This window comes from Anabaena sp. CCY 9910 (genome assembly GCF_963920875.1).
Lineage (GTDB): Bacteria > Cyanobacteriota > Cyanobacteriia > Cyanobacteriales > Nostocaceae > Trichormus > Trichormus variabilis.
In genome coordinates, this window is the sequence record NZ_CAWUDJ010000021.1 from 1 (window position 1) to 57,671 (window position 57,671).

Below are 57,671 nucleotides of genomic sequence, written 5' to 3' on the forward strand. Positions count from 1 at the left end.
AGTTGAATCTCTTGTCAATTTTTCTTTTCCTAAAGTAACAAAAGAGGGATTATCTCCCCAATCCCCAATCCCCGGTACCCAATACCTACGACTTACCTTAAAACTCGCACTGTAAAAGGATAGCGATAATGTTCACCGTTGTAGGCTTTTGTAGCGGCAAAAGTTACTAAAAATAGTTGCATTAATAGTAAGGCTATGGTGAAGTACATCCAAATCAATAATAAGCTGTCTAAAACTGTACTAACTTGATTTATTTCACCATTAGTAGTGACTGCAACGCTACAACTAGCTAAAACTAATAGTAATGATACGGCTATGACGAAGACGATGTAGAACGTCAAAGAAATCTGAAAATTTAATGATTCTTTACCTTGAAAATCAACCCAGGGATATTTGACCTTTCTGGATTTCCAGACTAAGAAAGGGATTAAAACATTTAACGGTAAAAATAAAGGAATGCCTAGAAATACTACAAAAAATAAAAGTAACCACGCTAATAACGCTGAGAAATGACACAACATCGCCCAGACCCGCATTTGTTTGTTGTGTTGTAATCTCATGGTTTTTTATCTCATGTGGATTGAGAAAGAATGCTTATCCACATTATCAATAAAAAAAGCTCCGAAACAGCTTAAAATTTGAGAATTTCTCGGTCATAATTTTCCGGTAGCGGCTCAATTTCCCATACTATGCCTTCTCCAGCCTCTAGGGCAACTTCAACGTAGAGTTGTTCTACTGCATTTGTGGCGATGTCTTCATTGTTGGGAAATGACTGTAGGTCTTCTGTGAGGAGTCGGAGTTTAAAGCCCCCTGGAATAACTGCGCCTACGGCTGCATTCCGTAATTCAAAACGCCAATAAGGTGCGTCTGGTTCACCTTGTGGTGTAATCAACAGTTCGTATAGTTGACCAGCAATGGTTAATCGACGTGATAGGGTGACACCTGTTTGTCTATCTTCTACACTCCTAGCCCCAGCCGCACTTAATTGTAAATTCAAGCGTCCCCAACCAGTATTCTGTGCTATTTGAGACACACCACTTTGTAACCATTGCAGCACGGATCTTTGTTCTGGTAGTCCCAAACGACGTTCATATAAGCTTTGTCGCCAGCCGCCATGTTCAATTAATGCACCCCATAGTTGAAAAGGGATGGCTAGCCTGGGGTTAATGATTTCTGGATTGCTTAAACGGGTGATGAGATTTTGGGCTTGTTCTTGGAGTATGGTTGGTAATGGGGCGATCGCTGTACGAGTAATTTCATCAGGGCATAAATCCCGCGCTACAGCTAACACACTTATATCGTTAACAATATCAGTTATGTCTAACGAATAGGTGCGATCGCCTGGATCATATTTACCTTGATGCTTCAGTTGCGTGTGGGTACAATAGCCCCAAACTTTTACATATTCCCCATCTACTTGCACTGCTAAATAATAATCCCCAGCCCAAGTTGGTAAATCTACCCATTCCTGCTGTACACGTAATTCGCTGTGATCAATATTTTCACTGGGAACCAAAATAAATCTCTTGCCGTCAATTGTGACTGCGGTTCCGTTCACTAGTTCCCAAAGACTGGCTAGAGTTGTAGTGGATGGCCACACCTTTGCCTGTGTGGAAAAGTCTTCCTGTAACCACGGTAAGACTGCACTCAGGCAAAGTTCGTTGAGATAAGCTTGATAACGTGAATAAGGATGAGAAAATAACTGGCTGTCAATATTTGCTGTTGTAGAGTCAGGGATTTCTAAAATTAGGTCTGTCGAGTCAGCAAAGGTGAATACGGTGGTGTTAGCAGTCATAGGGTTTACTCCGGGGATTTCTTTGGCTGGGTTTGGGGCAAGCTGGGAAAATTGCTGTTTCCCGAACAGACGTGAAAATCTCCAATTCTTTATTAATAGTTAATTTTCGACTGTTTTAGCATTTTTTATGCTTTGGAGACATTGTAGTAATTCTGTAACCAGTCTTCTATTAATGTACTCATAGCTTTGAGTATGTCTGAAGTCAGGGAAATATGCAGTTTGTCTTGACTCCAGCCAGCTACAGACCGCAGTAGAGTTTCCTTGGCTTTGGTTAATCGCCGGGAAACAGTGTACTGTTTGATGTCTAATTGTTGAGCAATGCCATCTTGATTGAGTTTTTGCTCGTAGTATAGTTGCAGTATTTGTTGTAGTTGCGTGTCAAGTTTGGCGATCGCTGCAACTAAGACCTGATAAATTTCCGTTTGTTGAGAAGTTCTGGCTTGTTCTTCTTCTTGGGCAATAATTTCCTGAATTAGGGATGGCTGTTCTGTCCCAGGGAGATTATCTAGCAACTCAAATGAATCATCCGCACCTTTGGAGACATTGAGAGAATCTGGGGTGGGATAAAGATACTTACGGGCTGCTTTGGCTGCATTTAACAACCACTTTTCGATATCTTGGGGGTTAGTTGGTTGGTTGCTTTGGGAATTGTAAGCTTTGGCGATCGCATCCCAAGTAGCATCATCTGGTCGGGACAGTTGGCGAGAGTTAGCCGCTTTGGTGGGGAGATACAAAGTTTTAAAGCAATTCCAAGCGAGGATATAGGCAGGGATCTCCGTTGAGGATAAACCACTGTTTTGTAAAGACTCATGCAAGCGCTTTTGGCTGATTTTGCGTAACAGACCCCAATCAGTACAGATATCGACTTCTTGACGTTGGCGTAAAGTTTCGCGGATCGCACTACCAAAAATCAGACTGGCGTAGTTTTTCAGGGTACTGCTTTGACTGGGGTCGAAACCTTTCAGGACTCGATCAACTTGGGCGATCGCTACTTGGAAACAATCCGATAACCTGTATTGCGTACTGACAAAACTAGCGGCTGTTTTTTGGGATATCCAATAACAAGGTTCTTGCAGATAAGCAGTTAGATGTTGCTTCGCCAGAGGTTGAGTTTCCGGAACTTGCCAAAACTTATACCAATACAAAGCCCAAAAATATTCCGAAGTTTCCTTTGGCGTGTGCTTCAGACAACTGAGGATACTACGACGCAATCGTGATTCCGTCGCCCAACCACTGAAGCGATCGGCATCGAACTGCACAAAAGTCGAAAAAATTTCAGTAACGCTTTGCCGAGGTTGCATAAAACTAGAAGCCGACCTAGAGGAAGAATGAAGGCGTTAAACGACACCTGCACAAACTTTACTATAAGCAACAAAGATTACCTTTGCGCCAGTCCAGTGATTTTCTTAACTGTCTTAACTGTCTTAAGTGTCTATTGAACTATGTTAACTGTCCACTTAAATTTCTGATTGACTATCTTAACTGTCTTAAATGCTATTGCATTTCATTGATAAAGTTGAGAGTATCTTTCTACTGAATAATTTAAGAATAATAAACAAAGATCATGCTTTCCTATTAAAGCTAATTTTTAACTTATAAACAATCAAGTTTAATAAGGATATAAAGGCTAATGCAGCTAAATAATTATAGTCAAAACCTAAAAAGTCCAGATGGTGAAAATCTTATATATAGAGATATAGAAATTGCGATTCTGTCGAGTTTAACTGTTGATGATTGTGTAGTTAGAGAGAAAGAAACAAAAAATCTAGAATCAGAATTAGTTGCTTATATAGTTCCATCAGGGTTGTTTGTACCAGAACAATTATTGTCTCACCTGCAAGCAACTCTACCTAGCAAATTAGTACCTACCGCCATAGTCACAATCTCCACCATACCCCTAACAAGTACAGGTCAGGTAGATGAAGTTACTCTAGCTAGTTTAGAAGTTATTGACTCCGACTTAATATATCGCGCACAGAAGCAACTAGAGTCATTGTCAGCAATTGAACGTGTTGCGGTGGTGGCTGAACCATTGGTGACAAGTATTCCTCCTGTGCATTTGCAAGACTTACTAGGGGAAACAGAAGCGATCGCCTTTGAAGATAACCAGCAAAATATACAAGCAACTATACCTAGACAGAACGTAGAAAATAATGAGACATTTTCATCAAAAAATTTAGCTATTAGTCAAGGGGAACCTCTGCCACAGCCCGGAAATGCTCCCAAAACTTTAAAAGAATTATTACAAAAAGCTGCTCAAAATTCGACTAAAAATATTATTTATATTCAACCCGATGGTAGTGAAAAATCCCAATCATATCGGGAAGTATGGCAAGATGCTGAACGGATTCTATCTGGGTTAAGGAAGCTAGGACTTAAGCCCCAAGATAAAGTAATTTTTCAACTAGAAGATAATCAAGATTTCATTTGTGGTTTTTGGGCTTGCGTGCTTGGTGGCTTCGTTCCAGTACCCATATCCATCGCCCCAACCTACGAATTAGCTAATAGTATTGCCAGCAAACTGCAAAACACTTGGCAGATGTTGGATAAACCGCTTGTACTAACAAATGCTGATTTAGCTATCAAAATTGATGAGTTATCCAAGTCTTTGAATTTAGAAAACTTTCAATTTGCAATTATTGATCAGTTGCGTGAGTGTGAACCGGATTTAAATGTACATCAAAGTCAGCCAGAAGATTTAACAGTTTTGTTCTTGACTTCTGGAAGCACTGGTACACCCAAGTGTGTGATGCTCAATCATCATAATTTATTGAGCATGACAACTGGCTTAATTTCAATGGGTCATTTCTCCGGCCAGGAAAGTGTTTTAAACTGGATGCCTTTGGATCACGTCGGTGCGCTAGTTTCTCTCAGTATTATGGCTGTGAGTTTAGGTTGCCAACAAATCCACGTACCTACTAACTTGATTGTCCAGAACCCGCTTTTGTGGCTGGATTTAATTGACAAACATCAAGCTACGATTAGTTGGGCCCCTAACTTTGCCTTTTCGCTGATATGCGATGCCTTTAGTGACCAGTATCATACGAACGATATTAAGCAAAAACAGTGGGATTTATCATCCATGCGTTTTGTGATTAATGCGGGAGAACCCATTGTCACTAAAGTAGCCAGAAATTTTTTAAAACTGCTTCGCCCTTATGGTTTACCAACAAATGCAATTCGTCCAGCCTTTGGGATGAGTGAAACTTCTTCTGGTATTACATACTCTGACAGCTTCACTCTAGAATCTTCATCAGATGACAGTTTATTTGTAGAATTAGGACAACCAATTGCTGGTGCTTGGTTGCGGATTGTTGATGAAAGTGAACAGATAGTCACAGAAGGTACGATTGGACGTTTACAAGTAAAAGGTGCATCAGTTACCAGTGGTTACTATCAAAATCTCCAGGCGAATCAAGAAGTTTTTACTTCTGATGGTTGGTTTAATACAGGTGATTTAGGATTTCTCAATCAAGGGTGTTTAACAATTACTGGACGGATTAAAGATGTCATTATCATTAATGGGTTAAACTACTACTGCCATGAAATTGAAGCTGCGGCTGAGGAAATTCAATCTGTAGAAATTTCATATACAGCCGCTTGTGCAGTCAGACAACCAGAAAATAATACTGATAAGCTAGCTATATTTTTTCATACTTCTATTACTGATGATGCTAGTTTAATAACTCTGCTGAAAGAAATTCGCCTTTCTGTAGTTAATAAAGTGGGAATAAATCCAGATTATCTGATTCCAGTAGATAAAGAAATTATTCCCAAAACTGCCATTGGAAAAATTCAGCGATCGCAACTGAGCCAGCGTTTTAATATAGGTGAGTTTCAATCAATTATTAAACGAATTGATATATTACTAGGGAACGCCAATACCATTCCTGATTGGTTTTACCGTCAAGTATGGCAGCCCAAAAATCCTAATATTTTTAATTCTTCTTTAACCCTTATTAATTGCACTCTGGTATTTCTAGATGCTTTTGGTTTGGGTACACACTTGTGTCAAATATTATCAGAGCGTAACCTGCAATACATAACAGTTTCTCCAGGTGAAGATTTTCGCAAAATCAATCACTCACACTACACAATTACCCCAGGGCAGGCCAAAGACTACCAACTATTACTCCAATCTCTAGCAACCGATAATATTACCATCGGGCAGATTCTTCATCTATGGAATTATGACCAATATCTTGGCGAAATCACAAGTATTGAGGCTTTGGAAGCAGCACAAGAAAAGGGAATATATAGTTTATTGTCCCTGGTTCAAGCTTTAGCAAAAGTTCAGGGTGTAGATAGTCCTATTCAATTGCTATTTATATCTTCTTATGTTCAATCTATTGCCTCAGATGACCCCATAGCTTATGAAAAATCCCCAGTCTTAGGACTACTAAAAACTGTTCCTCAAGAATTACCTTGGTTAAACTGTCGCCATATAGATTTGCCATTTGCTGAAGTTGAGAAAACTGGAACTTATCTCTTACAAGAGATGCAGGTTTCCTCAAAAGAACGAGAGGTAGCTTATAGAAATGGGCAACGTTTCATTCCTCGCCTAGAAAAAGTAGATTTTACCAGCAAACCTAAATCTCCTATTTCCTTCAAGCACGGAGGCACTTATTTAATAACTGGAGGATTGGGTGGTATAGGAATTGAAATTGCGCGTTACTTACTAAAATATTACCAAGCTCGACTCCTATTAGTTGGTAGAACTCCTTTAATTCATCATGGAAAAGAAGATGTTATTACACAACGTCAAAAAGCTTACCAAGAACTATCACAGCTTGGGGGAGAAGTAATTTACGAAGCTGTTGATATATGTGACTTAAAACAGTTGCAGATAATAGTTGAGAAAGCCCAATCCCAATGGGGTAGAAATCTTGATGGAATACTTCATTTAGCTGGAACTTCTCATGAGCAAATGATACTTGAAGAAACTCAGGAGAACTTAGCAGCAACACTACGTCCTAAAGTGTTTGGTGCTCGGACACTACATCAATTGGTAAAAGATAACAAAGGCAGCATTTTTATCAACTTTTCTTCGGTAAACGGTTTTTTTGGTAGTACTGCTGTTGGTGCTTATGCTGCGGCTAATAGTTTTTTGGACGGCTTTTCTCATCACCAAAATTCACAGAGTGAATTAGCAAGCTATTGTTTGAGTTGGAGTATGTGGCATGAAATAGGCATGAGCCAAGGATATCAGATGAAGAATCTCATCCGCACCAAAGGTTTCTATGTGATGTCTTCTTTTCAAGCAATATCTTCAATGCTTGCCAGCTTACAACATCAGCAAACCCATCTATTAATAGGTTTGGATGGCAGCAACCAAAACATTCAACGTTGGCAGTCTCAAGCCTTTAATTTACAAAAATTGTCTGCTTATTTTACTACTCATAGTAGTGACGATATTTTTAAATTACAGCAATTAACCGTGGAAGACCGCTTTGGAAATTCCTGCAATTGTAACTTAGTCAGGCTGAAAGAAATACCCTTAACCGAAAGTGGTGCAATTGATAAGAACAAATTAATTCGACAATTTACTGGACAGGAAACAGGAACTCATGTAGCACCCCGAAATAAGTTAGAGCAACAAATTGCTGATATTTGGGAAAAAGTTTTGGGAAGACCAGTATTTAGTGTTCATCACAACTTCTTTGAATTGGGAGGAAATTCCCTTATCGGAACGCAAGTAATTTCTCGGTTACGAAATACCTTCTCCATTGATTTGTCTTTACAGAGTTTATTTAAATTACCCACTGTAGCTGAATTAGCTAGCAATATAGAGGTAATAGAGATATTAATGAAAAATGAATATGCCATTGCTAATGATATAGCAGAAGAATATGAAGAGGGATGTTTATAAAGTAATGGATTACGTATTGCCGAAGCTTATATAAATAATTTTGTAGATAGATAATGGGTTGGTAAATAAGCAGTGGCTAACTATAATTTCTATTATTAATATTGAAAAGATTATGAATAAAATGACAGTATTTGCATTTTTATCTTCGTTAAACAGGTTAGGTATAAAAGTTTGGATTGAAGACAACCAACTACGTTATCGCGCGCCCAAGGGAGTAATGACTCCAAACATCAAGCAGGATTTGATGGAGCAAAAGAACGAAATTTTGAACTGTCTTCAACAATCAATAAATACAAAAAAACTAGCTTTTGAACCTATTTTACCTACTGAGCGCAATCACCATTTACCTTTATCTTTTAGTCAAGAAAGGATGTGGTTTTTGCATCAGTTGGAAGCTGGAAGTGGTGCTTATACAATAGCTTTTGCTGTGCGCCTAGAGGGAAATCTCCATATCAAAGCTTTAGAACAAGCTATCGGGGAGATAGTGCAGCGTCATGAGGTTTTGCGTACTCGCTTTGAAATCAAAAATAATAAGCCAGTACAAGTAATAGACCCCAAAATAACCTTAGCATTGCCAGTAGTGGATCTAAAAAATACGGTAAATCCCTGGCGACAAGTCGAGGAACTGGCAATAAAAGAAGCCTGCAAAGCATTTGATTTAGCGAATGATTCTGTGTTGCGGGTGATGCTCTGGAGAGTTTCTCAAGATGATTATGCACTATTGTTTGCTATTCACCATATTGCTGCTGATGGTTGGTCAAAAGGTGTTTTCATAAACGAACTTTCTGCCTATTATCGAGCTATTGCCAAGGGGGATTCTGTGGTATTGCCAGAGTTACCTGTGCAGTATGCAGACTATAGCTTATGGCAACGCCATCACCTGACAAATCAGACACTAGAGCATCAGTTAAGCTACTGGAAACAGCAGTTAGCAGGAGCGTCACCTGTATTAGAACTACCTACAGATCATCCCCGCCCGGTTATACAGACTTTTCGAGGGGGTATAGAACGATTTCAAATAGATGGTAAGCTGACGCAACAACTCCAGAAACTCAGCCAAGGTTCAGGAAGCACGTTGTTTATGACGCTGCTGGCGGGTTTTGTTGTGTTAATGTCTCGCTACAGTGGGCAAAGGGATCTGGTTGTTGGTTCTCCAATTGCCAATCGCAACCGTCAAGAAATTGAAGGGTTAATTGGACTTTTTGTCAATACTTTGGCATTGAGATTTGATCTGTCCCCAGAACAGACCTTTAATACTTTACTAGAGCAGGTAAAACAGGTTACTCAAGACGCTTATGAGAATCAGGATTTGCCCTTCGAGATGTTAATCGAAGAGTTACACCTTGAGCGAAGCCTAGATCGTAGCCCACTGGTGCAAGTGATGTTTGCGCTTCAGAACGCTCCGAAAAATTCTTGGGATCTACTCAATTTGAAGGTCGAGGAAATGCCTTGGGAGCTTGATGCAGTAAGGTTTGACTTAGAAGTTCATTTCTGGGAAGTTCCCCAAGGTCTTGAGGGGATTTGCTATTACAGCAGCGATTTATTTGATGGGGCAACGATCGCCCGTATGATGAAACACTTCCAGAATTTGTTGGCAACTATTGTCACTAACCCACAACAATCAGTCAATCAATTACCCCTACTCACAGCACAAGAAAAACAGCAATTATTAATACAGTGGAACAACACTGATACTGATTATCCCCGTAATCAATGTATCCATCATTTATTTGTTGCCCAAGTCCAAAAAACTCCTGATGCGATCGCCGTAGTATATGGAGAACAACAACTCACATATCACCAGTTGAATACACAAGCAAATCAATTAGCACATTATTTGCAAAAACTAGGTGTGAAACCAGGTGTACTGGTGGGTATTTGTGTTGAACGTTCTGTATTTATGATTGTTGGGTTGTTGGCAATTCTCAAGGCAGGCGGGGCTTATGTGCCTTTGGATACAGAATATCCTCAAGAGCGTTTGGCTTTCATCATCGAAGACACACAGCTATCGGTGCTGTTGACAACACAGAAACTAGCTGAAACTCTGCCCCAACATCAAGGGCGTGTTGTCTGCTTTGATACTGATACCGTACTAGAGGCGATCGCTCTAGAGAGTCAGCAAAACCCCACAGTAGAAGTCACAGCCGATCATCTTGCTTATGTCATCTATACTTCAGGCTCAACAGGGACACCCAAAGGAGTTGCTGTTGACCACAAAGCAGTCAACCGCTTGGTGATCAACACAAACTATATCAACATCAAACCAACAGATGTCATTGCTCAAGCGGCGAATTGCGCCTTTGACGCTGCAACCTTTGAAATTTGGGGAGCCTTACTTAATGGCGCGCGGTTGTTAGGAGTGAGCAAAGATTTGGCACTTTCCCCCAAACAGTTTGCAACTTTTATGCGATCGCAAGGTATCAGCGTATTATTCTTAACAACTGCCTTGTTCAATCAAATTGCTCAAGCAGTCCCCTCTGCTTTCAATTCACTGCGGTATCTTCTATTTGGCGGCGAGGCTGTTGATGTTAAATGGGTCAGAGAAGTACTAAACAATGGTGCGCCCCAGCAACTACTCCACGTTTATGGGCCAACAGAGAATACCACATTTACTTCCTGGTACTTAGTACAGGATGTTCCCGAAGACGCTACAACCATTCCCATCGGGCGACCAATTGCCAACACGCAAATTTATTTGCTAGATTCCCAACTGCAACCAGTGGGCGTTGGTGTACCAGGAGAAATTTACATTGGGGGTGATGGTTTAGCAAGAGAATATCTCAACCGACCAGAGTTAACAAAAAAGAAATTTATTCCTAACGCCTTTAGTTCTGATTCCTATTCATGTCTCTACAAAACGGGAGATAAAGCACGTTACCTGAGTGATGGCAATATTGAATTTCTTGGTCGGATAGATCATCAGGTGAAGATTCGCGGCTTTCGTATCGAATTGGGAGAAATCGAAACCGTTTTGAGTCAACACCCCTTATTAAAAGAAAGTGTTGTGGTAGTAAGAGAGGACTCCCCTGGTGACAAACGTCTAGTAGCTTATTTAGTTCCTGCTCTTGATGACTACACTCATGATAATCAGAAGCTAGTGCCGCAAGTACGCGAATTTATTCAACAAAAGCTACCCAATTACATGATGCCACAAGCTTTTGTTCTCCTCCATGCCTTACCCTTGACACCCAATGGCAAGGTAGACCGTCGCGCTCTACCAACACCTGATATAGCCACTAAAAATCTATCAAATGGAACTGTTTTACCCCAGACTCCCATTGAAGCTCAACTGGCACAAATCTGGAGTGAAGTCTTAGGCGTTGAACCCATTGGCATTAAAGACAACTTCTTTGAGCTTGGTGGTCATTCCCTGCTAGCTACCCAAGTCCTGTCACAGATTAACTCAGCCTTTGGATTGGATTTATCTATACAGATCATGTTTGAGTCTCCTACTGTAGCTGGGATAGCAGCCTATATAGAAGTAGTGAATTTAGTAACCCAAAATTTATCAAATAAAGAAGTCAGTAGCGAGGTAGTGGAGTTTTGAGAATGACTAACAGCACTGTTGAATTCGTCCGTCACCTGACAAGCTTGAAGATTGAAATAGAAATTGATGGCGTTAGTGGAGCGCCTCTAGAAGAGGTTCGCTTGCGTTGTCATGCACCTGAAGGGGTATTAACTCCAACCCTACGTCAGGAAATAGCTGCTCGTAAAACAGAAATTATTCTATTTTTACAGCAAGCAAAGCAGGTGAAAGCTGCTCATCAGTTGTCGATTCAACCAGTGTCACGGGATGGTGAGCTACCCCTATCTTCTGCACAGCAGCGCCTCTGGTTTCTGCACCAGATCTCCCCCGATAGTCGTTCTTATAATATGCTCCTAATTCAGCAACTAAATGGGTCGCTGAATATAGTGGCGTTGGAACAAAGCCTGAGGGAAATTGTTCGCCGCCACGAAATATTAAGAACAACTTTTCCCGCAGTAGACGGAAAACCTATCCAGGTAATTGCTGCCCCGACTGCCTTAGCTTTGCCATTTGATGATTTGCAGGGGTTGTCAGCTGAGGAGCAAACTAACCGAATTCGTCAAATAGCCAATTATCAAGCATCCCAGCCCTTCGATTTAGCTGTTGGGCCGTTAGTACAATTCACTCTACTGCAACTAAGTAATCAGAAGTATATACTGCTGTTGAAGATGCACCACATCATCTATGATGGCTGGTCTTTAAACATCTTCTTTGGTGAGTTATCTCAGCTATATACAGCTTTCACTCAAGGATTGCCCAACCCACTACCAGAATTACCCATCCAATATGCTGACTTTGCCTTTTGGCAACGCCAATGGTTGACAGGGGAAGTTCTGGATAAGCAACTGACTTACTGGCAGAAACAATTAACAGGTGTTCCTGGGGTACTAGAACTGCCTACTGATAAACCAAGACCGCCAGTTCAGACCTTCCGGGGTGCAGTTGAGCGTTTTTCACTAGACCACAACGTCACACAAAGCCTCAAGCAGTTGAGCCAAGAGTCAGACGCAACGCTGTTTATGACTCTACTGTCTGCTTTTTTAGTATTACTTCATCGTTATAGTGGTCAATCAGATATTGTCGTTGGCTCTCCCATTGCCAACCGCAACAGCCCCCAAGTCAAGCAGTTAATGGGGTTTTTTGCTAACACCTTAGCGTTAAGGGGTGATCTTTCTGGCAACCCCAGCTTTGCCGACTTCTTAGCGCAAGTGCGGCAAACAACCTTGTCAGCATACACCCACCAGGATTTGCCCTTTGATATGTTGGTGGAAAAGCTCCAGCCAGAGAGAGATTTGAGCCGTAATCCCCTGGTACAGGTGATGTTTTCTCTCCAGAATGCCTCACAGGAGACTTGGAATTTACCTGGTGTAACTATTGAGAACATCTCCTTACCAATAGATGAAACAGTAAAATTTGACCTGGAAGTTAACTACTGGGAAGTGTCAGGAGGTTTAGAGGGTGTATGGTCTTACAGTACTGATTTATTTGATGCAGCGACAATTGCTCGCATAGCCCAACATTTTCAAACTTTACTACAAGCGATTGTTGCCAATCCCAAAGCGCCAATTGCAGAATTACCAATATTGAGTCCAGCAGAACATCATCAACTGTTGGTGGAATGGAACAACACTCAAGTAGATTATCCCCAGGATAAATTTATCCATCAGTTGTTTGAAGAGCAAGTTGAACGTACCCCAGATGCAGTAGCAGTTGTTTTTGAAGGGCAAAAACTGACTTATCAGCAGTTGAACAATCGTGCTAATCAGTTGGCTCATCACTTGCGCTCATTGGGTGTAAAACCAGATGTGTTGGTGGGTATTTGTGTAGAACGTTCTTTAGAGATGGTGGTTGGACTATTGGGGATTCTCAAGGCGGGTGGGGCATATTTACCACTCGACCCAGATTATCCTCAAGACCGCTTGACTTTCATGCTGGAAGATGCTCAAGCTCCAGTACTGCTAACACAACAACAACTCCTCAAAAAGTTGCCTCAACATCCAGGGCAAGTTGTCTGTTTAGATACTGACTGGCAATATATTTCTCTGTCGAGCCAAGAAAATTCTGTTGCTGGCGTGCAGTACAGTAACTTGGCTTACGTGATTTATACTTCTGGTTCTACCGGCAAACCCAAAGGAGCCATGAACACCCACTTGGGGATTTGCAATCGTTTATTGTGGATGCAGCAAGCTTATCAATTAACACCAGCCGACTGCATTTTACAGAAAACCCCTTTTAGCTTTGATGTTTCAGTTTGGGAGTTTTTCTGGCCGTTAATGACTGGAGCGCGTTTAGTTGTGGCTAAACCCGGTGGACATAAAGATAGTGCTTACTTGGTCAACTTGATTTCAGAGGAGCAGGTTACTACACTGCATTTTGTTCCTTCTATGCTCCAGGTTTTCTTAGAAGAACAAAATTTAAGAAGTTGCCGTAGTTTAAAACGAGTTATCTGTAGTGGTGAAGCTCTGCCTTTAGAACTCCAAGAACGCTTTTTCCATCGCCTAGACTGCGAACTGCACAATCTCTACGGGCCTACAGAAGCGGCAATTGATGTTACTTACTGGCAATGTCAACCAGATACTCATCTGAGAACAGTGCCTATTGGGCAACCCATAGCAAACACACAAATCTACATTTTAGACTCGTACTTACAACCAGTTCCTATAGGTGTAGCTGGAGAACTTCATATTGGTGGTTTGGGGTTAGCACAAGGCTACCTTAACCGCCCACAATTGACACAAGAGAAATTTATTTCTAACCCTTTTAGTTCTGACCCCAATTCTCGCCTTTACAAAACAGGAGACTTAGCTCGATATCTACCCGATGGCAATATTGAATACTTAGGACGTATTGATAGCCAAGTAAAAATACGCGGTTTCCGCATTGAGTTAGGCGAAATTGAAGCAATACTGAACCAACATGGTGATGTGCAAGCAGCTTGTGTCATCATCCGCGAAGATCATCCCAGTGATAAACGCTTAGTCGCCTACGTAGTAGCACATCCAGACTGTACACCCACAATCAGTGAACTACGACAATTTATCAAGGCAACCCTACCAGAGTACATGGTTCCCAGTGCTTTTGTGTTGCTGGAGTCTTTACCTCTGACTCCCAACGGTAAATTAGACCGTCGTGCGTTACCGAAACCAGACTTAGACAGCACACAACTAGAAAAATACGTTGCTCCACGCACTCCCATCGAGGAGATGCTGGTACAAATCTGGGCGCAAGTCCTGAAAGTTGAGCAAGTAGGCATACATGATAACTTCTTTGAACTGGGGGGACACTCCCTACTGGCAACGCAACTAGTTTCACGCATCCGTAATGTTTTCAAGGTGGAACTACCATTGCGTGAGTTGTTTGCAAATGCCACAGTTGCCGAATTAGCTCAATCAATTGGGCAATTACAGCAACAAGACTTAGAACTTTCTACAGCACCCATTGTCCCCAGGCTAAACAATGCAGAATTACCACTGTCCTTTGCTCAACAGCGTTTGTGGTTTTTAGACCAGTTCAACCCCAATAGTGCTTTCTACAACATTCCTACAGCTTTGCGTCTAGTTGGAACACTGAATAGATCCGCCTTAGAACAAAGCTTACAAGAAATAATTGCTCGTCACGAAGCCTTACGCAGCAATTTCATCGCAGTTGATGGACAACCAACGCAAGTTATTAGGGGATTGGGGGCTGGGGACTGGGGACTGGGGATAGTATCAGTTGTGGATTTGCAGCATTTATCCACAACTGAAAAGGAAATTGCCACACAGCAATTAGCCAAACAACAAGCTATTCAACCCTTTAACTTGGCAACACAAGCATTAGTCAGGGTGACATTAGTTGTCTTGTCCGAGACAGAACAGGTGTTGTTACTGTGTATGCACCATATTGTGTCTGACGGTTGGTCGATAGGTGTGTTTATCCAAGAATTAGCCGCACTATATAATGCTTATTCTCATGGTCAAACTTCTCTGCGAGACGCTACGCGAACACCTTTAGCACCACTACCTGTCCAGTACGCAGATTTCACCATTTGGCAAAGACAATGGTTGCAAGGAGATGTATTACAAAGACAACTGAGTTACTGGGAACAACAACTAAAAGACGCACCAGCTTTGTTGTCGTTACCAACTGACCGACCCAGACCTGCTGTGCAGACCGACAACGGAGCATATCAAGAGTTTGCACTGTCAGCCGAGTTAACTGATGGATTGGTAAAACTCAGTCAAGAGCAAGGTTGTACTTTGTTTATGACGCTGTTAGCAGCTTATGATACCCTGCTTTATCGCTACACAGGACAAGAAGATATTTTGGTGGGTTCGCCAATTGCTAACCGCGATCGCTCTGAGATAGAAGGGTTAATTGGCTTTTTTGTCAATACCTTAGTCATGCGTTCTAATTTTGCAGGCAATCCCAGTTTTTGTGAGTTGCTGACTCGTGTGCGGGAAATGGCAATGGAGGCATACTCTCATCAGCATTTACCTTTTGAAATGTTGGTAGAAGCATTACAGCCAGAACGCGACCTGAGTCATACACCACTTTTTCAAGTGATGTTTGTCCTTCAGAATGCCCCTACATCACAAGTAGAATTGACTGGGCTAACTGTCAGTCCATTCCCGATGAAAGGGGCAAATGCTAGGTTTGATTTAACCTTAATCATGCAGAACACAGCTTCTGGATTGATAGGGCTGTGGGAATACAACACTGATTTGTTTGATGCTAGTACCATTGAGCGAATGACTGGTCATTTTGTGACTTTGCTGACAGGTATTGTTGCTAACCCAGAACAGCCAATCGCACAATTACCACTGCTAACACCGCCAGAAAAACAAAAGTTACTGGTCGAGTGGAACGATACTCAAGTGGATTACCCATTAGATAAGTGCATCTATCAATTATTTGAGGAACAAGTAGAGCGTACACCTAATGCTGTGGCTGTGGAGTGGGGAAATCAACAACTAACCTATCAGCAATTGAATGGTCATGCTAACCAATTAGCCCATTACTTGCAATCTTTGGGTGTGGGAGCGGATGTGCTGGTGGGGCTTTGTGTAGAACGTTCTTTAGAGATGGTCATTGGACTATTGGGGATTCTTAAAGCTGGTGCTGCTTATGTACCCCTTGACCCAGAGTATCCCCCTGAGCGTTTGAGCTTTATTTTAGAAGATGCTCAAGTTTCAGTTTTGTTAACACAGCAGTCACTTGTTGACAGATTACCCCAGCATCAAGCCAAGCTGATTTGTTTGGATACTGATGCTCGACTGATTACTCACAACAGTCAGGAAAATCTCATCTGTACTGTACAAACGAATAACTTAGCTTATTTAATTTATACTTCTGGTTCTACAGGTCAACCCAAGGGTATAGCGATGAATCAGCTTGCCCTTGGCAATCATATCTTGTGGCATCGAGATAATTTGAAAATTGCCCGTGGAGCTAAAACCCTACAATTTGCTTCCATTAGCTTTGATGTTTCCTTCCAAGAAATATTCACCACCTGGTGTTCTGGCGGCACATTGTTCTTAATTACGGAGGAACTACGCAGAGATACACCAGCTTTGCTAGATTTTCTTCAAGAAAAAGCCATAGAAAGAATCTTCCTCCCCTTTGTGGCCTTACAGCAATTGGCGGAAGTTGCTGTTAGTAATGGCTTTGTGAATAGTCATTTGCGGGAAATCATTACGGCTGGGGAACAGTTGCAGATTACCCCTGCCATTTCTCAGTGGTTCCATAAACTAACTGATTGTACATTGCACAATCAATACGGGCCATCAGAAAGCCATTTAGCCACCAGTTTTACTTTGAGTGATGCAGTAGAGACTTGGCCTGTGCTTCCTCCCATTGGTCGCCCTATTGCCAACGCACAAATTTATATTCTGGACAAGTTCTTACAACCTGTACCCGTTGGTGTGCCAGGAGAAGTGTATATTGCTGGTGTGCTTTTAGCCCAAGGCTACTTTAACCGTTATGAGTTAACCCAGGAAAAATTTATTCCTCATCCTTTTGAGAAAGTAGAAGGGAAAAAATTATATAAAACCGGAGATTTAGCGCGTTATTTACCTGACGGTAACATTGAATCTTTAGGACGCATTGATAATCAAGTGAAAATTCGCGGTTTCCGTATTGAGTTGGGTGAGGTGGAAGCAGTACTGAGCCAATATGGGGATATGCAAGCATCTTGTGTGGTTGTCCGTGAAGATACACCTGGCAATAAACGCCTAGTCGCTTACGTTGTCCCAGAAAAACAGCAGATACTCTCGGTGAGGGAAGTACGGGACTTCCTCAAGGAAAAATTACCGGAGTATATGATGCCAAGTGCCATAGTTATCTTGGATGCTCTACCCCTTTCCCCCAACGGTAAACTAGACCGCCGTGCTTTACCCGCACCTGATTTACACAGCCAATTATCAGACAAATATGTTGCTCCACGGAACCCAACAGAAGAAATGCTCGCAGGGATTTGGGCGCAAGTGCTGAAATTAGAGCAAGTGGGAATATATGATAACTTTTTTGAACTTGGGGGACATTCCTTACTGGCAACCCAACTGATTTCCCGCATACGTACTACCTGGAACATAGAACTACCATTGCGGAGTTTATTTGCTGCACCAACGGTTGCGGAGTTGTCCCAAAATATTCAACAGTTGCAACAACAGGACTTAGAACTAACAGCATCAGCCATTTTACCAAGGACGAGGAATACAGAGTTACCCCTGTCTTATGCCCAAACACGGCTATGGTTTTTAGATAAATTAAACCCCAATAGCTCTTTCTACAACATACCCATAGCTCTGCGTCTGGCTGGAACCCTGAATCGGACTGCTTTAGAACAAAGCTTACAAGAAGTTATTGGTCGTCATGAAGCCTTGCGTACTAATGTCATTACAGTTGATGGAGAACCAACTCAAGTTATTAGGGGATTGGGGAAGGTGGGGTCCCCTCTGGGGATAAGGGGTAATGGGGATTGGGGACTGGGAATAGTATCAGTTGTGGATTTGTGGCATTTATCTACAACTGAGCAAGAAAGTGCTTTAAAGGACTTGGCGCAACAACAAGCACAACAACCTTTTGACCTGGCAAAACAACCATTGGTCAGGGCAACATTAGTTTTACTATCTGAGACAGAACACGCTCTATTAGTTTGCATACATCACATTGTTTTTGATGGCTGGTCTATAGGTGTGTTTTTTCAAGAACTAGCAGCGCTGTATGATACTTATTCTCAAGGTCATCTGTCATCTTTAGCACCACTGCCAATTCAATACGCAGATTTTGCAATTTGGCAGAGAGACTGGTTGCAAGGCGATGTATTACAAAGGCAACTGAGTTACTGGCAACAACAATTGGCAAATGCACCAAGCTTGTTGTCTCTGCCTATAGACCGACCTAGACCTGCTGTGCAGACTTTCTCTGGGGCATATCAAGAGTTTGTCCTTTCTGGTGAGTTAACTGATAGATTGATCAAACTGAGCCAGGAGCAAGGTTGTACTCTATTTATGACGCTGTTGGCAGCTTATGATACCTTGCTTTATCGCTACACGGGACAATCAGATATTTTGGTGGGGACACCAATTGCTAACCGCGATCGCTCTGAGATAGAAGGGTTAATTGGCTTTTTTGTCAATACATTAGTTTTACGTTCTAATTTGGCAGGGAATCCCAGTTTTAGTGAATTGCTAACTCGTGTCCGAGAAGTGGCGTTAGGAGCTTATGCTCATCAGCATATACCGTTTGAAATGCTGGTGGAAGCATTGCAACCAGAACGAAATCTTAGCCATACACCACTGTTTCAGGTGATGTTTGTCCTCCAAAATGCTCCTATATCTCAACTGGAGTTAACTGGAATCACCGCAAATCCCATCAAGGTAAAAAGTACTACCACCAAGTTTGATTTAACTTTGATTATGCAGAACACTGCTACTGGGCTGGTAGGAGTGTGGGAGTACAACACTGATTTGTTTGATGCTAGTACCATTGAGCGCATGACTGGTCATTTTGTCACCTTGCTGGAAGGTGTGATTGCTAACCCCCAACAGCCAATTTCACAATTGCCAATCCTGACAACTGTTGAACAACAGCAGTTACTTGTGGAATGGAACAATACTCAAACAGATTATCCTGCTGATAAATGTATCCATCAGTTGTTTGAGGAGCAGGTAGAGCGCACCCCCGATGCTGTTGCTGTAGTGTTTGGCAATCAACAACTGACCTATCATCAATTAAATTGTCGTGCTAACCAGTTGGCTCATTACTTGCGCTCATTGGGTGTCAAACCAGATGTGCTGGTGGGTATTTGCGTAGAACGTTCTTTAGAGATGGTGGTTGGACTGTTGGGGATTCTCAAAGCGGGTGGGGCATATTTGCCACTTGACCCAGAGTATCCCCCTGAACGCTTGACCTTGATGTTAGAAGATTCTCAGGTTGCCGTGTTGGTGACTCAACAACATTTAATCGAGAGGTTGCCTCAATATCAAGCAAAATTGGTTTGTTTAGATGAAACCTGGGAACAAATTGCCCAAAACAGTCAAGATAACCCAACTAGTAAAGTCAAAGCCTGTCATTTAGCGAATTTGATATACACCTCTGGTTCCACAGGTAGACCAAAGGGTGTCATGGTTGAGCATAAGGGACTATGCAACTTAGCTCAAGCTCAGATGCAAACCTTTGGCTTGACTTCAGATAGTCGTATCCTCCAGTTTGCTTCCTTCAGTTTTGATGCTGCTATTTGGGAAGTTGTCATGGCTTTAATGTCAGGTGGGAGGCTGTATCTGGCAACAAAAGACGCTTTATTACCAGGGAAGCCCTTAATTGAGCGATTACGTGATTATTCTATTACCCACATCACCCTACCACCATCGGCTTTAGCCGTTATGCCTGTGTCGGAATTGCCAAAACTGCAAACAATCATTGTCGCTGGAGAGGCTTGTGCTGCTGAATTAGTTAGACAATGGTCGGCTGGTAGAAACTTCTTCAACGCCTACGGGCCAACGGAAGCTACAGTCTGTGCCACGATTGGCAAAGCCACGCCGAAGGCGAACGCACAATGCCATAATAACGAGAAAATATCTATTGGTCGTGCGATCGCTAATACACAAATTTACATATTAGATGAAAATTTACAACCAGTACCTATAGGTGTGCCAGGAGAGTTACACATCGGTGGTGTGGGACTAGCCAGAGGCTACCTCAACCGTCCCGAACTAACACAGGAAAAGTTTATTACTCATCCTTTTGAAAAGTCAAAATTATATAAAACTGGGGATTTGGCGCGTTATTTATCGAACGGTAACATTGAATACTTAGGACGCATTGACCATCAAGTAAAAATTCGGGGTTTCCGCATCGAATTAGGAGAAATCGAAGCATTACTGAGTCAACATGATGATGTACAGATATGTTGTGTCATCGCTCGTGAAGAAACCCCAGGAAATAAGAGTTTAGTCGCTTACGTAGTGCCGCAAAAAGACGTGACACTCACAACAGGAGAAATGCGTCAGTTCCTTGCTGATAAACTGCCTGGGTATATGGTTCCGGCTACTTTTGTGATATTGCCATCCTTACCTTTAACACCTAATGGTAAAGTAGACCGTCGTGCTTTACCCGACCCAAATTTACACCAAAAGTTATCAGATTATGTCACACCCAATACAGAACTAGAAACGATAATTGCGGGGATTTGGCAGCAAGTATTAGGAGTAGAAAAAGTGGGAATTTACAATAACTTCTTCGAGCTAGGAGGTCATTCGTTACTACTGGTAAAAATCAACCAGCAGTTACAAGAAGAATTTGGCTTAGAACTGTCAATAATTGATATGTTTAATTACCCGACAGTACACAGCCTAAGTCAACATTTAAACACTAATATTCACAAAAAAAATACAGTTACACAACAAAACAATTCTCGCCCTCAATCCCATAGCGAAATCAAAGACTTAAAGAACAGACAATTACAATCCAGACAACAACATCGCGCTCAGAGAAAAACATAGAACATAGCATTTACCAATCTCCGCACCCCTCTCTCTTGAAAAGTTTTCTAGGTCGGGCTAACCCTCCTACAAAACTTTTCACTGAGGTTAAAAACAATCAATCTCATCTGTACTTCACTTGCTTAGGAACCGCTATATGACCATAGATTCAGGGTATGAAAATCACGAATTTAATAATTCTGAAATCGCCATTATTGCTGTCGCGGGGAGATTTCCGGGCGCGAAAGATATTGCATCATTTTGGCAGAATTTACGAGATGGTGTAGAGTCTATTTCCTGGCTAACAGATGAAGAATTACTCAATTCTGGCGTTTCTCCAGATTTATTGAATAATCCTCATTATGTAAAAGCCAGTAGTGTACTCTCAGATATTGAATTATTCGATGCTAATTTCTTTGCTTATAGTGCCAAAGAAGCTGAGTTAATAGATCCTCAACAACGCTTATTTTTAGAATTAGCTTGGGAGGCTGTAGAAAAAGCTGGTTATGACCCACAAACTTATCATGGTTTGATAGGAGTTTATGGTGGTGTGGGGATGAATAGATATTTTCTCAATAACCTCTATTCTCATCATCAATTACTAGCAACAATTGACCCTATCCAATTAGGATTCTCCAACGATAAAGATTTTTTACCCACAAGAGCTGCATATAAGCTTAACTTGACTGGCCCCGCCGTCAATGTACAGACAGCCTGTTCTACTTCTTTGGTTGCTATTCATATAGCTTGTCAAAGTCTCCTCAATGGTGAGTGTGACATGGCTTTGGCAGGTGGTGTAACTCTCAGTATTCCTCAAAAAGTAGGCTATTTACATCAAGAGGGCATGATTCTTTCCCCTGATGGACACTGTCGCGCTTTTGATGCTCAAGCACAAGGAACAATTGCTGGTAGCGGTGCGGGGATTGTGGTTTTGAAAAGATTAAAGGACGCAATCAGCGATCGCGACCACATCTGTGCAATCATTAAAGGTTCAGCTATCAATAATGATGGGGCAATCAAAGTTGGTTACACAGCACCTAGTGTAAGTGGACAAGCCGCAGTTATTGGTGAGGCTCAAGCTATCGCTGGTGTAGATGCGGAAACAATTTCCTACATCGAAGCTCATGGTACAGCTACACCTTTGGGCGACCCCATTGAAGTTGCTGCTTTAACTCAAGCTTTTAATCAAACTACCGATAAAAAAGGTTTCTGTGCTATTGGTTCGCTCAAAACCAATTTAGGACATTTAGATACAGCCGCAGGTGTGGCAGGTTTGATTAAAACTGTATTAGCACTGCAATATAAAATGCTGCCTCCTAGTTTGCACTTCGAGACACCTAATCCCCAAATCGATTTTGCCAACAGTCCTTTTTATGTGAATACAACCCTCAAGGAATGGGAAACAAATAACACTCCTCGCCGTGCTGGGGTTAGTTCCTTTGGTATGGGGGGTACTAATGCTCATGTGATTTTGGAAGAAGCACCAATTCAAGGCAAAAGTCAAAAGTCAAAAGTTAAAAATAAATACTTATTGTTGTGTTTGTCGGCTAAGACTGGGAGTGCGTTGGAGAAGGCGACGGGTAATTTAATTACTTATTTAAAAGAGCATCCGGAAGTTAACTTGGGTGATGTGGCTTATACCCTCAATAGTGGTCGTCGGGGTTTTAATTATCGACGGATGTTGATTTGTCAAGACTTAGAAGATGCTGTTAAAGGTCTAGAGTCAAAACAAGTATTTACTAACTATACAGAGATTACAGAACGGCCTGTGGTCTTTATGTTTCCTGGTCAAGGTTCTCAGTATGTGAACATGGGGCGGGAAATTTATGAAACTGAGGCAGTATTTAAAGAACAAGTTGATTACTGCTCGGAATTTCTTAAACCCTTACTAGGATTAGATTTACGCCACATTATTTATCCCAGTGACGACAAGATTGATGCAGCATCCAAGCAACTACAACAAACAGGAATTGCTCAACCTGCTATTTTTGTCATTGAGTACGCTTTAGCTCAATTATGGCAGTCATGGGGAGTAAAACCACAGGCTGCCATCGGTCACAGTATTGGTGAGTATGTAGCCGCAACCTTAGCAGAGGTTTTTTCCCTGGAAGATGCCTTATCTTTGGTAGCAGCACGGGGACAGATGATGCAGCAACTCCCCACCGGGGCAATGCTTTCTATTCCTTTACCCGCCGATCAGGTACAATCTCTGTTAGGTACAGAACTTGCTGTTGCGGCGATTAATGTGCGATCGCAATGTGTAGTTTCTGGTTCCATAACAGCTATAAATACTCTACAAAATCAGCTAGCTGCTCAAGGTGTTGAATGTCGCCGTCTGCATACATCCCATGCCTTCCACTCTCAAATGATGGAACCCATCTTAGAGGGATTTGCAGAGCGAGTCAAACAAGTGACTTTAAATCCTCCCAAGCTTCCCTACATCTCTAACTTGACTGGTATTTGGATTACAGTTACCCAAGCCACCAATCCTGAGTATTACGCTCAACATCTGCGTTCTCCGGTGTTGTTTGCCCAAGGTGTAGAAAAATTATTAGCAACACCAGAGCAGGTTTTATTAGAGGTAGGGCCGGGACACACACTAACTACTTTAGTGAAAAGAAATCCCAGTAAAATAGCTACACAAACAGTCTTAACTTCAGTATGCCATCCACAAGAAAAGCAATCCGATATTCGGGTTTTATTCAACACATTTGGTCAACTCTGGTTAGCAGGGGTCAAGGTAGATTGGTGGGGATTTTATAGTCAAGATGAATATTATCGTCTTCCCTTACCTACTTATCCTTTTGAACGAGAACGTTATTGGATTGACCCCCCAGAAAAAGCAGCTTGGGGACAGTTGCAAACCTTACCGCCAACATCACAATTGTGGAATTTGCTGACACAAGCAGGTCAAAAGCAAGCAAGTGTGAGAAATGCCGAACTTAACGAGTCCACCTATCAGGAAAACAAACAATGGTTGGATAGTTTATGTACAGCCTACATCAACACTGCACTTAGACAATTAGGTGCTTTTCATCATCCCCAAGAGAAGTATTCTTTGGAGAATTTTTGGGAGCAATATCATATTTCTCCCCGCTATCAACAATTGTTTTCTAGATGGTTGCAAATATTAATAGAACAAGGTCAATTACAACAACAGAAGGGTTTATTTACTGGGTTAGTGTCATGCTCACAAGATTATATTGATGAACATTTAGCCGAAGTTAGAGCGAGGTTTGCGGCTTCATCTTTAGTAGATTTAGATTTAGTTCAGAAATGTGGAGAAAATTTAGCTGCTATTGTCACTGATGAACAGGAACCATTAGAGATTTTCAATGAATTAGTTTACCAAAAAGAAAACAAAGGTTCATATTCAGAATCTCCCTTAATTAATTACTACAACTCTATCTTGCGCTCAAGCTTGGAACAGGTAGTCAAGTCTTTACCATCATCTGTTCATTTGAGGGTTCTAGAAATTGGTGCGGGTACTGGTGTATCTACACAAGCATTATTACCTTTATTGCCGCCTCAACAAACCAACTATACTTTTACTGATATTGGTAGCGGCTTTTTGACTCAAGCCCAACAAAAGTTTCAGGAATATCCATTTGTTGAATATCGATTATTAGATATGGATAATTCCCCAATTGAGCAAGGATTTGAGCAGTACAGCTTTGATGTCATCATAGCTACTAATGTTCTCCACGCAACTCAGAATATCGATAAGACCCTGCATCATGTACGCTCTTTATTAGCTCCTGGGGGTTTCCTTTTAGTGTGGGAAATAACTCAACCTAAAATCGATTTTGATATTAGTTGGGGTTTGCTATTGAAACCTTTAGATGATCAAAGACGCGACCCAGGTCAGCCTTTTATTATCAAAGACCAGTGGTTTGCAGCACTACAAGCTCAAGATTTTGTTCAAGTTGCTGCGTTTCCTGAAACTGAAGCATTTGAGCATCAAATTATTATGGCTCAAGCTGCTGTGTCAACTGCATTTAGCAGCAAATCTGGACAGCAAGAGACTAAGACTAAATCAAATATTTCATTACCAACAAAGCCGGATAGCTTGCAGCCAGAAAAATTATCTACTCTACATTCAAGACCTAATTTAGCCAATTCATATATAGCTCCCCGTGATGAAATTGAACAAAAGATTGCCGATATTTGGCAAGAATTATTGGGAATTAATCAGGTGGGAATCCATGATGATTTTTTTGAACTTGGTGGTGATTCTCTCATAGCTGTTCAAATTCTCTCAAGACTACGCAATATTTTTGCTATGCGCTTAACTGTGGCAAGTTTATTTGCATCCCCCACGATAGCGGAAATAGCACCAAAGCTAGGGAAACCACTAGAACCAGATACTAATTTGGGTGCATTTGATAGAGAAGAAATAGCAATTTGAGTAAAAAATAATTTTAAATTACGAATTAGCTGGAGTGGAGGTAATGTTGCTGTGAATATTGAACAATTGGTTACTGATTTAAATAAACAGGGTGTAAAATTGTGGGTTGAAGGTGAGCAGTTGCGCGCTAATGCTCCCAAGGGAGTATTAACTCTAGAAACTCGTGATTTATTGGCTAAAAATAAGGCAGAACTTATTTCATTGCTGCACGAGAAAACTACTAACACCAACAAAGATTTATCCCTAATCAAAACCAAACATCCTCAGAACTTACCTCTTTCTTTTGCCCAAGAACAACTTTGGTTATTAAACCAGTTGGAACCAAATAACCCCTTCTACAATGAACAAGTAGCTTTAAAACTTCATGGTCAGTTAAACATTGTGGCACTAGAGCAAAGCCTCAACAGAATTATTGCTCGCCACGAAGTATTACGTACTAACTTTCGCATCATCAATGAGCAACCAGTCCAGGTAATTGCTGATAGTTTAACCTTAAGTGTGCCGATAGTAGACATCACAGAAATACCTGCAACTGAAAGAGAAATTGCCTGCCAAAAATTAGCCTCACAAGCAGCTAATCAACCCTTTGACCTGGTTAATTCTCCTTTGATTCGAGCTTCTGTGATTAAACTCACAGAGGTGGAACACGCTTTACTACTAACAATACATCACATCATTTTTGATGGTTGGTCAATGGGTGTATTGATGGGCGAGTTGGCAATTATTTACTCAGCACTCTGCAATAACTTGTCTGTAAATCTGCCGGAGTTACCAATTCAGTATGCTGACTTTGCTATTTGGCAACGGCAATTTTTACAAACCGGAGTACTGGAAACGCAACTTGATTACTGGAAGCAACAACTCCAAAATGCTCCCAACTTACTAAAGTTACCCACAGATAGACCAAGACCGGCCATTCAAACTTATCGGGGTGCAACTCACTATGTGGAATTATCCAATGAACTAAGTCAAGCACTGACCCAATTCAGTAGGCAAGAGGGCGCTACCTTATTCATGACGCTGTTTACAGCCTATGCCACCTTGCTTTATCGCTACACAGGACAAGATGACATTGTGGTGGGTACGCCTCTTGCTAACCGCGATCGCCTGGAGCTAGAAGGGCTAATTGGCTTTTTTGTCAATACCTTAGTTTTACGTACTGATTTATCTGGCAATCCCAGTTTTCCAGAGTTGCTTAGTCGAGTGCGGCAGGTGACGCTGCAAGCCTACACTCATCCAGATTTGCCCTTTGAAGAGTTGGTTAAGGCATTGCAGCCACAGCGAGACCTCAGCCATACACCACTGTTTCAGGTGATGTTTGTTTTAGAAAATGCGCCAATGTCTGAGGCAGAACTGGCTGGGCTAATCCTGAGTCCATTGGAGACACAAAGGACAACGGCTAAGTTTGATTTGACTTTATTTATTAAAAATACCCCCTCTGGGCTATTAGCTATATGGCAATACAACACAGATTTGTTTGACTCCAGCACCATAGAACGGATGTCGGGTCATTTTGTTACTTTACTTGCAGGTGTTGTTGCCAACCCACAGCAACAAATTTCCCAATTGCCTTTGCTGACACAAGTTGAGCAACAGCAGTTGTTAGTAGAGTGGAACAATACTCAGGTAAATTATCCCCCGCATGAAGAAGCAGGGGAGCAGGGAGCAGGGAGCAGGGGAGAAAAACCACCCACAAGGGGGAGCCAGTTGCGTGGGCGGGTTTCCCGACTTGAGCAAACTGGCGTTGGGGCTTCAACTAAGGGAGAAAAAGGAGCAAGGGGGCTTTTGCCCACAAGGGGCAAGGTTTGTACCTTTCCCCCTGCCCCGTTCCCCCTGCCCCCTGCCTCTTATCAATCTATCTCTCAGTTGTTTGAGGAACAGGTGCAGCGTACACCCGATGCTGTCGCGGTGGAGTTTGGCAATCAACAACTGACTTACTCCCAATTAAATTACCGTGCTAACCAGTTGGCGCACTACTTGAGGTCTTTAGGCGTTAAACCCGATGTATTAGTAGGGTTGTGTGTCGAGCGTTCCTTAGAAATGGTTGTGGGGCTATTAGGGATTCTCAAAGCAGGTGGGGCATATCTGCCACTAGACCCAGAGTATCCCACTGAACGCCTGAGTTTTATGTTAGAAGATGCTCAAGTTTCAGTACTACTCACCCAACAGCTACTCCTCGAAAGACTACCGTCCTACGAAAAGGCAGGGGAGCAGGGGGAAAAATCACTTACAAATTATCAAGCACAACTTGTTTGTTTAGATACTGACTGGGAACTAATTTCTCACTCCAGTCAAGAAGACCCCATCCCAAATGTGCAGGCGAATAACTTAGGTTATGTAATTTATACCTCTGGTTCTACAGGTAAGCCCAAGGGTGTAGCCATGAATCAGCTTTCCTTGTGCAACCTAATTTTATGGCAACGGCAAAATACAACAATTGCTCATGGGGCAAAAACCCTGCAATTTGCGCCTATTAGCTTTGATGTCTCCTTCCAAGAAATCTTTTCTACTTGGTGTTCTGGCGGGACATTGTTGTTAATTACAGAGGAATTGCGCCGCGATGCTTTGGCTTTGTTGGGTTTGATTCAAGAAAAAGCTGTGGCGAGATTGTTCCTTCCTTTTGTGGCGTTACAGCAATTAGCTGAAGTTGCTGTGGATAGTGGATTAGTTAATATTCACCTCAAAGAAATCATCACGGCTGGGGAACAGTTGCAGATTACTCCAGCGATTTCTCAATGGTTCAGTCAATTAAATCACTGTACATTGCACAATAATTATGGGCCATCGGAAACTCATGCAGCCACTAATTTTACATTAACTAATTCAGTGGAAACTTGGCCGTTACTTCCCCCAATTGGCAAGCCAATTACTAATACAAAAATTTATATTTTAGATAATTATTTACAGCCTGTACCTATCGGTGTACCGGGAGAATTGTACATTGGTGGTATCTCTTTAGCCAGAGGTTACCTCAACCGCCCTGAGTTGACACAGGAAAAATTTATCCCCAATCCTTTTGAGCAGGGACAAGGAAGCAGGTTATATAAAACTGGAGATTTAGCCCGCTACTTAGCAGATAGTAATATTGAGTACTTGGGACGTATTGACAATCAAGTAAAAATACGAGGCTTCCGCATTGAGTTAGGGGAAATTGAAGCAGCATTAAGTCAATATAGCGATGTGCAAGCCGCTTGTATCATTCCCCGTGAAGATACCCCCGGTGATAAACGCCTAGTTGCTTACGTGGTAGCACATCAGGATTCTACAATCACAATTAGCGAACTGCGGCAATTTCTCAAAGCCAAGTTACCAGATTACATGGTTCCCAGTGCCTTTGTGATGTTGGATGCCTTACCTCTAACGCCTAGCGGTAAAGTAGACCGTCGCGCCTTACCTGCACCGGATTTAGACAACGAAATTACAGACAAATATGTTGCCCCACGGAACCCAACAGAAGAACTGTTAGCCCAAATTTGGGCGCAAGTACTGAAAATAGAGAAAGTAGGTATTCATGATAACTTCTTTGATCTTGGGGGACATTCCCTACTAGCAACGCAACTAATTTCACGTATCCGCAACGTTTTTAGAGTAGAATTACCTTTGCGTGAGTTGTTTGCCAGTGCAACAATCAGCGAATTGGCGCGATCGCTTGAGCAGTTACAACAACATGACTTAGAATTATCTGCACCGCCCATTGTCCCAAGAACCAAGAATACAGACTTACCACTGTCTTATGCTCAACAGCGTTTATGGTTTTTAGACCAGTTTGAGCCGAATAGCCCCTCTTACAATATTCCCGTAGCTTTGCGTTTAGTGGGAACTCTCAATCAAGCAGCTCTGGAGCAAAGCTTACAAGCAATTATTCATCGTCATGAAGCTTTACGCACCAATTTTGTCACGGTTGAGGAAAAAGCGACTCAAGTGGTTCGGGACTGGGGACTGGGGATTGGGGATTGGGGATTGGGAATCATATCAGTTGTTGATTTGCAGCATTTACCTACAACTGAACAAGAAAGTTTTTTAGAGGATTTGGCGCAAGAACAAGGGCAAATATCTTTCAATTTGACCAATGAACCATTAATCAGAGTGACATTAGTAGTGTTGTCGCAGACAGAACACGCTTTATTTGTGTGTATGCACCACATTGTTTCTGATGGTTGGTCAATGGGTGTGTTTGTCCAAGAACTAGCCGCACTGTATGATGCTTATTCCCAAGATAGGCAAGAGGAAAAGGGGCAGTGGGCAGGGAGCAAGGGGGAAAACCGAGATGCAGTTTGTACTCCGCCCCGGTCAAGCTCTCTGAAAGGGCGGGGCTTGCTCCCCCTGCTCCCTGCTCCCTGCTCCCCTGCCTCTTCTAGTCGGCAGTCACCTTTAACACCATTAGCGATTCAGTACGCAGATTTTGCAATTTGGCAAAGAGACTGGTTGCAGGGAGATGTACTACAAAAGCAACTGAGTTATTGGCAACAACAACTGGCAAATGCTCCTACTTTGCTGTCCCTACCCACAGACAGACCTAGACCATCTGTGCAGACTTTCTCTGGGGCATATCAGGAGTTTGCGCTGTCGGTTGAGTTAACCCAGAAGTTGGTAAAACTGAGCCAAGAGCAAGGTTGTACTCTGTTTATGACCCTGTTGGCAGCTTACGATACCCTGCTTTATCGCTACACAGGACAAGATGATATTTTGGTGGGTTCGCCAATTGCTAACCGCGATCGCCTAGAAATCGAAGGGCTAATTGGCTTTTTTGTCAATAGCTTGGTCATGCGTACCAATTTGGCTGGTAATCCCAGTTTCTCCGAGTTACTGGGTCGCGTTCGAGATATGGCGATGGATGCTTACGCCCATCAGGACTTGCCTTTTGAAATGCTGGTAGAAGCATTGCAACCAGAACGTGACCTCAGCCATACACCACTATTCCAGGTCATGTTTGTTCTGCAAAATACCCCCATGTCCCCCATAGAGTTGACTGGGTTAATGGTGACTCCATTGATTATAAAAGGCTCAACAGCCAAGTTTGACCTAACATTATCAATGCAGAACACTGACACTGGTCTAGTGGGTGCGTGGGAGTACAATACTGATTTGTTTGATGCCAGCACTATCGAGCGTATGGCCGGGCATTTTGTGACATTGCTGGAAGGCATTGTGACCAATCCCCAACAGCAAATCTCACAATTGCCCATGCTGACAGCCGTAGAACAACGACAGTTACTTATCGAGTGGAACGCTACTCAGGTTGATTATCAACTAGATAAGTGCCTCCATCAGTTGTTTGAGGAGCAAGTCCAGCACACCCCGGATGCTGTAGCAGTTGTATTTGAAGATCAACAACTTACTTACCAGCAGTTAAATTGCCGTGCTAACCAATTAGCACACTACTTACACTCATTGGGTGTAGAAGCAGATATGCTGGTGGGTATTTGCGTGGAACGTTCTATTGAGATGGTGGTAGGACTATTGGGGATACTTAAGGCTGGTGGTGCTTATGTACCGCTTGACCCCAATTATCCTCTTGAACGCCTGAGTTATATGTTGAGTGATTCTCAGGTAAAAGTCCTGTTAACTCAAAAACAAATTATCCCAGAATTGCCGCCAACTAAAGCAGATGTAGTTGCCTTGGATATAGACTGGGAAATCATTTGTCAACAAAGTGATGAAAACCCAGCTTACGCAGTTAAGCCTGATAACTTAGCCTATGTCATTTATACTTCAGGCTCTACAGGTCAACCCAAAGGAGTGGCAATTCCTCACAGCGCTATTTGCAACCATATGCTGTGGATGCAAACAGCGTTCCCTCTCACTGCAACAGACAAAGTTCTGCAAAAAACACCTTTTAGCTTTGATGCTTCGGTCTGGGAGTTTTACGCACCTTTACTAACAGGAGCGCAACTAGTCGTAGCACAACCTTGGGGGCATCAAGATAGTGTTTATTTAACACAAATAATTGCCACAGAGCAGATAACAACACTCCAGCTTGTACCATCACTGTTACAAATGCTTTTAGAACAGGAGGAGTTTAAAACCTGTAAATCTCTCAAACGTGTCTTTTGTGGTGGAGAGGCGTTGCCTGTAGTTCTGCAAGATCGCTTTTTTGAGCAAATCAATATAGACCTGTACAATCTCTATGGGCCAACAGAAGCTTGCATTGATGCGACATTTTGGAATTGCCGGGGTGGTGTTGGGCAAAAAATCGTTCCTATCGGCCGGCCGATAGCCAACACCAAAATTTACATCCTAGACAAACACCTCCAACCAGTACCCATCGGCGTACCTGGAGAAATGTACATCGGAGGAGATGGTTTAGCTAGAGCCTACCTCAACCGCCCAGAACTTACCCAAGAAAAATTTATCCCAAATCCTTTTTCTGATGTCCAATCAGAACGCCTGTACAAAACTGGGGATTTAGTACGCTATTTACCTGATGGTAATATCGAATACCTGGGACGCATTGATAACCAAGTTAAGATTCGTGGTTTCCGTATCGAACTCGGAGAAATCGAAGCAGCTCTCAACACACACCCCGAAATTCAACAAGCTGTAATCATTGTCAGAGAAGATATTCCAGGCAACAAACGCTTAGTTGCTTATGTAGTTACTAGTGATGAATCCCTCACCACCAACCAACTGCGGCAATTCCTCAAGCAACAGCTACCGGAATATATGCTTCCCAGTGGCTTCATGACCTTAGAAAAGCTACCATTAACGCCCAACGGCAAAATAGACCGCAAAGCACTACCAACACCTGACGGGGAAATTAACCGGGAAAGTGAATACTTAGCACCACGTACACCCATAGAGCAGACTTTAACTAATATCTGGCAACAACTTTTATTAAAAGAAAAAGTCAGCATCCACGATAATTTCTTTGAAATTGGTGGTGACTCTATCTTGAGTATTCAAGTTGTTTCTCGCGCCAAAAATGCTGGAATACAAATCACTCCCAAACAAATATTTCAAAACCAAACCATCGCCGCACTGGCTCAAGTTGCTAATACAACAGTCAGTGTTAAATCTCAACAAGGTGTAGTTACTGGAATTGCACCCCTCACACCGATTCAACATTGGTTCTTTGAACAAAATAAGCAAGATTCACACCACTATAATCAATCAGTTTTATTACAAGTTCCCAATAATTTGCAAAGTGAATTAATTGCCATAGCCGTGCAGAAATTACTAGCGCATCATGATGCTTTGCGTTTAAAATTCACATCCGTTGCAGATGGATACAAACAAATAAATCAAGGGTTGGATGATAGCTTACCTTTTACCGTAGTTGATTTATCATCAATCCCTAAAGATGAACAAGCCCAAGCTCTAGAAAAAATTGCTGCCAAATACCAAGCAAGTTTAAACTTGGCAACAGGGGCAATCATGCAAGCAGTGATGTTTAACTTGGGTAATGACAGTGATGCCAGGTTACTCATGATTGTGCATCACTTAGCTGTAGATGGTGTAAGTTGGCGCATTTTATTATCGGATTTAGAAGAAATTTATCAACAATTAATTACGCCAAAACCTGTAGAGTTAAGCGCAAAAACCACAGCATTTATTGATTGGGCAGAAAAGTTAAATAATTATGCCCAATCAGCAACTATCAAAGATGAATTAGACTACTGGTTGAACCAACCTTGGTCTGAAATCACACCACTACCATTAGATTGTGGCGACATTGCACAAGAAAACACAGTGGGTAGTTCTGATTGTGTGTCAGTAACATTAAGCCATCAAGAAACTCAGACTCTTTTGCTATCGGTAAATGAAGCCTACAACACTCAAATTAATGATATATTGCTCAGTGCGTTAGCAATTTCTATTACAGAGTGGACGGGAAATTTAACAGTAATTGTTGACTTAGAAGGACATGGCCGAGAAGAACTGTTTGCTGATGTAGATTTATCACGGACGGTAGGTTGGTTTACCAGTTTATTTCCTGTATTATTGCAACTCCCTGCATTCAAACAAACGGGAGAAATTATCAAATCAATCAAGGAGCAATTACGGGCAATTCCTCATCGGGGAATTGGCTATGGCATATTACGTTACTTGTGTAAAGATAGTAATGTTAAGGAAAAAATCCAGACGGTTCCTACTGCGGAAATCAGTTTTAACTATTTGGGACAATTTGACCAAGTACAATCAGAAACTGGTTGGAAATTTGCACCAGAAACTACCGGGTCTGTCCAAAGTTTAAAGCAGACTCGTAATCATTTATTAGATATCAATGCTCTGGTAATAGAAGGTAAATTACGCATTGAATGGACTTACAATAGTCATATTCATACTCGTTCCACAGTAGAGAAATTAGCACAGAGCTATCTTCAGGCGATCGCCTCCATCATAGAACATTGTCAATTAGCGGAAAATCGAGGCTTTACACCAAGCGATTTCCCAGATGCACAGTTAAATCAATCACAACTGGATGAGTTATTAACTTGCTTCCCCACCCACAATATTGAATCAATTTATCCCCTTTCTCCTTCACAACAGGGAATGCTGTTTGAGACTCTAGCTGCTTCCGAGTCTGGGATACATCTCGAACAGTGCATTTTAAACTTGCAAACAGAACTAGACGTGTTAGCTTTTGCTAGGGCTTGGCAACGTGTGAGCGATCGCCATGCAATTCTGAGAACGGCTTTTGTGTGGGAAAATCAAAATGAGCCTCTGCAAGTTGTACTCAAGCAAGTGGAACTTCCACTAGAGCAACAAGATTGGCGCGGACTTTCTCCATCACAGCAGCAGGAAAAATTAGAAACCTATGTCAGTGCAGACCGACTGCATGGTTTCAACATGACTCAAGCGCCCCTGATGCGTTTGGCTCTTTTCCAAGTAGCCTCAAATGCTTATCAGTTCGTCTGGACTTCTCACCACATCCTTACAGATGGGTGGAGTACACCCCTGATCTTCAAGGAAGTTTTTGCATTATACACAGCATTCAGCCAAGGTCATGATTTATCACTGCAACCTAGTTATCCTTACAGAAATTATATTGCTTGGCTCAAACAGCAGGATTTGTCCCAGGCTGAAGCATTCTGGCGAAACAAACTCCAAGGTTTCAAAAACCCCACCCCATTGGGAATAGAAGCTGAACCTGTGACTTTTTCTGATGGGGAAGAACGCTATGGTGAACAAAAAGCTAGCCTGTCAGCTCCAGCAACAGCAGCATTACAGTCTTTGGTCAGACAACATCACTTGAGCTTAAATATTCTAGTTCAAGGGGTTTGGGGCTTGCTATTGAGTCGTTATAGCGGTCTGGAAGATGTGGTATTCGGCGCGACTTTCTCTGGTCGTCCACCAGAATTGGTAGGGTCTGAATCCATGTTGGGTTTATTTATTAACACCTTACCGATGCGGCTATTGGTTACTTCCCAAGCATCACTTTGGTCGTGGCTAAAAGAAATCCAAGAGCAAAACTTTACGCAACGCGATTATGAATACTGTTCCCAAGGACAAATTCACGAATGGAGCGAAGTACCTGGCTCATTACCCCTTTATGAGAGTCTTTTAGTTTTTCAAAACTATCCAGTTGATCCATCAGTCATACAATCTGCAAACCATGAAAACCAGCAATCTCAAGATCGTTCTATAGGAGCGCAAACAAAATATGCCCTTACCATTCTCGTTAGCCCAACTTCACAGCTAGAGTTTCGCATTATTTATCAGCGATCGCGTTATGATCATCCAGCTATAAACTTAATCTTGGAACATTTTCAGGCTTTATTAAATAGCATTGTTGACCTTCCAGAACAGCGTTTGGCGACCCTAATAGCAAGAATTTCGCCAGAACAAATTCCCCAAGTCCGAGGGCTACCAAAACTTATTCACAAAGAACAACGCAAAGCCTTTAACGCACCAAGAAATCTCTGGGAATTCCAATTGGTACAAATTTGGGAAGACATTCTAGGCATTCATCCTGTCAGTGTACAAGACAATTTCTTTGAACTTGGAGGTCATTCTCTTCTAGCTGTTCGTCTCATGTCCCGGATACAAAAACACTTCCAGATAAACTTACCTTTATCTATTTTGTTCCAATATCCCACCATCGAACAACTATCACGTTTTCTGGATTCTCCAACAGATTCTTCACCTTGGTCTGCTCTAGTTCCTATCAGAACAAATGGCAATTTATCGCCTCTATTCTGTGTCCATCCTGGTGGAGGAAACGTTCTTTGCTATCACCATCTCGCCTATTATTTGAGTCCAGAAAGACCATTTTATGGGCTGCAATGTGTTGGTTTAAATCCCAAAAATCAACCTCATACTAGTATTGAACAAATGGCAACTCACTATATAAAAGAGTTACAAACTGTTCAACCTCATGGCCCTTATTTCCTCTCTGGATGGTCTTTTGGTGGCTTGGTAGCTTTTGAAATGGCACAGCAACTCTCTCGTCAAGGCGAGCAGATAGCTTTGTTAGCGTTACTAGATACTACGCCTCCTGCTCTTAGTTATCGAGGAGAAATAGACTATGCTTTTCTACTAGTTGAGTTATTCAAAGATCAGCTAGAACTCTGTTTAGAGGAACTGCGACAAATTGTACCAGAGGAGCAAATAACTTATGTCGTGGAACAAGCTAAACAGAAAAATATATTTATCGAAACTTTTGATTTTGATCAAGCTCCTCATCTGCTGAAAATTCTTCAGATAAATGCTCACGCACTGCAAAATTACCAACCTCAATCTTATTCAGGCTCTATTGTTCTCTTAAAAGCTGCTGAGACTGAGGAAGACTTTGAATCTAGCTGGAAGCAACTAGTAGAACAGATAGAAACTTTTGTCGTTCCTGGTAATCATATCAGCATGATGTCACCACCCAATATCCAGACCCTAGTGCAGAAAATTCAAAATTTTCTGGAATAGATATCTACTAAAAAATATCTCCAAAAAATCAAATTTATATTAGAATGTGAGGCAATTTGTTATGACTGCTACTTCTCAACAGCTTAAGTCCAAAGTATGGAAAAATAATCAAGCATCTTTCTTAACTACGGAATCTTTAAAAATGCTCTGGGAAAACCAAATTCCTTTAATTCGACTCCAGGAATTTGCTACACCCCAAGAGTGTGAAAACTTAGTAGCCCAGGCTCAATTATTTAACTTTGATAGTTATCAAGATGTGTATCCTAAAATTGAGCGAATTGGCATCACAGTGTTTGAATACAATCACATTAGCAAGGCAGGTTATTTTCAAGCTGTAGAACAAGCAACTAAATTACGAGACTTGATTTTGGCAGCCTCTTTTAATCCCTTAGAACGCTTAATGGTGAAACTTAGAGAGTGTACAGGTGCAACTGTGCGTATAGCTTCAGAGCCATTAGATGGTGGTTATTATGCAGGACTGATCAGAAAAATAGAGCAGGGTACTCAACTCCATGTTGATTATGCTCCATACGAGCAGTCTGGATGGGAAGTTTGTACAATTACTGCTCAACTTTCTTGGAATTTGTATTTGAAGAAAACTGCCAGTAGTCATGGTAAAACGCGTATTTACGATCGCCAATGGCAACCAGGAGATGACCAATATAAGCTCGATTCCTACGGCTATAGTGATACAGTCATTGCAGATGCAGACATGATTACTTTCCAACCTCATGTGGGAGATGTGTTCATTTTTAATACGCGCAACTATCACATTGTTGAGCCGATGGATGGACAACGTATAACTTTCACTTCGGCGATGGGATTACTTCCTAACGGTGAAATTATTTTGTGGTCTTAAAGCTGAACCTGAGAAGATAGGAAGCAATTTGGTAAACAGAGTGAGGAAGTAATTTATGCCCAAGGCTGCTGTCATGACTGCGCCTAACCAACCAGTTGTAGTGCAACAATTACCAGACCCGATTTTAGAAAAGGGTGGAATCATTGTGGAAACTCTCTATAGTGAAGTGTGTGGTACTGATGTACATTTACTACACGGGCGTTTAGAGGGAGTACCCTATCCCATTATTCCTGGACACTTCAGCGTGGGTCGTGTGGTAGAAACAGGCGGCGCTGTTAGTGATGTTAATGGTAACTTGATTCAGCCTGGTGCGATCGCCACTTTTTTGGATGTTCACGAAACCTGTTACAACTGCTGGTACTGTCTAGTAGCTAAAGCCTCCACCCGTTGTCCCCAACGTAAGGTTTATGGTGTCACCTATTCAGCTAAAGAGGGTTTGCTTGGTGGTTGGTCTGAGTTGATTTACCTCAAACCAGGAGTGAAAGTTCTCACCTTACCAGAAGAAGTCTCACCAAAGCAATTTATTGCTGGGGGATGTGCTTTACCCACTGCACTACACGCTATTGATAGGGCGCAGATTCAAATTGGTGATGTAGTAGTAGTACAGGGTTGCGGGCCTGTAGGTTTGAGTGTGGCAATTTTAGCTTTACTCTCAGGTGCAGGCAAAGTAATTGTGATTGATAAATTTGAGAGTCGGTTAGCCGTTGCTAAATCCTTCGGTGTAGATGAAACCCTGGCCATTAAAGCTGATGATCCACGACAACATATTGAGCGAGTTTTGGAATTAACTAACGGTCACGGTGCTGATGTGATTATTGAAGCCACAGGTATTCCCATTGCTGTGAAAGAAGGCTTGAATATGACCAGAAATGGTGGTCGTTATGTCATTGTTGGGCATTACACAAACACCGGGGAAATTCTCATCAATCCCCACCTAGAAATTAATCTCAAACATATTGATATTCGCGGTACTTGGGGCATTGATTTTAGTCATTTTTATAGAATGATTGAATTACTCAAGCGCCACAGTGATCCGAAAAAAAATATTGCTTGGGAAAATTTAATTAGTCGTTCATATACATTAAATGAGATTAATCAGGCGCTGACAGATGTAGAGCGTGGCTCTGTATTAAAAGCAGTAATTCAGCCTAATTTATCTTAAACTTACCCATGAAAAAGAAAGACCAAGGGTTTGGAGAAGGGGTATGAATCAATTCAAAATACAAAATAAATGTTTTAAACCCTTACACCCCTACACCCCTATACCCTCACACCCAGTTTCAACAGAAAATCTGAGTGCGTAAGTCCTATTATCTTAAAAAAATCGGGGTTGCAACTATGCTGGGAGATTTAAAAATTGCCTTTATCGGCGGTGGTACGATGGGGGAAATGATAATTAGTAGATTATTATCAACAAAAACTGTTGAAAAATCTGAGCTAATTATTGTTAGTGAGCCATATTCTACACGATGCCTTTATTTAGAAAAAGAATATGGAGTACATACCACCAACTGCAATATAGAAGCTGTGCAAGGTGCATCAATTGTGATTTTGGCAGTGAAACCCCAGGTTTTGCCAGAGGTGATGGCTGTACTAAAAGATAAAATTCCCCCTGATGCTTTAGTAATTAGCATTGTGGGTGGGGCGAGTGTTTTATCTCTTTGCCAAGGCTTAAATCATGGTGCTGTTGTTCGGACAATGCCCAATATTGCAGTACAAGTTGGTCATGGAACTACAGTCTGGAGTGCATCATCAAATGTGACAGAAATTCAGCGATCGCATACCCAGATCATTTTACAAGCATTAGGTAAGGAATTTATCACCCAAAATGAACATTACCTAGATATGGCAACGGCTTTAAGTAGTGCTGGGACAGGATTTGTATTTCTGTACATTGAAGCGATGATTGATGCTGGCGTTCAGATGGGCTTAACTCGCATACAAGCCCAAGAACTAACACTACATACCATTGCCGGCAGTGTAGAACTGATGTTGCAAACTAACGAACATCCAGCAGTTTTACGTAACAAAGTAACTAGTCCTGGAGGAGTGACGGCTGCTGGTATTTACGAGTTAGAAAAAGGTGGGATGCGAACTAGCATTTCTAATGCCGTGCTGACTGCTTTAAGCCGCACTCAACAATTAGGTAATATCAGTTGCAGCATTAGTGGCTAGGCTAATTTTTTCGGTAATTATCTCTGATTATTCAATACTAAAAAAAAGTATATCCAACTCTCAAATATTTCACTTTATTTCTCAAATATGCCTACCCAAGTTGTTCAAGCTAAACCTGCAACAAATGCTTTTTTAGATTTTATTCAATTCTGGAAAGATGTCAGGGCGATCGCCGGCCCTTACTGGTATCCTACCAAGCCAGGAGAAAGAGCATTTTCAGACGTTATCCGTGCCTGGGGAATGCTGATTCTCCTCATATTATCAATATTAGCTCTCGTAGGTGTCACCACTTTTAACACTTTTATTCATCGCTATTTAATTGATGTCATTATTCAAGAAAGAAATTATCCTAAATTTGTTGACACCATATTAATTTATGGTGTGGGACTTGTCTTCATAACACTGTTGGTAGGATTTACTAAGTTTATTAGAAAACAAATTTCTCTTGACTGGTATCAATGGCTGAATAATCATATATTGAATAAATATCTGCACAATCGTGCTTACTATAAAATTAACTTTGTACCTGAAATTGATAATCCAGATCAACGGTTATCTCAAGAAATTGAACCAATTACTAGTAGTGCGCTCAGCTTTTCAGCTACTTTCCTAGAGAAAATTCTGGAAATGATCACTTTTTTACTAGTTGTGTGGTCAATTTCTCAACAGATAGCTATTGCTTTGTTAATTTACACTTTTATAGGTAACTTTATCGCTGTTTACTTAAATCAAGAATTAATTAAGATTAATCAGGCAGAACTCGAATCTAAAGCTGATTATAGCTACTCTCTCACTCATGTCCGCAATCACGCTGAGTCAGTAGCTTTTTTTCAAGGAGAAGAACAAGAACAAAATATAATTCAACGCCGATTTACCACTCTCATCAATGATATGAAACACAAAATCAATTGGGAGAGAAATCAGGCAATTTTCAACAGAGGATATCGATCTGCTATTGAACTCCTCACCCTCTTAGTACTGTCGCCTTTATATATCAGAGGTGACATTGATTTTGGACAAGTTGGACAAGCGACCACGGCTTGCTATTTCTTTGCTGGTGCTTTGGAAGAATTAATCGCTGAATTTGGCATTTCTGGACGATTTTCTAGTTATGTCCAGCGTTTATCCGAGTTTTCAGATGCTTTACAAGCAGCAGCCAAACCACCCGAAAACGTCGGTACAATTAAAACCATCGAAGAAAATCATTTTGCCTTTGAGAATGTTACCTTACAAACACCAAACTATGAACAGGTAATAGTCGAAAACTTGTCATTAAACGTCCAGCCTGGAGAAGGTTTGTTAATTGTCGGGCCGAGTGGTCGAGGTAAAAGTTCTCTACTGAGGGCGATCGCTGGTTTGTGGAATGCGGGAACAGGTCGTTTGATGCGACCCCCCCTAAACGAAGTTCTATTTTTACCCCAGCGTCCTTATATAATTTTGGGAACCTTGCGTGAACAATTACTCTATCCTAAAACTCATCGTCAAATGAGTGATGCAGAACTCAAAGAAGTTTTACAACAAGTTAATCTGCAAAACCTGTTAAGTCGAGTTGACAGCTTTGATACTGAAGTTCCTTGGGAAAATATACTATCCCTGGGAGAACAACAACGCCTCGCTTTTGCACGCCTATTAGTGACTCATCCCAGATTCACCATATTAGATGAAGCAACTAGTGCTTTAGATTTGAAAAACGAAGGACGTTTATATCAACAGCTACAAGAAACGAAAACAACCTTTATTAGTGTTGGACACCGAGAAAGTCTATTTGATTATCATCAATGGGTTCTCGAACTTGTACAAGATTCTAGTTGGCAACTTATGAGAGTTGAAGACTATCGCAATCAAAAACATGGCATCACTAAACCAATAGTAAATACTCAAGTTACTATTGATATTTCATCTGAAGATGAATCTCCTAATGAGCCAGCAATTAATACAGATGAAAGGCTCAGTCATAAAGAAATGAACTCCTTAACCTACTATTCTGTTTCTACTATTAGAAGCAAGGCAAGTAAAGGAGATACTATCACTACTAGGGACGGTATTACCTATCGCTATGATAAAGATCCTCAGGTGTTGAAATGGGTGAGAGTTTAGGGACTTACAGATAGAAAATTTAACAAACGTAAGTATTTGTAGGGTGGGAATTGCCCACCAAAAACCGGATATAGTGAGCATTGCCCACCCTACGTATAAGAGGTTATTTATAAAGAAAAAATAAAATTATTGTAGGGTGTGTTAGGCGCTGATTTCCCTGATGATTGCTCACAAAATAACTATCCTCGCGCCTAACGCACCGCCTCACAGATGGTGCGTTACGGCTAAATTTTATTGTCTCTAAATCTCAAATTCTTTCATAGCAGTAACATATCTTACCTAAGATTTCCTTTATAAATAGTCTCTAATTCCTAAATCAAATACTAGTCCTATATTAATTTTCTATTAGTCCGTGTAGGCGGATTTTTTTGTGTAGTAGCAAATTATATTCATTCCTGAATTTCCGAAATTCACTTAACTGTCTACTGGAGTATCTTAAATGTCCTAACTGTCTTAAATGAATTAATATAATTACCGCTTAACTGTCTTAAATGTCCTTGCACACGTATTTAATTACTGGTATATCTTTAGTTGCTAAAAGAATTTCCCTTAGGAAAAACACCATGTCTACAAACACCGTCAAAACAGTGAATGTTGCAGTGGTACCGTTCTTTGCCCGTTTCTTGGAAGAGCAAGCTACAGAAGGTACAGATCCACCTTCTTTCCCTTGGACTTTCAAGTATCCTTCAGATTTGGAAGACCAATAATTCCACTATTTTGTATCTGAAATTAAGGGAATAGTAGTTATCAATTATTTGATAATTACTTAGTGAGAACAACCAACACCAAGAAATAATTCTGTGTTGAAGAACATAGTTAAAGCAGCAAATATGGGAAAATTTCCATCATTTGTTTGTTTCTTGGCAGAATAAATTGCTGAACATCCATACTAAGATTTAGTAGAAATAATCAGCAATTTAAGATAACAACTTTAGATATCCGACTTTCTAATAAGTCGGGTATCTAGAAAAAATTTTAAAAGCGAATATTTTATGCACCTGTCTCGTGATGTTGTTTTATTAATCACTCACAGTGGTGATTTTTTCACAATAGATAGAGTGGCAGAGGCCTTGGCAAAAAAAGGAGTGCAACCGTTTCGTTTAGATACCGACAAGTTTCCTCTACAAGTGCAATTAACAGCACATTTTGACAAGTCTCAAAGCTACCACACTATAGAATATGACAACCACTCTATCAGCACAGAGCAGGTGCAGTCCGTGTGGATGCGTCGCATTTGGAAACCAAACCTGAGTCAAGAATTAGCGCCAAAGTTCCAAGAAGCCTGCATTAGAGAATCGAAAGCAACTTTAGATGCCTTTTGGGATAGCCTCAAGGGTGTTAGATGGGTGGATGATTTAGAACGGATAAATTATGCCAATAATAAGCTGCGTCAACTGCGAATTGCATCTGAGGTAGGTTTTGTTATTCCCCAGACTCTTGTTACCAACAAAGCCCAAGCAGCCAGAGAATTCTTTGGGCAAGTCAACGGCAAAATGGTGAGTAAGCTTTTAACCACTCTTTCCCGGAGTATGGAAGCCAATTCTGCATTTTTCCTTTACACCAGCATCGTTAAAGCAGAAGACTTAGAAGATGCCGAATCACTGCGTTATTGTCCAATGGTTTTTCAAGAACAAATCCCCAAGCAGATGGAGTTGCGGGTGGTGTATGTAAATGGCAGTGTATTTGTGGGGGCGCTGAATGCAGATGTGTATGCAGCAACCAAAGCTGATTGGCGTAAACCAGGTTTTGGAGTGGGCGCATGGCAACACCACCAACTTCCTGATGAATTGGTTCGTCGCCTGCAAGCTTTTATGGGGAAATTGGGGCTGTTATTTGGTTCGTTAGATTTCATTCTCACGCCATCAGGAGAGTATGTCTTTTTGGAAGTCAACCCTATAGGCGAGTGGGGAATGCTAGAGAAAGATTTAGACTTGCCCATTGCAGAGGCGATCGCAGATATTTTACTTCAAAATTGATACTTTTATGACCGTATTAATAGTTACATTTAGCAATGACAATGAAAGCATTCCTTTAGTAATCAAAGAAATAGAAGCCAGGGGAGAAAAAGCATTTCGCTTTGATACAGATAGATATCCCACCGAAGTTAAGTTAGATATTTATTGCGGTGATACTGAACGGGTAATTATTACTGATGGCGAACAAAAGCTCGATTTGAGTGAGGTATCATCAGTTTGGTATCGGCGGATGCGTTACGGGCAGAAAATCCCCGACTCAATGGACAAGCGATACAGAGATGCGTCTATTCAGGAATGTCGCGTTACTGTCAGGGGTATGATTGCTAGCCTGCCAAGATTTCACTTTGATCAAATGACAAATGTAGACCGGGCTAATAATAAGCAACTACAGTTGAAAGTTGCCAAAGAAGTTGGACTTTTAACTCCCCGTACCTTAACTTCCAACAATCCGGAAGCTGTGAAGAAATTCGCTCAAGATTGTCCGCAAGGCATCATCACTAAAATGCTTTCTTCTTTCGCTATTTATGATGACCAAGGGCGAGAGAATGTTGTATTTACTACTCCAATTACAGATGACGATTTGGAGAATATGGAAGGACTGTGTTTTTGTCCGATGACGTTTCAAGAAAACATACCGAAGGCGCTGGAGTTGCGGACAACTATTGTCGGACACCACGTATTTACTGCCGCAGTGGACTCTCAAAGTTTGCAAGGGTCTACTTATGACTGGCGCAAAGAAGGGAAAAACTTAGCTAAGAATTGGCAGCCTTACAGCTTACCAGAAGATATTGAGAAAAAACTCCTCAAATTGATGGCTAATTTTGGCTTAAAGTACGGAGCAATTGATATCATTCTCACCCCTGACGGTCGCCATGTATTCCTAGAAGTTAACCCAGTCGGGGAATTTTTCTGGATGGAAATATATCCGCCATATTATCCTATTTCCCAGGCGATCGCCGAAATATTACTAACTCATAAAAGTTAGTCTAAACTCCAGTTGATATTACTTATTGATATTAATAAATGATTTTTAAATTATACGTATACATTTATATTTGGAGATTAAACACTTGTGATAAATCTAGCAAATACACAAACAGTTTTAACATTTGATGGGGTAGATGATTATATAGATTTTGGCAAAAACGATATTGGTGGTGTTTTTGCTCAAGGGAGTTCAAATTTTACAGTTTCAGGATGGATAAATCCTCATAAATTAACAGAAAAATCCACTAGCTATGGAACGCGGAATGTCTTTTTTGCTCGTTCTTCAGATCGATACAGTGATAATTTTGAATTCGGCATCAGTGAGACAGGGAGTTTAGATATCTTCATTGATGAAACCATTAGTAAGGGTATCAAAACTTTTGGTAATGGAGAATTAACTATAGGACAATGGCACTTTTTTGCCATTGTTTTTAATAGCGGTCAAATCACAGTATATCTTGATGATCATAAGTACAATGACTCTTTGAGGGGTTCATCTTTAAATAAAGCAACAAGCTCTATAACTTTAGGTGCAACCTTACACAAGCAAGTCTATTTTACAGGGCAATTAGCAAACATTAGCGTCTGGAATTATCCATGCACTCAGTCACAAATTCAAACCCATCATTGTGGATTAATTGTCGGGGATGAACCAGGATTAGTGGCTTACTGGAAATTAGATGAAGGGCAAGGAACAACAGTTAAAAATAAAGTAGGAAAATCCTATCAAGGAAATTTTCGGGGTAATCCTAGCTGGGATTTAGCACAAATTCCCTTTGCAGCGTCGCTATCTAGTAAAGATGAAATCCAATTTGAGATGGAAACTATTACCGAAGAGAATATTTCCAATTTAACTACAGATTTATTAGCAGCTACAGTACCGTTAGTTAGTAACCACGAAGACCAAACCACAGAAATTCAACAGCCAGAAATAAATAGCGAAGAATCAGAAATTATTGCAAACTTGAACAATCTCCAATCACAGGAAGAAGCAAACACAATCGAACAACCTGAAGCCCTTATAAATACCCAATCATTACAAACATTCATTCAGGCAGAATCGCCAGAAACCATGAATACAAAATCCCGTCCCAAATATAAAATACTTTCCATTGATGGAGGCGGTATTCGGGGCATTATTCCTGCATTACTCTTAGCAGAAATTGAACGACGGACACAAGAGCCTATATTTAGTTTATTTGATTTAATTGCTGGTACTTCAAGCGGCGGAATTTTAGCACTGGGACTAACTAAACCCCGATTAAATTCATCTGAAGAATTGCCATTATCTGAATACACTGCTGAAGACCTTGTACAATTATTTATTGAGTATGGAGTAGAAATATTTTATGAGCCATTATTTGAAAGACTACTTGGCCCGTTAGAAGATATATTTCTCCAGCCAAAATATCCTTCCACAAGCAAAGAAGAAATCTTAAGGCAATATTTGGGTAAAACTCCTCTAGCCAATAATCTTAAAGAAGTTTTTGTCACTAGTTACGATATCGAGCAGCGAATTCCGGTATTTTTTACAAACCAACTAGAAAAACAGCAAATAGAATCTAAGAATTTTCATAAATTGTGTGGTAATGTATCCCTCTTAGATGCCGCATTAGCTACTAGCGCTACCCCGACTTATTTTGCTCCTCATCGTATCGTCAGCCCCGAAAATAGTGCTATTGTTTATACTTTAATTGATGGGGGAGTATTTGCTAATAACCCAGCCCATTTAGCTATTTTAGAAGCGCAAATTAGTAGTAAACGCAAAGCCCAAACAGTCCTTAATCAAGAAGATATTTTAGTAGTTTCTTTAGGTACAGGTTCGCCAACAAGTGCTTATCCTTATAAAGAAGTCAAGAATTGGGGACTTTTACAATGGGGAAGACCACTTTTAAATATTGTGTTTGACGGTGGTAGCGGTGTGGTATCTGGAGAATTAGAACAGTTGTTTGAACCTAGCGATAAAGAAGCTAAAAGTTTTTATTATCGCTTTCAAACATTGTTAGATGCGGAGTTAGAAGCAATAGATAATACCAAACTACAAAATACTCGTCAGCTACAAGCTATAGCCCATCGACTGATTTCTGAAAAAAGTCAACAAATTGATGAACTTTGTGAGCTTTTGTTGGGCTAAATCAGGTTTCTTATATCTTGCACCAAACAACTGTCAATGTTATGTGCGGGAAGTAAGATTGTTAATTTCTTTTTTGAAGAAATTAGTCATGACTTTCTTAGTCATTTTTCACCTTATAAGGATCGTAGGTAAATACAATGGATGAACTAGTCAAAAAAATTGCTGCTTTAGGTCTTCCTGGGATAATTTTTGTAGTTGCAACTGCTACATCAGGGGGTAGTGTCGCCGCCGTTGTAACTTTACTCTCATCGTTGGGAGGGCCATTCGGCTTATTAGGAGGTTTAGGACTACTTGGTCTGGTAGGTATTCTAGGAGAATATATTGCGGAATTTGGAGTTGAAAACGTTCTCAAGCTCATTTATAAAGAACGTAGCAAAACTGAATCTGTAAGATTTCTGCTCAAAGAAATTAAAGAATTACCTATTACAGATGACTTAAAACTCAAACTCGAACATCATCTTGATTCAGTAGTTGTGACTGAGCTTGGAGAAGAACCCCTTGCGCCAAAAAACATCGAAATTGTTGATGAAGAACCAATAATTTAGTCTATTCGATGTAATTCTCATAACGGTTATTTTTAGGGATGTTAAAACATCTTTAATCTCTAAAAATAAAAGCTCCACCCACAAGGGGATAGAGTTTTGTCAGTGGTCAGTAGTCAGTGGCAAAGATATGTAAAAACCACGCCATGTGTGAGTTGGGGTGTTAGACCAGATCCTTTCAGCAACTGACAACTGACCCTCCGGGTTCGCCAGTTACTCATGGGGGAAACCCCCAAGACCGTACTGGCTCACAACTAACAACTGACACGCAAAGCGCAATAAAAATGGCCTCTGAGTTTGATCTAATTCTCAAAGGCCATTTTCAAATTACTAGTCTAATTAATAACGGCTGTATTTTTTAATATGCAAACTCCGTCTGTGCATCAACAAAAGGCAACAAATCCTCTTTCAGTCTTTACTCAATTTTGGGAAGATGTAAAAGTAGTAGCTCAACCTTATTGGTATCCTACAGAAGCAGAAGGAAGAGCATTTGTAGATGTCATTCGCTCATGGGGAATGCTGATTCTCCTAGTATCATTAATAGCTGGAGTTGTATGTTTAAATGCTGTAAATAGCTACTGGAATCGCTATGTACTGGATATTGTGATTGAACAGAGAGATATTGATAAATATAATAGTACTTTATGGCTATCTAGTCTCATTGTTATCACAATAGTAATTTTAGTAACTTCTTTGCGATATGTCAGAAAAAAAATTATCCTTGACTGGTATAAATGGTTAAATAGCCATATTTTAGAAAAATATTTAAGCAATCAAGCCTATTACAAAATCAATTTTAAATCTGATATAGATAATCCAGATCAGCGCCTATCCCAAGAAATAGAACCTATTACCAGTATTGCTTTGAGTTTTTCTACGACCTTTCTAGAAAAAGTTCTGGAAATGGGGAGTGCTTTGATAATTCTCTGGACTGTTTCCGCAGAAATCGCAATTTATTTAATTATTTACACCATCATAGGTAATTTAATAGCTGTTTATTTAAACCAATCACTCAATAAAATTAATCAAGAAGAAATACAGTTTAAAGCAGATTTTGCTTATTGCCTAACTCATGTTCGTAATCATGCGGAATCCATTGCTTTTTTTCAAGGAGAAGAGGAAGAATTAAATATAATTCAACGCCGATTTAATAATGTTATAAAAACTGCTGAACGCAGATTGAATTGGGAGAGGGGACAAGATGCTTTTGGAAGAGCATATCAATCTGCTATTGGTGTGTTTTCCATGTTTATTTTGACTCCTTTATTTATTCAAGATAAAATTGATTTTGGGGAAATTAACCAAGTTAGTTTTGCTTGCTTTATGTTCTCTAATTCTCTGGGAGAATTAATAGCTCAATTTGGCGCTTCAGGGCGATTTTCTAGCTATGTAAAGCGTTTTGCTGAGTTTTCAGATGCTTTGAGGGATGTTAGTAAGAAAACAGAGAATCTAGCTACTATTAAAGTTTTAGAAGAGAAACGCTTGGCTTTTGAGAATGTTACTTTAAAAACACCAAATCATGAGCAGGTAATTGTTGAAGATTTGTCGCTTACCGTCCAGCCTGGAGAGGGGTTATTAATTGTAGGGCCGAGTGGTAGGGGTAAAAGTTCCTTGTTAAGAGCGATCGCAGGTTTGTGGAACACAGGAACTGGTCGTTTAGTGCGTCCTCCTCTAAAAGACATTTTATTCTTACCCCAAAGACCTTACATCATTTTGGGTACTTTGCGTCAACAGTTACTCTATCCCCATACAGACCGGACAATGAGCGATCGCCAACTGGAAGAAATCTTACAACAAGTTAACTTACAACACTTGCTGACCCGCGTAAATAGTTTTGATACAGAAGTTCCTTGGGAAAATATATTGTCTTTAGGGGAACAACAACGTCTGGCTTTTGCGCGATTATTAATCACACATCCTAGTTTCACTATCTTAGATGAAGCGACGAGTGCTTTAGATTTAAATAACGAAGGTAACTTGTATCAGCAGCTACAAGCAACTAAAACAACTTTCATTAGTGTTGGACATAGAGAAAGCTTGTTTAATTATCATCAATGGGTATTAGAACTGTCGCAGGAATCTGGTTGGCAACTTGTGTCTATAGAAGATTATCGCTGGCAAAAGGGAATAAAAACAGCAGATATTTCTCCCAAAAATAACCTCCCGACAAAAAAAAGAAACGTCATTAGCAAGTTGTAAAATTATAGGACTTTCCCATGAGAAAAGGCTTAGTTTAGTAGGGTGTGTTCAGTATGAATAATTTTTGAGTATAGTTAGGTTCTATGGCACTGACGCACCCTACATTTTGGATATTTTTTATCTGGAAGTCCCCTATAGGACTAGCGCTTGACTTTTGCTTAAATTTTGAAATATAAGTCTGGTGGGCATTGCCCACCCTACAGATAATAAGAATTTTTTAGATAGAATTAGTGATGCTAGCTAGAAAGCACAAACAATTAATTACTTATGAATCAATTACGATTTATGAAAAAACTTATAGATTTCCTATTTTTAAAAATCCTCAATTAAAAAGAGTTCAAAAAAAAATTATCAAATGTCAAGAATTAATTCAAGTAGGTGGTAAATCTAATTCTTATTTTTGGGGAACAGTTAAGCGAAAACAGGAAGTTACTCAAAAAAAAGTTTTTGCGGAAGTTAAATTATTAATTAGTGAATATATTCAAATCATTGATTCTTTGGATAACTATAAAGATAGCTATCAAAGTTTTTTATTAAAATTCATAGATGACTGGAAAAGTTTATTTAATCAGAAATATATTGAAATTAAAAAGATTAACGACGAAAGAAACAAGCTAGAAATAAAACATAATGGTAATCCTCAAATTATTGAAAAATTAACACGGGAGAAACAAGAGAATTTAAAATCGATTTTATTGTTGAGTAAAACTAACCTTTTGATTTTAGAAAAGATAGAGTTGCTCAGTGAAGGTATTAAGCAACTAGCCGAAGACACGCACAATCAAAGGCAAGCTATTGAGCAAATAGTTAAGGATTTAGATGTATATCAAGAAGTTTATGAATATCAAATCAGAGCTACAAAAATTCGTCAAGAAATAGCGAAAATAGCTGAAACAGCAATGAATGTTGAAAATTCTCTAAAAGATTACTTTAATCCGTTTCAGTTTGTAATCGACGAGGTAGTCAAAATCGATGCGGATTTTTACGCAACTGTAGGAGAGATTCAACATTTAGCAACTAATGATTTAAATTATCAGCCAAATGTATTCACTATACAAGATAATCAGACTGTTTCCCATAATCTGCTCAACTTATTAGTTGCTAGTTATGAAAAGAAAGATAGACTAAATGAGGCTTTTTTAAAGTCGCAATTATTAGATTGGCAGCTTCAAGACTCGGATTTTATTCAAGATGATATAACTGCAAATCAAGCAATTTGTTTGATATCTAATTATATGTCTACTCAACTGGTTGCTCAAAAAAAAGTGCTGGGGATGGTAGAAACAGATGTTGTGTATTCCCATGCTAAAATTGCTTCTGAAGCAACAGCAGCAAATGAAGTAGATAATAATGATATTGATTGTCTCAGTGAGTTTAAAAGTAATAAAAAGATAGATTACAGCACACTGCAAAATCTCCTCGCACAGTATAAATGGCAAGATGCTGATATAGAAACTGCTAAATTAATGTTGCGAGTGATGGGTAAGAATTATTGGCATGAGGTTTATAAAGCAGATATTCTCACTTTTTCTTGTCAAGAATTACATAAAATTGATCAACTTTGGCAACAATATAGTCACGGCTATTTTGGCTTTAGTGTTCAGCAAAGTATTTGGGAAGAAATAGGTGGACAAATAGATTACGAAACGGAAAAGAAACTTGGCGATCGCCTGGGTTGGAGAAAAGAGGGAAACTGGTTAAATTACGACCAAATAACTTTTAAATTATCACCAAATACACCGATAGGACATCTACCAGTCAAATGGTTACATTATGACGGAGATATTTTTGATATCTGCCCAAATTCATCGGCGGAACCCATGTCAATGGGGGCTTGGCGAGTCGGTTCTTGGCTAGTATGGCAGATGCACTTATTTTTTACCCGTGTCAAAATTTGTCGTGAAAACTTTCCCATAGTTTAGTTCTCAAGATGATTGCATATATGACGATCGCCTTTTTCCACGGCTGTGTTAGTTTGCAAATAATCTTTGACTAGATTGCAACCATAAGTTAGGGCATCTAGACTGAGAATCTGGGGCAGATTCCACAGAATTAGGGTGTTGTCATCACCTCCAGAAGCGAGAATTGTGCCATCCCGGCTGATCGCAATTTTCCTAATGGCTGCTGTATGTCCGGTGAGAGTTGTTAGTTCTGTACCATCCATTTTCCACAGCTTGACGGTAGCATCCACACTACCAGAGGCTAGTATTTTGCCGTCGGGACTAAATGCTACTCCCCAAATCGCGGCTGTGTGACCCGTAAATGTTCTCAAAAGCTTGCCATCAATAGTCCACAGCTTAACTGTATTATCGCCACTGCCAGTGGCTACCATTTTATTATCGGGACTGAAGGCCACACTCCAAACTACCGAAGAGTGTCCAGCAAGGGTTGTCAGTAACTTACCATCGAGAGTCCATAACTTAACTGTACTATCACCACTAGCTGAAGCCACAATTTTACTATTAGGACTGAAAGCAACCTGCCAAACTTCAGCTTCATGACCTTTGAGAACCTGGGATGTAGGCTGATTACGCCGCCAAATTTGAGCAATCTTGTGAACATTAGCGATCGCGATCGCTTGACCATCGGGACTCAAAACTGCGGCTGTAATTTTGCCTTGAGTATTTTTGTAACTCGCCACATCAGAACCATCTGGTTTTTTGAGTAAAACTGTCTCATTATAAGTGGGAAGGGCAACTAACCTGCCATCTGCACTAAAAGAAATGGCGATAATTCCCCCCTTCTCTTGGGTGAAAGTCTTCACCAATCCGCCTTGGCGACTCCAAAGTCTAGCAGTATTATCATGGCTGGCTGTGCCAACGGTAGAACTATCTGATGTAATTGCTATCGACCAAATGCCCGCGCTATGGGCAATGACACTCTTTTGCATGGGATTTTGACTTTGCCAGAGTCTGATAACGTTTTCAGCACCCGCAGAAGCGATAAAACTGCCATCTGGACTAAAAGTAATACCCCAAACAGATGCGCTATGTCCTCTCAGTGTCCTCAGTTCTGTACCATCAATGTTCCACAGTTTCATGGTTTTGTCCAGACTGGCAGAGGCGATCGTTTGACCATCAGGACTAAAGGCGACTCCGGCAATCCCAGCCGTTTGTTTGAGAGTTTTATCAAGGCGGTAACTGCCATCTACGGGATCTCGCCGCCAGAGTTTGATAGTTTTATCTTCACTGCTGGAAGCAAGCGTCTGTCCATCAGGACTGAAAGCTACTCCTACAACCCAAGCTGTATGACCTTTGAGGGGTTGTAGGGTTTTGGCTTTCTGCCACCCATAACCCTGTCTTTGCCAGAGTTTTACTGTCCCGTCCAGATTAGCAGCCGCCACGGTTTGACCATCTGGACTAAATGCAACTCCCCAAAATGCCTCTGTGTATTCTTGAAAAGTGTTGAGTAAAGTACCATCCCGTTTCCACAGTCTCACCGTTGTGTCCCAACTAGCAGAGGCGAGAAATTGACCATCTGGACTAAAGGCTACTCCCCAGACCGAAGCAGTATGACCTTTAAAAGTCTTCAGCAAAGTGCCATTGAGTTTCCAAAGTTTAATAGTACCATCCTCACTCGCTGAAGCCACCGTCTGACCATCAGGACTAAATTTAACTGATCTCACGGCTCCTTGATGACCTTTGAGCGTGGCAATTTTGGTTCCATCTCGTCGCCAAAGTTTGATGGTTCTATCTATACTAGCCGAAGCAATCAGAGAACTATCGGGACTAATATCTACTGCCATCACGGCTGCCGTGTGTCCCCAAAAACGATTATACTCATCTGCACCATAGACTGCTTGCCGTAGTAAATTGTTGGCTTGATTTGTAATATCTGCGTTGGGGTTTTCTAGTTTTTTTAGCCGATCTTTGGCTTTAATTGCTTCTATGAGTGCATCTAACCTGCGATGTGAGGCAAACATTCCCTCAGAAGAAGATATTAACGCTCGAATTTCGCTGTTTTTGGCTTGAACTTCGCTGTTTTTAGCTTGGCGGTACAAAATGTAGATTCCCATAGCCAAACTGCTAGAGAGCAGAAACTTAACGCACATAGCTATCAACAGCAATCTTTGTAATTTAGCAGTTTTTTTCTCTTGCACTAGTCGCGCTTCTACTTCTTTGACTCGTGCTGCTTCTAAGGCTGTTTGGATTTCGCGCTGTTCATATTCTTGGCTAGCCGCGAGGAAACGATAATCCAAATCGCTCAGACTTTTGCCCTGGGACCAGTCTTGAGCGTCTTTTAGCGCCTGTCCCCGCAGTAAACGAGACTCATCTTGATAACCAGAGGCTACCCAAACGTTGAAGATTTGTGAGTAAGGGCGGAGATTATCTAACTGTCTGATTACCCATTCATGATGGAAAACATACCGATAAATGGGATTTTTAATTTTGAGATAGCCTTGCTGTTTCTCAACTAAACCAGATAATAATAGTTCTTTTTGTTCTTGACTATCATCGATTTCCACAGGTAAATGACCGGACTCAGCTTGCAGCATTTGTTGATAAATCCCTAACAACCTGCCGGCGCGTTTTTCGTTGAACAGGAGGCGATCGCGAATGGTGCGTAGGTGTTCTGGTTCGTCTTTAGCTTCCCAATATTGAATAATCTGCTTTTGTACCAGTTGTTCTACCCAATACCCGGCTGTGGCTGGAGGTAAATCAATTTTGCGGTTTGGTGTGTTCCATGCAGTCTGCACCACTAACTGACAAAGTTTTTGGGTTAGGAATGGTTGTCCGCTCGTCCAATCAATAATCTTCTGTAATACTGCTTGGGGTTGACTAATTACTTCTTCTAACCCTTTGAGTAATGGTGTTGCTTCATCGAGTGTAAAACCATACAACTGAATTGCTGTGCCAATGTTAAAGGGTGTACGACGCTTATCAGTAATCAGTTCAGATGGACTCACTACTCCGAACACTGCAAATCCTAAACGTTGAAATTTGGGGTCATGGGCCCTTTGGTTGTAACAATGACGAATCCAGGCAAAAAAGTCACTAACCGAAAAATTTAAGCTCAACAAACTATCAATCTCATCAATAAAAATAAATATACGCCCACTTTGATTGTGCGGCAGTAGCACCTCTTCTACAAATTGATTTAACTTCTGTATGGGGGAAAGACCTGACTGCATCTTCCACCATTGCTGAAAATTGACTTTTTCAGACAAATTTAAGCTGTAAAAAATACTGATAATAATCCCTTTGTACCATTGTTCAGTTGTTGTATCCTCACTACCCAAGCGTGTCACATCTATATAAATACAAATATGGCCTTCTTTTGTCAGATGGTTGCTTGTGCGATGTAGTAGAGATGATTTCCCCATTTGGCGAGAATTTAAGACATAACAAAAATCACCAGCTTTGAGGCTGGCGTAGAGTTGTTTGTCCGCCTGACGGATAACATAATTAGGATCATCACTAGGGAGACTACCACCAACCTGATATTTCATGTTACTTTAGGCAGCTTGAACAGAAGAGAGTTTATGATTTTTATCATTACTTCTTAGAGGTTGTTTGAAAAGTGATTGGCTGTGATTTTAAGCACTCGTTGATCCCCCCCCAACCCCCCTTAAAAAGGGGGGAAATGAATCAAAGTCCCCCTTTTTAAGGGGGATTTAGGGGGATCTAAAATGTTTTGCTACCAAGCATAGGACTTTTCAAACATCCTCTTATATAGGCATCAAATTTGATTGTTGAAAATATTTAAGTATCTGTAGGGTGAGCATTGCCCACCCTACTACATATATTTCAGAAATCAAATAATAGTCCTGTGTGTAAGAGTGAGTAATAAAATATTTACATTAGTATCTTACTAGAAAATCATGGTAATTTTAGTGTGTTGCTGCTATTTTTTATGGCTGAAATATCTTAAATGTCCTAAATTTCTTAACTGTCTATCAATCTTTTCAATAAATCTTTAAGTGTCTTATCTGTCCTTGACTTTATCATCAACAGATAGGAGTATATTAGTAAGTGAATCGTTAGAAAACTTCCTGGTAATGATGAAGTAGGAAATTATCTAAATTTATAATCAAAGAAATATTCAAGTAGATTTATTACTTTTAAATCCACTTGAATAGGTGATTTCATGAAGCGATTATGGATAATTGTTTGACAAAATAGGTGCGGTAGAGTTCACAACGAGGTAGTACGCGATCGCCTTCAAAACAAATCAATCCTAAACTTTCGAGTTTATGAGCATCCATAGGATCAATAAAAGTGCTTTGTTTGGTTGTCACTAGCTCAGTATATACTCTAGCTAAATGAGGATTAACTTGTAGCTTTGCCCAGTGTCGCTGTAGGTGATGGCGATAAATTCCTCCATTAGCGATCGCTTCTTGGATCAGTTCTGATAAAGTCATAGTCCCAGAACTAAGATAATATAATGCCAGTTGCACCAGTGCCGGATGACCACCCACAAGAGACATCAACCGAGCCGATTCTTTACCGTCCGTCCACTTTAGCCCATATCGTCTAGCTAAATCCTCTACCTGTTGCTGGGTAAATTCATGCAGGCGGATGGGTAGCCCAACATTAAAGGGAGAATGGTTGATATCTAGAGAAATATACTTTTCCGTAGAGTAAACTACTACCAATCTTAGCTTCTGCCAATTATGATTTTGCCGTGCTTCCTCACACCAAGAACGCAATAAAACAAAAAAATCATTAGCAATGTGTGGATACTCAAAAAGGCGATCAACATCATTCAACACTAAAACTATAGGATTGTGACATTGTTTAAGAATATAGTTTTGAACGTATAAGCTACAAATCAACTTACAACCAATTTCCTCATCCCATTTGTCATCAAGACTAGGATCAAGCCCTAATTGTGTGGCGATTTGCCAACAAATACAACGTAAAAGCTTATTTAAGTTAGTGAAGCATTGCTCATCAATTTGGTTACATTTGAGATTAACTGTGTGATAGTTTTGCGTATCAGCAAAGGACAAAAGACGCAGTACCAAAGAAGATTTACCCATTTGTCTGGGGGCGCGAATCCTAATTACGCAACCAGGTTGAGTTACTTCTCGATATACTAGTTCTTCTATGGGCGATCGCTCAATATAAAAAGGTGAATCTAAAGATACAGCCCCATCTGGATATGACAAAGAATTTCCTATTTGTTCTGTAGACAATTGAGATAAATGTTCTGCTTTTTCAGATACAACATCTGTCAGCAAATCAGACATTCCTGTTTCATTTTCTTCTGTTAAAATTGTGTAATCTTCTTCATCTACTTCTAAGTTAAAGGTTCCAAAGCACAATTTTAAAGTTCTGTGATCTACACTGGCGCTCAAAGACCATAACCGGCTCAGAGTTTTAGTAGAAACATTGATTTGTCTGCTTAGTTGTTCTAAAGTTAAGCGATCGCCTTTATTTTGTAATATCTCCCAAGATAGAATCGCTTCTTGTAACCGTTTTAGTCCCTTGGGAGTTAAGATAACTCCTCTTCTTCTCTTCGTTTTATTTTGCTTTAATTTCATGAGTTTTGTGACAATGTATTTTTGCTGTCACAGCAGTAATTAGCTGGCTGTGATCACTAAATTACGCCGAGATTTTTAGGAAACAACTGATTAAACTTGAGCATTTATAATCAAAAAGCCACACTTTATTTTTTGAACCTAAACAAATTATTGTTTGTGTGAAATAACTCGCTAAATTTGGCTCAAGTCAGTTAAGTAGAACAGGGTAGATAATTAAAGGTTTATAGTGAGAACCTTATTTCTCAAAAAAGGACTCAAGTCCTTACTATGAACTCAATCCTGTTGTTTTTACATTATTTAACATAGTTGTTTTTTCTCAAGTCGTTCTATGCAAAAAAATGGTAGCAAAACAAGCTAAAAGGTTGAAATTTAGATAAAAACTTAATTTCACTAACGCTTAAAAACCCTTGATAGTGAATATTTAAGCTACTTTAGTCTTTGTTTAGCTCCAAATTTTCTATTTCAATTTATTTCCTGAAATAACAGTTCCCTCTTGTCATATTTGTTACAGTCAAAAATAATAATGGTTATCATTGTTGTTAAGCCATTGATAATCAACTCCCTCTTGCTCATTAATTGGTTTCAAAATACCATTGAAAAATAAGAAACTTATAAGGATAGTGTGACTTTTATTCTTCAGCGATAAGTATACTACTGAATTTTTCTGAGTGGAGCCTGGGCTGACACTCAAAATCCATTAAGCCTCAGTTCCCCATTGTTTACTCTCCCTACGCGTAGGAATCACAGCAAGCCCCATCTTATTTACAGTGTAAATTCATACTCAGGCTGAAAACTC

22 protein-coding genes (1 of these 22 running past the window's edge) are annotated in these 57,671 nt (G+C 40.6%); 16 read left to right on the forward strand and 6 right to left on the reverse strand.

Translation table 11 applies throughout. The features are described from left to right. Positions 1-92 precede the first annotated feature (92 nt). From ACM5QX_RS16450 to ACM5QX_RS16460, 3 genes are all read right to left on the reverse strand, one after another. Positions 93-560 carry a DUF4870 domain-containing protein gene (locus tag ACM5QX_RS16450; protein WP_041456096.1) on the reverse strand — a complete coding sequence of 156 codons (468 nt, stop codon included), beginning with the start codon at positions 558-560 and terminating at the stop codon, positions 93-95. A gap of 71 nt (positions 561-631) precedes the next feature. Continuing rightward, on the reverse strand, positions 632-1,795 hold the full coding sequence (locus ACM5QX_RS16455; RefSeq protein WP_414754479.1) for a DUF1822 family protein: 1,164 nt from the start codon (positions 1,793-1,795) through the stop codon (positions 632-634). A gap of 125 nt (positions 1,796-1,920) precedes the next feature. After that, positions 1,921-3,096: a sigma-70 family RNA polymerase sigma factor gene (locus ACM5QX_RS16460; RefSeq protein WP_414754480.1), complete on the reverse strand. Its 1,176-nt coding sequence runs from the start codon at positions 3,094-3,096 to the stop codon at positions 1,921-1,923. Positions 3,097-3,425: 329 nt separating this feature from the next. Here ACM5QX_RS16460 and ACM5QX_RS16465 point away from each other — a divergent pair, with 329 nt between their 5' ends. The 16 genes from ACM5QX_RS16465 (at position 3,426) to ACM5QX_RS16540 (ending at position 51,311) form a co-directional block, all read left to right on the forward strand. Continuing rightward, positions 3,426-7,664, forward strand: coding sequence for an SDR family NAD(P)-dependent oxidoreductase (locus ACM5QX_RS16465; RefSeq protein ID WP_414754481.1), 4,239 nt, complete (start codon positions 3,426-3,428; stop codon positions 7,662-7,664). Positions 7,665-7,776: 112 nt separating this feature from the next. Then, positions 7,777-11,211, forward strand: a complete 3,435-nt coding sequence (locus ACM5QX_RS16470) for an amino acid adenylation domain-containing protein (protein ID WP_414754482.1) — start codon at positions 7,777-7,779, stop codon at positions 11,209-11,211. 2 nt (positions 11,212-11,213) lie between these two features. Further along, positions 11,214-21,173 carry an amino acid adenylation domain-containing protein gene (locus tag ACM5QX_RS16475; RefSeq protein WP_414754483.1) on the forward strand — a complete coding sequence of 3,320 codons (9,960 nt, stop codon included), beginning with the start codon at positions 11,214-11,216 and terminating at the stop codon, positions 21,171-21,173. A 136-nt stretch (positions 21,174-21,309) separates the two neighbouring features. Further along, positions 21,310-25,560 (forward strand): beta-ketoacyl synthase N-terminal-like domain-containing protein, encoded by a 4,251-nt coding sequence (locus ACM5QX_RS16480; protein WP_414754484.1) that lies wholly within the window; start codon positions 21,310-21,312, stop codon positions 25,558-25,560. Between the two features lie 51 nt (positions 25,561-25,611). Then, the gene (locus tag ACM5QX_RS16485) at positions 25,612-36,420 is read left to right on the forward strand and encodes an amino acid adenylation domain-containing protein (protein ID WP_414754485.1); all 10,809 of its coding nucleotides are present in this window, start codon (positions 25,612-25,614) and stop codon (positions 36,418-36,420) included. A 61-nt stretch (positions 36,421-36,481) separates the two neighbouring features. Then, the gene (locus tag ACM5QX_RS16490) at positions 36,482-37,279 is read left to right on the forward strand and encodes a hypothetical protein (RefSeq protein ID WP_414754486.1); all 798 of its coding nucleotides are present in this window, start codon (positions 36,482-36,484) and stop codon (positions 37,277-37,279) included. A gap of 55 nt (positions 37,280-37,334) precedes the next feature. Further along, entirely contained in the window at positions 37,335-38,441 is a 1,107-nt protein-coding gene (locus ACM5QX_RS16495) for a zinc-binding dehydrogenase (RefSeq protein WP_414754487.1), read from the forward strand. A gap of 176 nt (positions 38,442-38,617) precedes the next feature. Next, entirely contained in the window at positions 38,618-39,454 is an 837-nt protein-coding gene (gene proC / locus ACM5QX_RS16500; RefSeq protein ID WP_414754488.1) for a pyrroline-5-carboxylate reductase, read from the forward strand. Between the two features lie 87 nt (positions 39,455-39,541). Then, positions 39,542-41,551, forward strand: a complete 2,010-nt coding sequence (locus tag ACM5QX_RS16505; protein WP_414754489.1) for an ABC transporter ATP-binding protein/permease — start codon at positions 39,542-39,544, stop codon at positions 41,549-41,551. A 563-nt stretch (positions 41,552-42,114) separates the two neighbouring features. Continuing rightward, positions 42,115-42,258, forward strand: a complete 144-nt coding sequence (locus ACM5QX_RS16510; protein WP_104009901.1) for a microviridin/marinostatin family tricyclic proteinase inhibitor — start codon at positions 42,115-42,117, stop codon at positions 42,256-42,258. Between the two features lie 285 nt (positions 42,259-42,543). Beyond that, positions 42,544-43,527 carry an MvdC family ATP-grasp ribosomal peptide maturase gene (locus ACM5QX_RS16515; protein ID WP_414754490.1) on the forward strand — a complete coding sequence of 328 codons (984 nt, stop codon included), beginning with the start codon at positions 42,544-42,546 and terminating at the stop codon, positions 43,525-43,527. Positions 43,528-43,534: 7 nt separating this feature from the next. Next, a complete protein-coding gene (locus ACM5QX_RS16520) occupies positions 43,535-44,512 on the forward strand; it encodes an MvdD family ATP-grasp ribosomal peptide maturase (protein ID WP_414754491.1) in 978 nt (325 codons plus the stop codon). A gap of 87 nt (positions 44,513-44,599) precedes the next feature. After that, positions 44,600-46,648, forward strand: coding sequence for a patatin-like phospholipase family protein (locus tag ACM5QX_RS16525; RefSeq protein WP_414754492.1), 2,049 nt, complete (start codon positions 44,600-44,602; stop codon positions 46,646-46,648). Between the two features lie 137 nt (positions 46,649-46,785). Beyond that, entirely contained in the window at positions 46,786-47,193 is a 408-nt protein-coding gene (locus tag ACM5QX_RS16530) for a hypothetical protein (protein ID WP_414754493.1), read from the forward strand. Positions 47,194-47,553: 360 nt separating this feature from the next. Continuing rightward, positions 47,554-49,389, forward strand: coding sequence for an ABC transporter ATP-binding protein/permease (locus ACM5QX_RS16535; protein ID WP_414754494.1), 1,836 nt, complete (start codon positions 47,554-47,556; stop codon positions 49,387-49,389). A 233-nt stretch (positions 49,390-49,622) separates the two neighbouring features. Further along, positions 49,623-51,311, forward strand: a complete 1,689-nt coding sequence (locus tag ACM5QX_RS16540; RefSeq protein WP_414754495.1) for a GUN4 domain-containing protein — start codon at positions 49,623-49,625, stop codon at positions 51,309-51,311. Here ACM5QX_RS16540 and ACM5QX_RS16545 read toward each other — a convergent pair. The 3 genes from ACM5QX_RS16545 to ACM5QX_RS16555 form a co-directional block, all read right to left on the reverse strand. Further along, positions 51,308-54,838, reverse strand: a complete 3,531-nt coding sequence (locus ACM5QX_RS16545; protein ID WP_414754496.1) for an AAA-like domain-containing protein — start codon at positions 54,836-54,838, stop codon at positions 51,308-51,310. The genes ACM5QX_RS16540 and ACM5QX_RS16545 overlap by 4 nt on opposite strands. Before the next feature lie 636 nt (positions 54,839-55,474). Then, on the reverse strand, positions 55,475-56,875 hold the full coding sequence (locus ACM5QX_RS16550; RefSeq protein WP_414754497.1) for an AAA-like domain-containing protein: 1,401 nt from the start codon (positions 56,873-56,875) through the stop codon (positions 55,475-55,477). A 762-nt stretch (positions 56,876-57,637) separates the two neighbouring features. Further along, a protein-coding gene (locus ACM5QX_RS16555) for a response regulator (protein WP_414754498.1) crosses the window boundary here: on the reverse strand, positions 57,638-57,671 show its 3' portion. It continues 371 nt past the right edge of the window; only the last 34 of its 405 coding nucleotides appear in the window; its start codon lies beyond the right edge, outside the window — the gene reads right to left on this strand; it ends in the stop codon at positions 57,638-57,640.

Excerpts from the sequence above, each read along its gene's own strand:
- ACM5QX_RS16450 (WP_041456096.1), bottom strand. The coding sequence starts at position 560 with ATGAGATTACAACACAACAAACAAATGCGGGTCTGGGCGATGTTGTGT.
- ACM5QX_RS16540 (WP_414754495.1), top strand. The coding sequence starts at position 49,623 with ATGCTAGCTAGAAAGCACAAACAATTAATTACTTATGAATCAATTACG.
- ACM5QX_RS16480 (WP_414754484.1), top strand. The coding sequence starts at position 21,310 with ATGACCATAGATTCAGGGTATGAAAATCACGAATTTAATAATTCTGAA.
- ACM5QX_RS16515 (WP_414754490.1), top strand. The coding sequence starts at position 42,544 with ATGCACCTGTCTCGTGATGTTGTTTTATTAATCACTCACAGTGGTGAT.
- ACM5QX_RS16470 (WP_414754482.1), top strand. The coding sequence starts at position 7,777 with ATGAATAAAATGACAGTATTTGCATTTTTATCTTCGTTAAACAGGTTA.
- ACM5QX_RS16495 (WP_414754487.1), top strand. The coding sequence starts at position 37,335 with ATGCCCAAGGCTGCTGTCATGACTGCGCCTAACCAACCAGTTGTAGTG.
- ACM5QX_RS16550 (WP_414754497.1), bottom strand. The coding sequence starts at position 56,875 with ATGAAATTAAAGCAAAATAAAACGAAGAGAAGAAGAGGAGTTATCTTA.
- ACM5QX_RS16505 (WP_414754489.1), top strand. The coding sequence starts at position 39,542 with ATGCCTACCCAAGTTGTTCAAGCTAAACCTGCAACAAATGCTTTTTTA.
- ACM5QX_RS16510 (WP_104009901.1), top strand. The coding sequence starts at position 42,115 with ATGTCTACAAACACCGTCAAAACAGTGAATGTTGCAGTGGTACCGTTC.
- ACM5QX_RS16530 (WP_414754493.1), top strand. The coding sequence starts at position 46,786 with ATGGATGAACTAGTCAAAAAAATTGCTGCTTTAGGTCTTCCTGGGATA.
- ACM5QX_RS16545 (WP_414754496.1), bottom strand. The coding sequence starts at position 54,838 with ATGAAATATCAGGTTGGTGGTAGTCTCCCTAGTGATGATCCTAATTAT.
- ACM5QX_RS16455 (WP_414754479.1), bottom strand. The coding sequence starts at position 1,795 with ATGACTGCTAACACCACCGTATTCACCTTTGCTGACTCGACAGACCTA.
- ACM5QX_RS16465 (WP_414754481.1), top strand. The coding sequence starts at position 3,426 with ATGCAGCTAAATAATTATAGTCAAAACCTAAAAAGTCCAGATGGTGAA.
- ACM5QX_RS16535 (WP_414754494.1), top strand. The coding sequence starts at position 47,554 with ATGCAAACTCCGTCTGTGCATCAACAAAAGGCAACAAATCCTCTTTCA.
- ACM5QX_RS16520 (WP_414754491.1), top strand. The coding sequence starts at position 43,535 with ATGACCGTATTAATAGTTACATTTAGCAATGACAATGAAAGCATTCCT.
- proC (WP_414754488.1), top strand. The coding sequence starts at position 38,618 with ATGCTGGGAGATTTAAAAATTGCCTTTATCGGCGGTGGTACGATGGGG.
- ACM5QX_RS16490 (WP_414754486.1), top strand. The coding sequence starts at position 36,482 with ATGACTGCTACTTCTCAACAGCTTAAGTCCAAAGTATGGAAAAATAAT.
- ACM5QX_RS16475 (WP_414754483.1), top strand. The coding sequence starts at position 11,214 with ATGACTAACAGCACTGTTGAATTCGTCCGTCACCTGACAAGCTTGAAG.
- ACM5QX_RS16460 (WP_414754480.1), bottom strand. The coding sequence starts at position 3,096 with ATGCAACCTCGGCAAAGCGTTACTGAAATTTTTTCGACTTTTGTGCAG.